Origin of the sequence: Helicobacter trogontum (assembly GCF_000765905.2) — a bacterium.
GTDB lineage: Bacteria > Campylobacterota > Campylobacteria > Campylobacterales > Helicobacteraceae > Helicobacter_A > Helicobacter_A trogontum.
The window spans coordinates 1-47,693 of the sequence record NZ_JRPL02000016.1 but is presented as its reverse complement, the minus strand read 5'-3'; the positions used below and the strand labels follow the sequence as shown (position 1 = coordinate 47,693).

46 protein-coding genes and 3 pseudogenes are annotated in these 47,693 nt (G+C 32.9%); 20 read left to right on the top strand and 29 right to left on the bottom strand.

The window, feature by feature from the left end:
* Nucleotides 1–84: 84 nt before the first annotated feature.
* The 6 genes from LS81_RS07115 to LS81_RS07090 form a co-directional block, all read right to left on the bottom strand.
* Nucleotides 85–513: a hypothetical protein gene (locus LS81_RS07115; RefSeq protein ID WP_034347745.1), complete on the bottom strand. Its 429-nt coding sequence runs from the start codon at nt 511–513 to the stop codon at nt 85–87.
* A gap of 60 nt (nt 514–573) precedes the next feature.
* Nucleotides 574–1,008 carry a hypothetical protein gene (locus LS81_RS07110; RefSeq protein WP_104696456.1) on the bottom strand — a complete coding sequence of 145 codons (435 nt, stop codon included), beginning with the start codon at nt 1,006–1,008 and terminating at the stop codon, nt 574–576.
* A gap of 200 nt (nt 1,009–1,208) precedes the next feature.
* A complete protein-coding gene (locus LS81_RS07105) occupies nt 1,209–1,685 on the bottom strand; it encodes a hypothetical protein (RefSeq protein WP_233715869.1) in 477 nt (158 codons plus the stop codon).
* Between the two features lie 10 nt (nt 1,686–1,695).
* Complete coding sequence (locus tag LS81_RS07100; protein WP_233715868.1) at nt 1,696–2,370, bottom strand: ribonuclease domain-containing protein; 675 nt, start codon at nt 2,368–2,370, stop codon at nt 1,696–1,698.
* 246 nt (nt 2,371–2,616) lie between these two features.
* Nucleotides 2,617–3,027, bottom strand: a complete 411-nt coding sequence (locus LS81_RS07095) for a hypothetical protein (protein WP_034346837.1) — start codon at nt 3,025–3,027, stop codon at nt 2,617–2,619.
* Nucleotides 3,028–3,971: 944 nt separating this feature from the next.
* Nucleotides 3,972–6,728: a phosphoenolpyruvate carboxylase gene (locus LS81_RS07090; protein WP_034345731.1), complete on the bottom strand. Its 2,757-nt coding sequence runs from the start codon at nt 6,726–6,728 to the stop codon at nt 3,972–3,974.
* Between the two features lie 82 nt (nt 6,729–6,810).
* Between LS81_RS07090 and ilvC the strand changes: the two genes are divergently transcribed.
* From ilvC to LS81_RS07075, 3 genes are all read left to right on the top strand, one after another.
* The gene (gene ilvC, locus LS81_RS07085) at nt 6,811–7,836 is read left to right on the top strand and encodes a ketol-acid reductoisomerase (RefSeq protein WP_034345729.1); all 1,026 of its coding nucleotides are present in this window, start codon (nt 6,811–6,813) and stop codon (nt 7,834–7,836) included.
* A 555-nt stretch (nt 7,837–8,391) separates the two neighbouring features.
* Nucleotides 8,392–10,395: a methyl-accepting chemotaxis protein gene (locus LS81_RS07080; protein WP_138069888.1), complete on the top strand. Its 2,004-nt coding sequence runs from the start codon at nt 8,392–8,394 to the stop codon at nt 10,393–10,395.
* Between the two features lie 893 nt (nt 10,396–11,288).
* Nucleotides 11,289–12,020 carry a (Fe-S)-binding protein gene (locus LS81_RS07075; protein WP_034345881.1) on the top strand — a complete coding sequence of 244 codons (732 nt, stop codon included), beginning with the start codon at nt 11,289–11,291 and terminating at the stop codon, nt 12,018–12,020.
* Between the two features lie 515 nt (nt 12,021–12,535).
* On the opposite strand, the gene msrA is transcribed toward LS81_RS07075, so the two are convergent.
* Both msrA and LS81_RS11295 read right to left on the bottom strand, forming a co-directional pair.
* Nucleotides 12,536–13,042, bottom strand: a complete 507-nt coding sequence (msrA, locus tag LS81_RS07070; protein ID WP_034345884.1) for a peptide-methionine (S)-S-oxide reductase MsrA — start codon at nt 13,040–13,042, stop codon at nt 12,536–12,538.
* A gap of 1,235 nt (nt 13,043–14,277) precedes the next feature.
* Nucleotides 14,278–14,415 carry a hypothetical protein gene (locus LS81_RS11295; RefSeq protein ID WP_161976749.1) on the bottom strand — a complete coding sequence of 46 codons (138 nt, stop codon included), beginning with the start codon at nt 14,413–14,415 and terminating at the stop codon, nt 14,278–14,280.
* A 234-nt stretch (nt 14,416–14,649) separates the two neighbouring features.
* Between LS81_RS11295 and LS81_RS07065 the strand changes: the two genes are divergently transcribed.
* From LS81_RS07065 to LS81_RS07050, 4 genes are all read left to right on the top strand, one after another.
* Nucleotides 14,650–15,009: a dihydroneopterin aldolase gene (locus LS81_RS07065; protein ID WP_034345887.1), complete on the top strand. Its 360-nt coding sequence runs from the start codon at nt 14,650–14,652 to the stop codon at nt 15,007–15,009.
* Nucleotides 15,010–15,055: 46 nt separating this feature from the next.
* Nucleotides 15,056–16,159: an ABC transporter permease gene (locus tag LS81_RS07060; RefSeq protein WP_034345889.1), complete on the top strand. Its 1,104-nt coding sequence runs from the start codon at nt 15,056–15,058 to the stop codon at nt 16,157–16,159.
* 705 nt (nt 16,160–16,864) lie between these two features.
* Nucleotides 16,865–17,263 (top strand): hypothetical protein, encoded by a 399-nt coding sequence (locus LS81_RS07055; protein WP_034317261.1) that lies wholly within the window; start codon nt 16,865–16,867, stop codon nt 17,261–17,263.
* 20 nt (nt 17,264–17,283) lie between these two features.
* Complete coding sequence (locus LS81_RS07050; protein WP_034346090.1) at nt 17,284–19,773, top strand: endonuclease MutS2; 2,490 nt, start codon at nt 17,284–17,286, stop codon at nt 19,771–19,773.
* A 186-nt stretch (nt 19,774–19,959) separates the two neighbouring features.
* On the opposite strand, the gene hemE is transcribed toward LS81_RS07050, so the two are convergent.
* Nucleotides 19,960–20,985, bottom strand: coding sequence for a uroporphyrinogen decarboxylase (gene hemE, locus LS81_RS07045; protein WP_034346087.1), 1,026 nt, complete (start codon nt 20,983–20,985; stop codon nt 19,960–19,962).
* 284 nt (nt 20,986–21,269) lie between these two features.
* Between hemE and trpA the strand changes: the two genes are divergently transcribed.
* Together trpA and LS81_RS11290 are read left to right on the top strand one after the other, a co-directional pair.
* Nucleotides 21,270–22,040, top strand: a complete 771-nt coding sequence (gene trpA / locus LS81_RS07040) for a tryptophan synthase subunit alpha (RefSeq protein ID WP_052096530.1) — start codon at nt 21,270–21,272, stop codon at nt 22,038–22,040.
* A gap of 264 nt (nt 22,041–22,304) precedes the next feature.
* The gene (locus LS81_RS11290) at nt 22,305–22,442 is read left to right on the top strand and encodes a hypothetical protein (protein WP_158659424.1); all 138 of its coding nucleotides are present in this window, start codon (nt 22,305–22,307) and stop codon (nt 22,440–22,442) included.
* Between the two features lie 441 nt (nt 22,443–22,883).
* Here LS81_RS11290 and uppS read toward each other — a convergent pair whose 3' ends face one another.
* From uppS to LS81_RS07025, 3 genes are all read right to left on the bottom strand, one after another.
* Nucleotides 22,884–23,552, bottom strand: coding sequence for a polyprenyl diphosphate synthase (uppS, locus tag LS81_RS07035; RefSeq protein ID WP_034346085.1), 669 nt, complete (start codon nt 23,550–23,552; stop codon nt 22,884–22,886).
* A gap of 73 nt (nt 23,553–23,625) precedes the next feature.
* Nucleotides 23,626–24,348, bottom strand: a complete 723-nt coding sequence (lptB, locus tag LS81_RS07030) for an LPS export ABC transporter ATP-binding protein (protein ID WP_034346081.1) — start codon at nt 24,346–24,348, stop codon at nt 23,626–23,628.
* Nucleotides 24,349–24,472: 124 nt separating this feature from the next.
* Entirely contained in the window at nt 24,473–26,128 is a 1,656-nt protein-coding gene (locus LS81_RS07025; protein WP_411710194.1) for a lactate permease LctP family transporter, read from the bottom strand.
* A gap of 422 nt (nt 26,129–26,550) precedes the next feature.
* Here LS81_RS07025 and LS81_RS07020 point away from each other — a divergent pair, with 422 nt between their 5' ends.
* A complete protein-coding gene (locus LS81_RS07020; RefSeq protein WP_034346075.1) occupies nt 26,551–26,811 on the top strand; it encodes a hypothetical protein in 261 nt (86 codons plus the stop codon).
* Nucleotides 26,812–27,081: 270 nt separating this feature from the next.
* Nucleotides 27,082–27,462 (top strand): RidA family protein, encoded by a 381-nt coding sequence (locus LS81_RS07015; protein WP_034346073.1) that lies wholly within the window; start codon nt 27,082–27,084, stop codon nt 27,460–27,462.
* A gap of 446 nt (nt 27,463–27,908) precedes the next feature.
* Here LS81_RS07015 and LS81_RS07010 read toward each other — a convergent pair whose 3' ends face one another.
* Nucleotides 27,909–28,805, bottom strand: a complete 897-nt coding sequence (locus LS81_RS07010; protein WP_034346070.1) for a peptidylprolyl isomerase — start codon at nt 28,803–28,805, stop codon at nt 27,909–27,911.
* A gap of 257 nt (nt 28,806–29,062) precedes the next feature.
* Between LS81_RS07010 and LS81_RS07005 the strand changes: the two genes are divergently transcribed.
* The 6 genes from LS81_RS07005 to tkt all read left to right on the top strand — a co-directional run bounded on the left by LS81_RS07005 (nt 29,063) and on the right by tkt (nt 34,817).
* Nucleotides 29,063–29,908, top strand: coding sequence for a fumarate hydratase (locus LS81_RS07005; RefSeq protein ID WP_034347151.1), 846 nt, complete (start codon nt 29,063–29,065; stop codon nt 29,906–29,908).
* 219 nt (nt 29,909–30,127) lie between these two features.
* On the top strand, nt 30,128–30,766 hold the full coding sequence (locus tag LS81_RS07000; protein ID WP_034346068.1) for a bacteriohemerythrin: 639 nt from the start codon (nt 30,128–30,130) through the stop codon (nt 30,764–30,766).
* Between the two features lie 30 nt (nt 30,767–30,796).
* On the top strand, nt 30,797–31,471 hold the full coding sequence (locus LS81_RS06995) for a bacteriohemerythrin (protein ID WP_034346065.1): 675 nt from the start codon (nt 30,797–30,799) through the stop codon (nt 31,469–31,471).
* Nucleotides 31,472–31,501: 30 nt separating this feature from the next.
* Entirely contained in the window at nt 31,502–32,056 is a 555-nt protein-coding gene (locus LS81_RS06990; protein ID WP_034346062.1) for a Fe-S-containing hydro-lyase, read from the top strand.
* Between the two features lie 137 nt (nt 32,057–32,193).
* Nucleotides 32,194–32,367 carry a hypothetical protein gene (locus LS81_RS11285; RefSeq protein ID WP_158659423.1) on the top strand — a complete coding sequence of 58 codons (174 nt, stop codon included), beginning with the start codon at nt 32,194–32,196 and terminating at the stop codon, nt 32,365–32,367.
* A 449-nt stretch (nt 32,368–32,816) separates the two neighbouring features.
* Nucleotides 32,817–34,817, top strand: coding sequence for a transketolase (tkt, locus tag LS81_RS06985; protein WP_034346059.1), 2,001 nt, complete (start codon nt 32,817–32,819; stop codon nt 34,815–34,817).
* Nucleotides 34,818–35,030: 213 nt separating this feature from the next.
* On the opposite strand, the gene LS81_RS06980 is transcribed toward tkt, so the two are convergent.
* From LS81_RS06980 to LS81_RS06970, 4 genes and pseudogenes are all read right to left on the bottom strand, one after another.
* Nucleotides 35,031–35,537 (bottom strand): tyrosine-type recombinase/integrase, encoded by a 507-nt coding sequence (locus LS81_RS06980; RefSeq protein WP_161976748.1) that lies wholly within the window; start codon nt 35,535–35,537, stop codon nt 35,031–35,033.
* Nucleotides 35,538–35,771, bottom strand: a pseudogene (locus tag LS81_RS12530) (phage integrase central domain-containing protein); the annotation flags it as partial.
* Nucleotides 35,772–36,425: 654 nt separating this feature from the next.
* Complete coding sequence (locus LS81_RS06975) at nt 36,426–36,890, bottom strand: DUF2147 domain-containing protein (RefSeq protein WP_034346096.1); 465 nt, start codon at nt 36,888–36,890, stop codon at nt 36,426–36,428.
* 9 nt (nt 36,891–36,899) lie between these two features.
* A complete protein-coding gene (locus tag LS81_RS06970) occupies nt 36,900–38,525 on the bottom strand; it encodes a phytoene desaturase family protein (RefSeq protein WP_034346094.1) in 1,626 nt (541 codons plus the stop codon).
* 310 nt (nt 38,526–38,835) lie between these two features.
* Between LS81_RS06970 and LS81_RS06965 the strand changes: the two genes are divergently transcribed.
* The 3 genes and pseudogenes from LS81_RS06965 (at nt 38,836) to LS81_RS06955 (ending at nt 41,719) form a co-directional block, all read left to right on the top strand.
* Entirely contained in the window at nt 38,836–39,237 is a 402-nt protein-coding gene (locus LS81_RS06965; RefSeq protein WP_034346092.1) for a MerR family transcriptional regulator, read from the top strand.
* A gap of 92 nt (nt 39,238–39,329) precedes the next feature.
* Nucleotides 39,330–40,376 (top strand): annotated as a pseudogene (locus LS81_RS06960) (DEAD/DEAH box helicase family protein); the annotation flags it as partial.
* 1,031 nt (nt 40,377–41,407) lie between these two features.
* A complete protein-coding gene (locus LS81_RS06955) occupies nt 41,408–41,719 on the top strand; it encodes an Arm DNA-binding domain-containing protein (protein WP_034346107.1) in 312 nt (103 codons plus the stop codon).
* 836 nt (nt 41,720–42,555) lie between these two features.
* On the opposite strand, the gene LS81_RS06950 is transcribed toward LS81_RS06955, so the two are convergent.
* The 12 genes and pseudogenes from LS81_RS06950 to LS81_RS06895 all read right to left on the bottom strand — a co-directional run.
* Complete coding sequence (locus tag LS81_RS06950; protein ID WP_034347963.1) at nt 42,556–42,981, bottom strand: hypothetical protein; 426 nt, start codon at nt 42,979–42,981, stop codon at nt 42,556–42,558.
* Nucleotides 42,982–43,004: 23 nt separating this feature from the next.
* On the bottom strand, nt 43,005–43,166 hold the full coding sequence (locus LS81_RS11510; protein WP_162549630.1) for a hypothetical protein: 162 nt from the start codon (nt 43,164–43,166) through the stop codon (nt 43,005–43,007).
* Nucleotides 43,167–43,244: 78 nt separating this feature from the next.
* The gene (locus LS81_RS06945) at nt 43,245–43,673 is read right to left on the bottom strand and encodes a hypothetical protein (protein WP_034347960.1); all 429 of its coding nucleotides are present in this window, start codon (nt 43,671–43,673) and stop codon (nt 43,245–43,247) included.
* 9 nt (nt 43,674–43,682) lie between these two features.
* A complete protein-coding gene (locus LS81_RS06940) occupies nt 43,683–43,937 on the bottom strand; it encodes a T6SS effector amidase Tae4 family protein (protein ID WP_233715950.1) in 255 nt (84 codons plus the stop codon).
* Nucleotides 43,930–44,358: a hypothetical protein gene (locus LS81_RS06935; RefSeq protein WP_034348016.1), complete on the bottom strand. Its 429-nt coding sequence runs from the start codon at nt 44,356–44,358 to the stop codon at nt 43,930–43,932. The genes LS81_RS06940 and LS81_RS06935 overlap by 8 nt, the downstream gene beginning before the upstream one ends.
* Before the next feature lie 3 nt (nt 44,359–44,361).
* Nucleotides 44,362–44,991 (bottom strand): type VI secretion system amidase effector protein Tae4, encoded by a 630-nt coding sequence (locus tag LS81_RS06930; protein ID WP_237022210.1) that lies wholly within the window; start codon nt 44,989–44,991, stop codon nt 44,362–44,364.
* Nucleotides 44,970–45,092: a hypothetical protein gene (locus LS81_RS12340; protein ID WP_272898100.1), complete on the bottom strand. Its 123-nt coding sequence runs from the start codon at nt 45,090–45,092 to the stop codon at nt 44,970–44,972. Before LS81_RS12340 ends, LS81_RS06930 begins: the two co-directional genes overlap by 22 nt.
* Nucleotides 45,092–45,646 (bottom strand): hypothetical protein, encoded by a 555-nt coding sequence (locus LS81_RS12010; RefSeq protein WP_237022209.1) that lies wholly within the window; start codon nt 45,644–45,646, stop codon nt 45,092–45,094. Before LS81_RS12010 ends, LS81_RS12340 begins: the two co-directional genes overlap by 1 nt.
* A 9-nt stretch (nt 45,647–45,655) precedes the next feature.
* Nucleotides 45,656–46,039, bottom strand: coding sequence for a hypothetical protein (locus LS81_RS11505; RefSeq protein WP_034347920.1), 384 nt, complete (start codon nt 46,037–46,039; stop codon nt 45,656–45,658).
* Nucleotides 46,036–46,446 (bottom strand): T6SS effector amidase Tae4 family protein, encoded by a 411-nt coding sequence (locus LS81_RS06910; RefSeq protein WP_138069886.1) that lies wholly within the window; start codon nt 46,444–46,446, stop codon nt 46,036–46,038. The genes LS81_RS11505 and LS81_RS06910 overlap by 4 nt, the downstream gene beginning before the upstream one ends.
* Nucleotides 46,439–46,792: a hypothetical protein gene (locus LS81_RS06905; RefSeq protein WP_052096660.1), complete on the bottom strand. Its 354-nt coding sequence runs from the start codon at nt 46,790–46,792 to the stop codon at nt 46,439–46,441. The genes LS81_RS06910 and LS81_RS06905 overlap by 8 nt, the downstream gene beginning before the upstream one ends.
* A pseudogene (locus LS81_RS06895) lies at nt 46,792–47,693 on the bottom strand (hypothetical protein); the annotation flags it as partial. The gene LS81_RS06905 and the pseudogene LS81_RS06895, both read right to left, overlap by 1 nt.

Below are 47,693 nucleotides of genomic sequence, written 5' to 3'. Positions count from 1 at the left end.
TTCTTGCAAATCGTCTTGGTTATGTCTATTGGATAATATCAAATTCTTTATAAGTCCTCTTTGGTTTTTGAGATTTATTAGAATCTAGCCCACCAAATAGATATTAAAGTCTTTTGGTTCTATAGAGCCACCCCTAACTTCCAAAAGTTCATATCCCCAATAATCACAGATATAATTAAAATCCCATAAAAGACTCTCTTTTTTCTTTTGACTATCCCTATCCAATGTCTTACTCCAATTCTCTACAATCAACGCAAAGGAATTAAATCCTGCATCTAAGAGCCAATCTAATTCGTCTATCCAACAAAATGGATTTCCTGGTTCATTTAACCAGTTCATACTCTCATCAGTGGGTGTTTGAAAGGCAGCTTTGGCTGTCTTTTCAAACTCATCATAAGTATGCAACTTTGAGCCATCTAGCTTAACGATAAATAAGTCTTTATCGTCTTTCAAAGTTACTTCATCCATAGATTTGACAAAATACACTTTATTGTCTTTTTTAGCATAATTCATACTATTCTCCTTATTCTATGATTTTCACAAATGTTTGATAATGATCTTGTGTATAGCATATTAGCCCACCAAATAGATATTAAAGTCTTTGGGTTCTCCATAGGAAACGCACTTTACAACTTCATATCCCCAAAAATCGCAAATGTCTTGAAATATAAATAAAAGAAATTCTATTTCTTTTTCTCTTTGCGGCTCTTTATCTAATGTCTTACTCCAATTCTCTACAATCAAAGCAAAGGAATTAAATCCTGCATCTAAGAGCCACTCAAGTTCTGTTATCCAACCAACAAAAGGATTTCCTGGTTCATCTAGCCAAAACATACTTTCATCGGTAGGTGTTTGAAAGGCTTTTCTAGCTGTTTTTTCAAACTCATCAAAGGTGTGAAGCTCTAAGCCATCTAGCTTAACGATAAATAAGTCTTTATCGTCTTTTAGCATTACTTCGTCCATAGATTTTACAAAATACACTTTATTGTCTTTTTTAGCATAATTCATACTATTCTCCTTATTCTATGATTTTCACAAATGTTTTGTAATGACCTTGTATAGTAGATATAGTCTCTTAAAAGTTTATCATCTTTATTATGTCTTGTTGGAAGTTATTCAGAATCTCTTTTAGCCTTTCTACTTATCTTTTAATTTATATCGTGTTTTCTATATTGTGCAGAATTATATTTGGAATCTTTACTAAAAGTTTATGGGATAAGATAAATATTAAAAACCTGAAGGTTATCATAATCTTCCCAATATTCTTCTCTGTGTTCATACAATATTTCTAAAATCCCTCCATCTCTCATAAAATCCTCTAGTATCTTATCTCTTAGCTTTTCTCCACTACTAAACCAACCTTTACCCACATCATTCCAATGTTCAAAGACTAGGATAATGTTTTTATAAAACATGCCATTCCCATCATCGCAAGTAAGCCAACCTAAATCACTCATCCAATCTCTAAAAGCATTGGGATTACCCACACAATCTTTGGTGTGAAATAAAAAGGCATTTTGCATAATATCCATATAGTCAAATTCATAATCTTTTATATCCTTGCCATTTATCTTGACATAAAAAGTATATTTGTCTTCTATGAGTTCCTTTGGTATCTCACTTTCGCTTTGTATGGTATAGATTCCATATTCCATAATCTCATCTTTAACTTTTAATTTAATCATTTTTTATCCTTTATTTTGGTATCAAATGTATGAAATCATTGTAATGATTTGGTGTGTAGTAGATATAGTCATACAACACATTGCCATCTTGACTATGTCCTACTACAATTCGTTCTGCACCTCTACCATTTGTATGGGATGCTATACTTATATCATGTTCTTTGTAAAAGATAGGATTACCCTGCTTATCTTTAGTAGGTAATTGTGCTATGTCGTTTTGCCAATCTTTACCTGCTTCAAGCCTTTTACCTGTCCTGCCTTTACTTCTTTTCCAATTATTCGCTACTCTTTCCTCATACCTAGCTCTTACATGCTGTGGCATTTGGCTAAGGCTTTGTTTTGGATATTTAGGTTTAGCTACTCTATTGGTAGAACGAGTGATATATTTTGTTATTTTATACTCATATTGTTGAATTGTGATTTTGTTTTGCGTATTTCTTAGTTTTAGAGTTCTTGTTGTGAGTTTCTTACTAGCCCAACGGATAGCAACTTTTGCACCTTCTGCACCGGCTTTAATTCCCACACCAGCAGTCCAACCACCCACAGGGATAAAAGCAGCACCTAATGATACAGCATCTATGGTATTCCATAGCTTTTCATTCTCATACCAAGCTTTTTCCTCTTGCTTTGTATGGACTACTTGGGTGTCATAGCGATACACTCTTTTTTCTACATCAACTCCCACATCTTTATGTGGTTTATAAAGATAGGAAAAGAATCTAATTTGTTTGTCTTTCCATTACTCTTTAAAATATATCTTTATTTCTTCACCTAAGAGGTAGATTTTGGATTCTATGGCACTAGAATCTTTGTTTGTGTTATTTTTTTGTTTTTAGAAACTATGTTTGTTTGATTGTTGTGTAAGTGTGAGGTTTTGCTTTAGATTCTGTAGGGTTGGCTTTAGAATATGCATTTGTGTTGTTTTTAGAGTTTAATAATGCTTTGGTTGCCAATCCTCTGATGTATCATCAGTAGATTCTAATTCACCATTTTCTACAAGCATATTAAGAATATCACATAAGTCTTGCATAATTTTTTCTAGGGTTTTATCTTGTGAATATTGATGTGTGGGCCTAATTTGATTTTCTGCAAAATCTAAATCAAATTTCCAAGTATATGGAATATCATTGATTGTAAAATCCCAAATACTCTCAGATGGTCCAAATAAAAAATCTTTGTTTAAAACTACATTATATTGCTTATATTTTGATAAAAGTTTAAGGCAATAAGGGCATGCATCTTCGTAGTTAAAGTTAAGAAGACATACTTCGAATCTCTTAATATCATCTCTATAGAGTGTATAATAATCAATAATTTTCATTCCATTTTTTAATCTATTCATCTTTTTCTCCTCTCTAAATAAATTCACTATATATTGTAGAATCTGCTTTATCATTTTGCTTTTATCCCCATTTTTTCATTAACGCTTATCCTTGTGCGTTGTGAAGATTCTATAATCTCTTGACAAATATTTTTTATTTGTTATGCTTGAGAGAGAAGTTTCATAAGAATCTAACGGATTACATATTAGGCTGAGATTAGTTGCATAATAGAGATTGCCACCACGCTATAGGGTTTATCTATACCATTTCATATAAGAGATTATTATTGCATCTGCTATTTTGGGTAAGCTAAAAACCATTATTATTGCTTGCAATAGGGTGGGTTGCTCTTAGAAATGGGGGGGGGGGGGTATGCATGTTCTTTAGCTTGCATTTATTGCTTTCTTACAAGTTTTAGCTACATGATTATGAGTGAGTTGGCAGAGTGAGATACTATAGACAAAAATGACTTTAACAATAATGGGCAGGAGGGTTTATTGAAGAGTGAGTAGTAGTGTTTAGGTAACACTGCTAAATGTTACAACAAACTTATTGCAAGAAAAGAATAAATTTCACATCCTTGCCCAAAAATGGATTTACATTAAGCTAAATGATTCAATCTTTTTTAACCCAAAGTTTTAAGACTTTGCTGGTTATAAAATGAAGTGTGATGTATTTTATAATTGTTAAGAAAGCACTCCCGCATTCCTACTATTTAACCATCCATTACACCTCTTATATCTGTAACAATTAAATAGATATATCAATACAAAATATTCGCCATTAAAATCTTAGATAAGCAAGTTTTTTCATATTACTGAATACAACATGTTTATTTTAATCCTTAATATCTAAGAGTTGCAAATACTTAGCTAGATTTATACCTTTCTACTTGTATTTCATGCTTCCAAGGATATTATTATATACTATATACTTTGCTGCATTGCTGACTTATCACCTTGCCTCATCCTGTATTTCTAATACCTTGAGCGATACCCACGATTGTGCCATGGATTTGCTCCATGAGGCGATGACGTAAATCTGGGTACTGTGCTTGTTTATATTTTCTTACAAGTTCGATTTGTAAAAGACTAAGAGCCTTAATATTTGGCATACGTGCCAAGATTGGCTCCCTTACTTCTTTATTGCTATCTAAAAGTTCATTTTCGTTTCGAGTGATGAGTAGCCATTCAAGCGTTTCGTTATATTCATTATAGATTTTGCTCCAAATGCTTTGTTTTAAACCAAAGTCTTGCACGAAGTCATTATACAATGCAGCAATCTCCATATCCACCTTAATAAAACCTTGTGCGATGTTGTCGATTGTGGTTTTGAAAAATATGGAATCATTGTAGCAATCTTGTAGCAATTGCTTATCGTTTATGCCTTTTAATGCACTGCCTAAGCCATACCATGCAGGGATAATAGATCTATTTTGCGTCCATGCAAATACCCAAGGAATAGCACGCAGATCTTCTACTTTTTGCGTATCTTTTCTCTTGCTTGGGCGAGAACCTAGATTTAGGTTTTGTATAAATTCAATAGGTGTGGCATGTTTAAAATAGGTTACAAAATTTGGCGTTTCATATACTAAATCCCTGTAAGTACGATACGAGATTCTAGAGAGTTCTTCCAATCGTGGTAGGTATGGATCTACATTGCATTTTACTTGTATGTTTTTATCAGCAAAGCTTGAATCTGTTGCATTTGCACAAAAGTTATCATGCACAGCTTTTTTTAAAAGACTTGCTAGAGTTAATGCAAAGCTTCTAATAGCTACGCGTGGATTGAGATAGCGTGATGATATGATCTCGCCTTGCTCTGTCGTCTTTAGTGTTGTGCCGATACTACCCCTTGGAAATGCTAGGAGGGCACTTTCAAGTTGCCCACCACCGCGACTAATACTACCACCTTTACCATGAAAGAGCATAAAGTGAATGCCTAATCTTTGCTCTAATTTTACAAGATTTGAGATTGCCTTGTAGAGAGAATAATTGGATGTAAAAATACCGCCATCTTTACTAGAGTCAGAGTAGCCAATCATAATCTGCTGAGCATTCCCAGAATCTTTTAGATATTGCCTATAATGTTCATTTTTACTAAGTATCTCTAGAATTTCTTGTGCATTTTCCAAGTCTTCTATAGTTTCAAATAGTGGTGTGATAAAGATTCCAGATTTGCCATCTTTTATTATGCATTCACCATTCTCTGTAGTTTTTACCTTGCCTTTTTGCCACAAGCCACTACAATATGCAAGATACAACACAGCAAGCAAATCACTAGCAGTTGTCGTCATGGATACAATTACACTTTTTAAAATATCTTTACTGATTGTTTTTTTTGCCCATAAAATCCTTAGAAAGGCATTAAGTGTATGACGGGTCTGTGGGCTTACATCCCATAAAATACTATTAAGATTCAATGGTGGTTCATTTAAAACCTTATTGAGAATCTCAATCTTTTTTGACTCATGTCGGTGCATAAAATCACTATCTGTGTAACCAAGCAAACATAATACTTCAGTGACCGCATTTATATACATATCTCTGTGCTCTCTAAAGTCAAGCTGCATGAGATGAAATCCGCCAAGCAATACAAGATTTCTTAAACTTTTTAATCGCTTTGATGCAATGGAATCTAACGAAGCAATTAGCATATCAATGTCTTCTAAAAGCTCTTTTGGATTCTGATAGGTAAAATCTATATCATTTGCTGCATTCACTTTAAGTAAGTGGTTTTGCAATTTGAGTTTCATGAGATTAAGTTTTGCGCGAAATGGCTCTCGTTCATGCAGTTTTAATGAAGTCTGGTTGAGATAGCCTTTTTCTTTTTGTAGTGATTTTTGCAATTCTTTACTTGGTATGCAAAAATCAACAGATAGGGAGAGTTCTCTTATGAGTTTATTAATTTCTTTAATATAGGATTGTATGATTAGTTCATGCTGCATTTTCATGACACGCGTCATCATTTCATTGCTGACAAAAGGATTCCCATCTCTATCACCACCTATCCAACTACCAAGTTTTATAGGGGAAATTTTTAGAGGTTTATTTAGTCTATCTGATATTTGATTAAGCACTCTTAAAGCACTTGGCAAAACACTATTTTCAATAATGAATAGTAGATTATCAAGCTCAAAAATCACCTCAAGTTTTTCACTGCGTACTAAATGACTTTTCCATAGAAGATGTAGTCTATATTTAATGCTTTCTCTACTTTGAGTTATTTCTCGATCTTTGTAAGGGATTTGTTCGCTTGGCATATAAGAGAATTGCTCAATTTTTTCTAATTCTTTGGTAATTTCTTGATGTGCTTCAAGGAAAGTGCGACGGCGAGATTCTGTGGGGTGAGCAGTAAATACAGGATAGAATCTGATAGATTCCAATACCCTGTCGCAATCGATTCGATCAAATCCCTCTTCTTCAAGACTCTTGTAAGCAGTGGTAATACTGCGGGATACACTTGCAATCTTAGCTTGCTCTTGTTCCTCATAAATGTTAAGAATAATATTGTGCAGAGAACATGCTTTGATAACGCCCATGAGATATTCGCTTTCACTTATCTTATGAAATAGCTCCTTAAACTTTGCAGAATCAGTATTCTTGTCTCTCAGAGAATCAAAAAGCATAAGAAATATTTCTTTAACTTCTGGGCTATTTTCTTCAATAACTTCAAGCAGGATTGTTTTCAAAAATTCATATTTATGTAATTCTTGTTGCATTCTATTCCCCTTTTATTGTAATTTTTATGATATTATATACCTAAATTTTTATTTTTTAAGATGAAATTTAAAGGAATGTAACATGGCATTACAAGTATATTACGACAAAGACTGCGATTTAGGGCTTATTCAACGCAAAAAAGTGGCTGTTATTGGTTTTGGTTCTCAAGGACATGCACATGCAGAGAATTTAAGAGATTCTGGTGTAGAGGTGGTTATTGGGCTTTATAAGGGTGGTAGTAGCTGGGGCAAGGCTGAAGCAAAAGGGTTTAAAGTTCTTGAGGTAAGCGAAGCAACAAAATTTGCAGATGTGATTATGATCTTGATCCCTGATGAATTGCAAGCTGACGTATTTGAAAAAGATATTAAACCATATTTGAGTGAAGATAAAATTATTGCATTTGGGCACGGATTTAACATTCATTTTGGGCAGATTAAGGCACCAAAGGGCGTAGGTGTAATTATGGTGGCACCAAAAGCTCCTGGACATACTGTACGGAGCGAATTTGTAAAAGGTGGTGGGATACCAGATCTAATTGCAGTGGAGCAAGATACAAGTAAAGGCGATGCTAAGGCTATTGCACTTAGCTATGCAAGTGCAATAGGTGGTGGTAAAAGTGGGATTATCGAGACTACTTTTAAAGATGAAACAGAGACCGATCTGTTTGGTGAACAAGCAGTGCTTTGTGGTGGTGTGAGTAGCCTTGTAAAAGCAGGGTTTGAGACGCTTGTGGAGGCTGGATATCCAGAGGAAATGGCTTATTTTGAGTGTTTGCATGAGTTAAAGCTTATTGTGGATTTGATCTATGAGGGAGGTTTGGCGAATATGCGATACTCCATATCAAATACTGCTGAATATGGTGATATGGTAAGTGGTCCAAGAGTTATTAATGCAGAATCTAAAAAGGCGATGAAAGAGATTCTAAGTGATATTCAGGAAGGACGTTTTGCAAAAGATTTCATCTTAGAGCGTAAAGCAGGGTATGCTAGAATGAATGCTGAACGTAAAAACCTAGCTAACCATAAGATTGAAAATGTAGGTAGTAGACTTAGAGCAATGATGCCTTGGATTGGTGCAAATAAGCTTGTAGATAAAGATAAAAACTAAAAAGCTACTTATCTTATTTTTGTTTCCATATATGTGCAATTAATGGAATGATTTTTTGCATGTTTTGTAAATAAGTCGAGACTTATTTCTCACTTGGTGTGAATAAGTTTGTATTAGATAGTTCTTGCAGCTATAGTTTAAGCCTCCCCCACATTTTGATATCCCATTTTATTATCTTCTTTTATTATCTTCATACTGAATTTCATAGGAAAATATAGCTAGATTTATTGCAGCTAAAATGATTGTATATTAAGAGTTTCTAGGGTAATTAATCTTGCAATCGTGGTGTTATAATATATTTTAGGAATTATTTCTATAATAACATGAATAGCAGTATAAGAAAATATGCTTTAAGTATCAAAATGTAACACTATAGAAAATAACAATATATTCAAATATAAACTTTATATACTTAAATAAACTTTAACCATTCGTATGGAATAATTCTGCTTATTACAAAGGTTTTATTTTGTATCTAATATTCACTGTGAATGTTGTGTAGAAATTGTATTGTAATATAAGATTCTTTGAGACGAGGAGCAACCTGTGAGAAAGATGAGCATTAAGACAAAAGTTGCACTTATTGCGGTGGCGGTTATTATGTTTGGCATCATTGCTCTAAGCATGATTACTATGACTATGCAAAAAAGGCAATCCATGGAAGACGCAACGTTGTCACAAGCGTATGAATTGCGTGTAGTAAATTTGATTTTACAAGATTTTAATCAAAAATACGCTACTGCCCTAAAAGGTTTAGCAGATTCTATTAATGCTCTACCATTAAGCACATTTGAGGATGAGGATGTTGCAATAAGAGCGGTTGGACACTTGTTGCAATTACATAGACATTCAACAAGCACTCTAAATTCTTACGTAGGTTTCCCTAGCGGTGTTGTTGTGGAGTCTGAGGATGGGACAGATAAACAAGGTTTGCCATACAGAATGCGTGGTGGTAAATATACAAGTGATTACAATGCTGCACAACGTCCTTGGTATATTGGTGCTGTTGCGAAAAATGGTCTCTATCAAACTGAAGTCTATGAAGACTCAATAACTGGTAAGCCACACATTACTTATGCTTACCCTATTGTAAAAGATAGTAGAGTTGTGGCAGTTGTTGGTGTTGATATTTTGCTATCTACTTTGCAGGATTACTTCATCTTTTTAGGTGAGAAAAATGAGAGTCATATGTTTGTTCTTGATGATAAAAATATTCCATATCTTGCAACTAATACAGAGATTATTATGAAGAAGAATCCAATATTTGATGAAGTGGTGGAACGATCTGCAAAGATGGAAGAGTATGTCCCATTTAAGATTGAAGATAATGGGGTCACTAGACTTGCCCAGTGTAAAACCTCGCATGACAAGATATTTTCACCTTACACATTGTGTAGCTTTGAAAAACTTGATGATATAGAGGGACCTATTGAAATGCATGGATATACACAAATTGGCATTGGGATATTTTTTGCATTGTTTGCTAGTGCGGTTCTTTTTGGACTTGTTAGCTTTTTCTTGCGTCCTATTACTCAGATACAACAATGTTTGATTGATTTCTTTGCTTTCTTGAATCATGAGAGGACAAATGCACGAACTATAAATATTACATCTGTAGATGAATTTGGTGTCATGGCACGAGCCATCAATGACAATATTGAAAAAACAAAGCTTGGATTAGAATCTGATAAAGCTCTTGTAGCAGAATCTCTTCAAGTCATAGATAGAGCAAAGCAAGGACATGCTGATAGACTTATTGAACAAAAAGGAAATAGTCCACAATTAAATGAATTAAGAGATTCTGTAAATGAGTTATTAAATCTTTTAGCTGTAGGAGTAGGTAAAAACCTTAATGAGATTAATCGAGTGTTTGAATCTTATACCAAACTTGATTTTACTACAGAAGTAAAAGATGCAAGTGGTAGAGTAGATATAGTGACAAACACCTTAGGTGAAGAGATTCGAAAGATGCTTTATACAAGTCAAGGCTTTGCTAAAGAACTAGAATCTAAATCAAAAGATTTAGAAGAAGCAGTAACTGCACTTACACAAAGCTCAAACACACAAGCAAGTTCATTACAACAAACTGCAGCATCAGTCGAAGAAATTACAAGCTCAATGCAAAATGTAAGTGGCAGAACAAATGAAGTTATCACACAAAGTGAAGACATTAAAAATGTTATAGGTATTATTAGAGATATAGCAGATCAAACAAATCTCCTTGCATTAAATGCTGCAATAGAAGCAGCAAGAGCAGGAGAGCATGGTAGAGGTTTTGCGGTTGTAGCTGATGAAGTAAGAAAACTAGCAGAGAGAACACAAAAATCTCTAGGTGAGATTGAAGCAAATACAAATATCTTAGTGCAAAGCATTAATGATATGGCAGAATCTATTAAAGAGCAAGCACAAGGTATCAGTCAGATTAATGAATCTATCTCTCAATTAGAACAAACAACACAACAAAATGTAGTCATTGCAAATCAATCACAAGAAATAAGCAATGCAATAGATTCTGTTGCAGTTAAGATTCTAGAAGATGTTAATAGAAAGAAGTTTTAAGGTTCAAGATAGTTTTACAAAAAGTAGTCAGTCAAATCAGTTTTTATCCATGATTTAAAACTGATCTAATAAGATTAAAGCTTCAAAATCTACAGCTAAAGCAAGTCTCCCGCAATAATAACTTGGTTTGCAGGGAATGGGTGATTATTACAATAATACGCATAGACTTATGTGGTTTGACTACAAGCACTCATAAACATTACAAAATATATTGCTTATTTTATTTTTGATTCTTAGGTGGATGATGAAGAACATGTGTTATTGTTAAACTATGCTTATGCTAGATTTTGATCAATCTAGGTATATAAGATATAAACATATGAAATGCAAGTTTTTGTTAAAAGCTTATTTTTACCACTCAATAGATAAGCCTTTGCTAGATAATGTAAAATATAATATGGTTGTTTTTGTTTATTGATTTAATGTGATAACTCATGAAGATTGTGGGGCTACATATGAAATGATGAATGATGTTGAGAGTAAAGTGTGTGAGGAATACTTAGGGAAGTATAAGGTGGGTGGCTTTATTAACGTAACTATAAGGTTGGATGCAAAAAAAAACATAAAAGCGTTTAATCAATTGTAAGATTATGGAAAAATAGCATTTTATAGGAGTTTGTAATGCTTAAGGTTTAATCTCGTATCTACATAGGTAAGGACTTGCTACTATCACGCCTTAAATATGCGGCTTAGAGTCTTTAAATCTTTTTAATTAATCTTGCTTTGGGTTGTATCTGTTGTGAGTTGATAAACCAAAGGGCTATAAATCATGCCCCATGTCACTGTAATAAACATTTTTTATATCCATGTTGTAAAAATGATGTAATTCCCGATAAACTCACAAATTTAAAGTTACAATGTAATCATATTAAGATAATGTGAAAGGAATGTGTATGAAAAAAGTGTATTTTTTCGCAACCTGCCTAGGTACAGCCGCCTATGCTGATACTTGTTTACATGCAATACAACTCTTGCAAAAAGAGGGTGTGGAAGTAATTTTTAAAAAAGATCAAACATGTTGTGGACAACCAAGTTATAATAGCGGATATTATAAAGAGACTAAAGAGGTAGTGTTGCATAATTTGGAGCTTTTTCAAGGTGATTACCCTATCATAATTCCTAGCGGTTCATGTACAGGCATGATGAGAGAAGATTATAAAGAGTTGTTTCATGGCACAAAATACGAAGAGGAAGTTGAGCATTTTAGTTCTAGAATTTATGAGTTAAGCGAGTATTTAGATAAAGTTTTACAGGTGAGATATTTTGATGTTGGTGAACCAATAAGGATAACATGGCATTCAAATTGCCATGCTCTGCGTGTTGCAAAATGTATAACAAGTGCCAAGAATCTCCTAAGAAGTCTAAGTAATGTGGAGCTTATAGAGCTCGAGAGAGAAGAAGAGTGTTGTGGTTTTGGTGGGACTTTTAGTGTTAAAGAACCAGAAATAAGCCGTGCCATGGTAAGCGAAAAAATTGCTGACATACAGGCACGAAATGTTGATTGTTTGGTGTCTGCTGATGCTGGTTGTCTGATGAATATTAGTGGTGCTATGGCGAAGATGAATGTAAATATTAAATCAATGCATCTTTATGATTTTCTTGCACAACGCATAGGTATCGCATAGTAATTGATTCGTTTGAGATTATTTTTTAATATATTTTGCGGAATCTGTATCCTTAGAAGTTACCATTAGTGTAAAACCTAGCGGTTAGGTTTTTAATGTATGTAAAAATACTTGTATAGATCGCTAATTTATGAGTATGGGAGTAATTTTTACATTTGATGTTGTAGGCTTATTAGATTGGTTGGACTTGAATTTTATGATTACTTGTTTATAGACGATTGTATACCATCACATTTATATTGATGTATAAAAATACTCAAAGGATTCCATAGGGATAGAAGCCTGTAAAAGTGTGTTTTCTTAAGCGTTTTTTATGGTGTCGTAAAAGTATCAAAAATTTTAGAAAACATATTTGCAAGTTAAAACTTGCTAATATGACTTAATATAGTGTATATTGGAGTAAATATAAATCATAATAGTTTAATTGATGGAAGTCAAATTAGATTCTAGTTTCTTTTGTTTTTACAGCTTTTTGTTGCGTATGGCTGCAGCTTAGCTTTATCCTTAGTTTGCACTTATCTTACCGCGTTTTTAAAATTTTGTAAAGCAGAATCTATATCAATATGACAATAACCATTTGGATTTTTAGCCAAATATTTTTGATGATATGTTTCTGCTAAATAAAAATTAGCCAGAGGTAGAACTTCTGTGACTGTCTTGAGGCTATGCTTTTCTTCCCATTGTTTAAGACATTCTTGTATTATACTTTTATCTCCCACATCTATATAATACACACCATTTCGATACTGTGTACCTTTATCATTGCCCTGAAAATTCAATGCACAAGGATCGATGATGGATAAAAATCGCTCCATAATTTCACGCAATGTTAATATTTTATCATCATATTCTAGTTTTAAACTCTCGACTGCCCCACTACTCCCACTACATACAAGCTCATATGAAGGATTTGCGATTCTTGAGTTCGCATACCCAACTGCTGATTCTATTACACCATGCACTCTATCAAAATAGCCCTGTATTCCCCAAAAGCAACCACCAGCAAGATAAATTACAGCCATTTTATTCCTTTCACTTTCTCTCTTATCATATATAAATGCTAAGTTTAGAATCTTACTAGCATTGTCTACACAAAATACAAATAGATAATTTGAATCTTTTTTAAAAACTATTTGTTATTTGTTTGAAATCGAGTAAAATATGATTAAAAATTCTTAAATTTTTATGCTAAATTCTGTATTTTATGACTCTGACTTTCAGATATATTGTATTTTTCAATATCTATATGGATAATTTTTTCTTAAAACTGGGTTTGTATAAAGTTGGAGCTATGGAGTTTTTTGTTTAAATAAAACTTTTATTATGCAATAGGATTCATAAAATTTTAAGAAAGAAGTAAAGGTTTAAAAATAAAAATTAGGGCATAATATTTGTCATTGGCGATGAGGCTTTAAGAGTCAGCCTAGGATATGTTAGAAGAACAAGTTTGATATCTGAATTAAACATAAATGCTAATGCCACAAAGAGTTATTGAGTTTGTTTTCACTTGTTAGTTATTGTGATATTCTCTTGTGTTCTCTCATTATCAAAGTTATATCTGTATCTGTATAGTGAGTAAGCACTCATCTTGTTAAGTAGTATGCTATGAAGATATATGATATGGAGAAATATTCTATATTATTTTGAAAATTAATTTTTAGGCTTTTATTAAAACCTAAATGCGAAAAAATAGCAAGATTATTTTTTGCATCCCCCTTTCTTAAAATCAAGATTAATCATACATTGACAATAAAATAACATTTTTAAAATTCTCAATATATTTTTAAAGCTCAAGTAATTTTAATGTTTTGTTTTGCTTTGAATATGCTATTATTTTATGACAATGGCTGTTAAGTTGGTAAGAGTCGTTGTCATATGCTTTTGTCAATATTAATGAGAGCATTGATTTTGACCATGTTCTTCACCTGCTTTTGTGTTAAATTATCATTCTTTGTGTATAGATATGTGTTTAGTTATAAATGTAGCCATCACACTAAATAAGAAGAGTCTATCAAGTCTTCTGTAATGAGAAATTCGTTTAAAATTAGAGATAAAATAAGATTTATTCTTTCCAACTTAATGTATCTCTTGTTATTTTTTACTATGATTATTTCATTACTTGGTATGACTAGATGACTATGTAAAATATTTAGTGTGTGAACCGTGATTGAGAGTTAGTGTCTGAATTTTGATAAAGCTTGCTTTTTTAGTTTTATAAGATTATTTTTTTATAATACTATGGTATTGTTAAAGTGATTTATAATACCGCATACGTCTTTATTGTCGTGGTATTGGTTTTACCTGTCGTATCGACATAAAATTGTTCTCGCATACAATGTTTAGCATTATATAGGTTTTTAATATGCAGCATTTTATAAAGTAGAGATAAAAACATTTGGGTGTAATCTTGTTGTGAGAAGCTCTAAAAGATTTATCATAATTTGCATGGATGGCAAGCGGTTAAAATCTTGTTGATTGCTTTGCACATTTTTTTGCATGATCGGTGGAGTATCTTTTACGTATGATTACTTCATGATCATTTTATTTCCTAGATTATGCGATATTTTCTATATATTGACATCTATTTTATTAAATTAGTAACATGTTTTGCTATGAGGTATCATATAATATGAAAATGTGTATTTTGATTAAAGATTTGAATTTTGAAGCAATTATTGGGATTTTGCCTAAAGAGAGAGAAAAGGTGCAGAAGGTAAAATTATCTGCGGAGATAAAATATTACTATAGAGATTCCAATACATATATAGATTATGCAGAGATCGCAGATATGATAAAGTTGTGTGTGCAAACTAAATGTTATGGCTTACTTGAGGAGGCACTGCATGATGTCGCTACTTCATGTTTCAATCGTTTTCAGGAAATAACCTCACTTACTCTATATATAGAAAAACCAGATATTCTAAAGTCTTGTAGGGTGGGGATGAAGGCGAAATTCAAGAGGAATGATTGCATAATGATTAAGCAATAAAAGATATACTTGGCATTACTTATACATTTGTGGCTATTGGAGAAGTATGTATCATTTTAATGTGATAAAACAATATATGCAGCAATATCGTATGTTTTGTATTGTTTGGGTTGTGTTGCCACCATTCCTAGGCATACTTGCATATAGCATTTTTTTTCATAGTATACCTACGGATTTACCTATTGGTGTTGTTGATGATGATAGGAGTTCGCTTAGTCGTGATTTGCAATTCTACATAGAATCTGTACCGGCAACACAAATTGTAAAACAATATAACTCTTTGCATGATGCAAAAGTTGACCTTAATCAGGGAAAAATCTATGGAATTGTTGTAATTCCTCATAATTTTCAAGTACATGTCCGAAAAGGTGTAGGTGTTAATATTGGTGTTTATTATAATGCGCAGTTTTTACTTATTGGTAAAGCAATAAACAGTGCGATGTTGCAGGCTTTGACAACTTTTAATGCACTAAGTTCTGTTGGTAGGAATCTTGCAAAAGATGCAAATATAAATATTGCAAAAGCTAAGACTATGCCTATTATCCCTAAAATAGAAGCTCTCTTTAATCCACGTAATGATTATGCGCAATTTTTGCTTACTATTATGCTACCCTGTATGTGGCAGATTCTAGTGGCTGTCGGTATGCTAAATCTTATCAACACTACACCAAGAAATATAAAATCATTGCTACTGAAATTATTGCTCAATATAAGTGTAGCATCTTTTTGGGGCATCATTATGCTTGCTGTTTTTGGGGCATTGGGGTATCCTCGAGAGGGAAACATGTATATTGTTTTGCTTGGATTAATAGTGTTAGCTGGAGCAGTATCTAGCATCGTGATATGTTTGCATTCAATCCTTAAGCATGCTTCAGCAACAATTAGTGCAATAGCAGCTTATACTGCCCCTTCTCTTGCTTTTGCAGGTATTACCTATCCGCAAAATAGCATGGAAGTGTTTGCATCATTTTGGAGTCAGATATTACCCATTTCATATTTTATGAAGTTGTATTTACAACAAGCAAATTATGGTGTTGATAGTGCCTATAGTTTAAATATCATTGTGCAAATGTTACCATTTTGGCTCTTTTTGGTAGTGGGTGTTTGCGTGTATTATTTAAGGATTAATAAGGGCTCTATTGCAAAGTAAATCCAAATTTTAAGTGTATGCTTTATCCATAAGGATATGGGTAAAAAATAAATGGGTAAAAAATAATTTGATGCTCTAGCCCTGATATGTGTTTGTGGTGCAATACACTAAAAGAGATATTTGTTGTTTTTATGTTTTACTCGTTTTTAGCTCATTAAAAAGGATAGTTTGTATTTTAGCATTATCCCAGTACTTTGTAAATTTGTCGGTATACAAATACCCTGTAAGCGTTAGTGAACAAAAAGGCTAAAAAGATTTTATATACTTTAATACATGAAGTTTTGTATATATTTACAATAATAAAACAACTAGAAACACAAGCCATGCTTAAGTTTAGATAAGTAATATAGGTAAAATTATAAAACACAAGCAATATAGCACAAGAAGCTTTGCTTGATTCTCCACATACAATCATCTAGAATCCTATTTCAAGTTAAGATCAAATATTTTCAAAAACACATGTGATTGCAATAGTTTTTTATATAGTTAAAAAATTCCAAATATTATAATATTAAAGCACATTTATATGCTCAATCCCTATAAGTATAACTTGCAGATCTGATATGAGTTAAAGTAAGAGTTTTTAGATTCTAAACACTTATAAATGTTTGACTTTATCAACTAGAGGCAAGTCAAAGCCCATTTTATTTTTAATGTTATAATTTCGCTTTTATTATGTGAGCCAATTGGGCGATAGGGGATTGTGTGCAAAATGTATTTGATTTGATTGTAATCATTACAAGCGTAGTTTTTGGCTTTGCAATATTATGTGGAGTTTTATACCAATTAGAGAGCATGAAAAAGGGAATCAAGTATAGCATTGTGGGAGTAGTATTTTGCTGTGCTTGTGGTGTGGTGCTTCATGCACATAAGCAGAGTATTATAGAAGCAAAGATTGCAGAGTTTCGACAAGCTTTTTATGACAATGAGACCCTTGTTTGTATGCAGGATAATACAGAAATACACGTAAATAAGATGACTTTTGTGTATTTTAAGGATTTGGATCTATTTTCAGGTAAAGATTCTATGGAAGGCTTAAATGTGCCCATTCTCTCGTGCATACAACATGTAACAACCTATGATTCTGATTTTATTAATGACTAAGAAGGGTGGAGAGGCAAAATATGAGTAAAAGAAAAAAACAGCCCACACAAAAGTTTAAACCATTCACGAAAGCAGCTACACAGACTTTACAGGATACAGCAGATTCTAGTGCACTAACACACGTGAAGCAAACCCTTATCAAACTTGGCTTACAAGATTTTTTACAAACATTTAGTACTTATTTTGCTCGGCAGATAGAAGTTGGTCATACCACAATGCACGAACATCATACATTTTTTATACATGATAAAATGTTATCCCATATATTACATATTCCTTCACATGAAAAATTAAAAGCATTAATAGAGGCACTTGATACATACAATAATATAGGGACTTTACAATTACCAAAGGTGCGTTTGCTTAATAATGAGATTTTAAGTCTTGCAAAAGGCGGGACGTTACGACTTTATGATATTTTTCAATGTTTGCAAATGGTAAAGTTTTTTTATGATTATGCAAAAAAAGATGATATAGATAATAAGTACTTAAAAGAGTATATGCAAAAGTTTGTTTTTCCAAGTGATATTACAGCCTTACTTACACTTTTTATATTTGATTCCAAAGACAATGCAATAACACCCCATACATCAAAATACTTAAGCCAACATGCTGATAGTGAACTTTTTGCTCTATATAAGGCTCTTGATAAAAAGCATAAGGAAAAGCAAGAAGCGCTATATAATACATTACATACAAGCACTCTCCAAGAATATCTTGTTGATAAGCAAATCCATTTTTTTGAAGATAATGCAACACTTTTGGTGCGTGCTGGTTATGCTAATGTTTTACATGCACGTGTAGTTGGTCGCTCAATGCATGGATTTTTTTATATTGTGCCCTCAAGTCTGGAATATATAGAATCCCATATCCATATATTACATGACAAGATAGAAGAAAGGCTTTTATATCTTGCAAAAGAATATAGCAAGATTTTAAGTAAGCATATACATTTCTTACGCTTTGTGCATACAGAATATGATTTTATGGACAGGGCATTAGCAAGGTTGCATTTTGCTAGAGATTTTAATTATTCATTTGTATTTGCAGAAAACAAACAAAATACCTCGATAACTTTACATGAATATGCACATCCAAGTTTAAAAAATCCCATTCCAATAAATGTCGCAATGCCTACCAATCTTTTGATGATTACAGGTGTCAATGCTGGTGGTAAAACTATGCTTTTAAAAAGTATTTTGAGTGCATTGTGGTGTGCAAAGCTTTATATTCCCATGCGTATAAATGCACATAAATCACAGATTCCATATATTAAAAATATCCATATTATTGCTCAAGATCCTCAAGATTCTCATAATGACATTTCTACATTTTCAGGTCGAATACAAGAAATCAGCACATTATTAATGCAAAAAGATATGATACTTGGTATTGATGAGATTGAAATAGGTACAGATTCTAGTGAGGCTGCTAGTCTTTATAAGGTGATTTTAGAAAGTTTTTTAGAAAATAATGTAAAAATTATTGTCACAACACATCATAAACATTTGGCTGCATTAATGGCTGATAATGCTCATACGAAATTGCTTGCAGCTTTGTATGATTATAAACGAGCATGTCCTACATTTAGTTTTGCAGAAGGTATAGGAAAGAGCTATGCAATGGAATGCGCAAAGCAGTATGGAATCCCACAGGAAATAATTAATGAGGCAAAAAAAGTGCATGGTGATGAAGCAAACAAGCTAGAGCGATTAATCGAGGAGTCGCATACACAGATCACAAAAAATAGGCAAGATTCACTCAAACTTCAAGCATTGATAAAGGAGCAAGATTCTAAAATACAAGAGCTCGAAAATGCAAAAAAGCAATTAAAAGCAAATTTTGAAGAGCAAAGTTTAGCTTTAAAGCGGCACTATAATGAGGCCATTAAGGAAATCAAAATGTTGGCTAAGCAATCAAGTGGGAATTTAAAGGTGTTGCAGAATCTAAAAGAGCTTGACAATCACGCATTGCAAGGCACACAAGAAATTGTAAAAAATATCCATAAGCTTTTGAATAAGGCTCATAAAAATGAAGCAAAGAGTCCAAGGATTCATATAGAATCTGTACAGAAATATAATATTAATGATGTGGTGCAATATCAAAATAAACAAGCAAAGATCATTGCACAAAATAAAGATTCTTATACGATTGAGTTGCAAAATGGTGTGCGATTGAAAGGTGTGCAAGGTGTGGCATTAAAACCCATGAGTGCTACACAGACAAAGCAGCAAGTTACACTTGGGTATAAACTAGAAGCAGAAATCAGGGCAACAACTAGACTTGATTTGCATGGTTATACAAGAGAAGAAGCACAAATGTTACTTGAAGATTTTATAAATCAAGCTATCATGGCAAAGTTTAGCGAGGTCCTTATCGTGCATGGTATGGGTAATGGAATCTTAAAAAGAATGGTGGAAGGCTTTCTAGATTCATGTAATTATATAAGAGGCTATGTGCAAGCACCACCAAACATGGGTGGTTTGGGAGCTAAGATTGTGTATTTGTAGGAATAATTGGTTTTATTATAAACCCTTTGTACTAGAAAAATAAGTCTGTGAATTAAATCATTTTAATGACAGATTCTTATGGTGTGAGGGTATATATCTTGCCTAATCTATGATTTTGATATATTTTTGTATATTTATTAGAACTTCATATTCTTATTTCCTCACTTCATTTCGCAAATCCTTCTGCTACATATATTTACTTGATAGTTCCCTTACAAGCTGCACTAAAGCTATAGCATTTTCTCGAGGTAGATCTTTAATCATGCCATGCCCAAGGTTAAAAATGTGCCCAGAATTACGCATGACTTCAAGAATTGATATAACTCCTTCTTTCATAGAATCATAATCATAAAGCCTTGCAGGTTCGAGATTACCTTGCAATACAAAGCGGTTTCCAACTTTATCTTTTGCTGTTTGCATGTCAATTTGCCAATCAATTCCTAATACATCAAACTCGCCATGGAGGGATTCTAGAAATGCTCCAACCCCTCTAGGAAACGCAATGATTGGAATCTGTGGAAAAGTGCTTTTAAGATAACTTGCAATGTCTTGCAAATAGAACCAACCAAACCCTAAATATTTACTTTTTTCTAATGCATTTGCCCATGAATCAAAAAGCATAACTGCATTTGCTCCAGCTTTTATTTGCATACTAAGATATTGCTTGATCTCTTCTGTAAGCTTTTGCAATAAGGCATGCAAGAGATTGGGATTTTGATAGATCATCTTTTTACTTTTTTCATAGCTTTTGCTACCATGACCTTCTATCATATAAGTTGCAAGAGTCCATGGTGCTCCACTAAAGCCAATAAGTGCCTTATTTTTTGGCAATTTTTTTCGCACAGAATCTACACATTCATACACATAAGAAAGTCGATTATATGCACTTGGTTTTAATACCCGCAGACTTTCTTCATTATCAATAGTTTGTAAAAATTTTGGTCCAATCCCTTCTTTAAATTCTAAAGGTAACCCCATTTCATAGGGAATGACTAAAATATCGCTAAAAAGAATTGCAGCATCCACATCCAAAATATCAATAGGTTGCAATGTGATCTCTGTGGCTAAATCTACTCTTTGACATAGATCAAGAAAATTCTTTGCTTTTTTTCTTGTTTCCTTATACTCATCTAGGTAACGCCCAGCTTGTCTCATCATCCATATAGGTGTGTATGGTGTCTTCTCCCTAAAACATGCATCAATGAAAATCATCACAATCCTTTATAATATTTGTTGTATTGTAATGTGTAAATATGTGTGGGTGGTTAATATTATATGTGTTGTTCTTATCTCTATAAGATCTTGGAGATATTAATATAGAATGCTTTTAGGTATTAATAGAGAGCTTACTATTTGTCATTTTACTTTGGTATTCTGCTTGTTTTTTGCTGTAGTGTTTTGCGAAGATTAAGAATTGCGTTATAATATAGCTATGTTACAGTAGTGCAAAAAATACTTTCTATAGAATATTGATTATAGGATTTTGGAGAAATAAAGTGAATCAAAAGCTAGAACTCATGGGTCATGTCGTCGCTGGATACCCTGATATACGCTCATGTATTTGTGCGGCAACAGGGATTCTGCGAGGAGGAGCAAAATATTTAGAGGTGCAATTCCCTTTTTCTGATGGCAATGCAGATGGCACATTGATACAAAGTGCAAGTGATTATAGCTTGAGACATGGTTTTGTTCCTCAACATGGATTTACCATTATTAATGCACTTATGAAAAACACCTCAAAACATATCCTTGCGATGACTTATGCAAACATTGTGTTGCAATATGGGGTAAAGGAATTTGTTAGAGATCTTGTAAAACATGGTGCTTATGGTGTGATTATCCCAGATTTAGGATTTGGGGGCGAAGATTTTGGCATGAGAGATCTTTGCAAAGAGCATGGTATATACTTTATCGAGCTAATTGCTCCGCTTACACCGCAAAAACGCATTAGGGAAATTGCAAATCAAACTTTTGCACCGTTTCTTTATGTTGTTGCACGCAATGGAATAACAGGCAATCAGACGCTTATTAATAGAGAGGTGCTTGAGTATATAGAAGATGTTGTTGAAATTTGTATGTTAGAAGGAAAATCGGTGATGGTTGGCTTTGGTATTAATCATGCAAGTCAACTTGCTTTATTGCAACATAAAGTTCATGGTGTTGTTGCGGGTAGCTATTTTGTTGATATTATCAATAAAAATCAAGATAGTGGCAATCTTATGGAAATTTTACAGAATTCTACGCGAGATCTTTTGGCATACGGATAAATGCTGTATGTCCTCCAAATTATAAGCAGTTTTTGCTAAGTATTTAGACAATTAGTTTGCATGAGTTTTATTGGCTGCAATTGTTATCGTTCTGTTGTTTGTGTGCAACAGCACTAGTGTATCATCTCGTATATCCGTATATCTTAGACATAAGATGTCATTTTGCTTCTGTTTAGGTTAGCAACTTTGTTTGACTTGTTTTGTTTTTTGTAGAATGTCGAAGTTACTGGATTTAGTAGCAATATTTTTTATAAAGGGCATAAGATGCACATTCAAAATGAAGTTTATGCAAAACAACTTGCAGAAAAGGCAAAGATTCTGAAGGGTCGACATGCTTTGCTAGATAAGCAGAGTTTGACGAAATTAAAGTGGCTTTGCTTAGTTAAGGATATGGTGCTTTAGTGCGTGAGTATGAGATTCAAAGTTGGGATTGATGGTGTGGTTTTGTTCTAAATAAAATTTAACTTCACTTAGAACCTGCATTACAGAGTTATTAATTTATCTGACTGATGAGTATGATATACTTTTTATAGTATTTAGATGGGTTAGCATAGACTTAAGCATTGTAGGTTTTAGGTCTATAACGAATTTTAAGTAAGTTGCTTTTATGTTAGAATAGTAAGAATTAACATAAAGATAAGAGTTAAGGTTTACACTTAGCATTTCTAGAGTTTATAATATAATGTAAGATATGGTCTAATTCTACAAGTCCGCTTTGTTTTTATAATGTTTGTAAATCAAACAATATTTACATACACCAATAATCTACAACAAGAAAAAATATTAAAAAAAACATTAAAGTTTCCAATATAATTCTTCTGTTTGACTTTTAATTGCAATTATTTATTTGCCAAAAGTCCTCTTTCTTTGCTTGAAATCATCAATAATTTTTTTACATTCCTTTTTGGTTAAGCCCGGAAAAAGCGTCTTACTAAAAAATATTTCAGCATATGCACATTGCCACAGTAAAAAATTTGAAATTCTTGAAGCACTACCAACACGTAACAATAAATCAACATCCTCGCTAATATCAAGATTTGCCGTAATATTTTCTTCTGTAATATCCAAATTCTTATTTACAACCTTTTTCACTGCACGTACGATTTCATCTTTTGCACCATATGATATGGCAACATTTACACATAATGTTTTGCAGTGTTTTGTTTGCTCTTCAAATTCCATAATATTACGAAGTAAATTCTGATCCAATCTATCTAGTTGCCCAATCGCCCTAAATCTCACATCATTCTTTAGAAATTTTTCAAGACTTTCATCAAGATATTTTTTCAGGAGTTTAAAAAGATAATCAACCTCTTCTTGCGGTCTCTGCCAATTTTCTGTGCTGAATGCAAAAAGTGTTAGATTTCTGATACCTTCCTCAATGCAAACCTCAATCACTTTTTGTATAGTATTGGCTCCATGCAGATAACCTATTTTTTCTAAGATTCCATTTTTTCTAGCCCATCGCCTATTACCATCCATCACGACCGCTAAGTGTCTTAATTCATTCATGCTGTTCCTTTTTTTGCTACTCTGATTTTGTCAAGAATATAGAGTTGTATCGTATCGTTTGATATTAAATATCTTACACTTTAAAATTCTCGCCCAAGTAGTATTTTCTTACCAATGGGTTCTCATAAATTTCTTCAGCTTTACCACTCGCAAATAATGCACCACTTTTGATAACATACGCACGATGACATACTCCAAGTGTTTCGCGCACATTATGATCAGTAATTAGCACACCAATATCCATCTCCACTAAAGTCTGTATGATTTTTTGGATGTCTAGCACTGCAATCGGATCCACACCTGCAAATGGTTCATCAAGCAATATAAACTTAGGATTTTTGATTAAAGCACGAGCAATTTCTACACGCCTTCTTTCGCCACCACTAAGACTTACACCCTTTCTGTCTCTGATTGTTTCGATATTAAAAGCTTCAAGCATAACCTCAATACGATTTTCTTGTTCTTTCTTGCTTTTAAAGGAACTTTGAGCAGCCAACAAAAGATTATCTTCGACGCTTAAATCTTTAAAAATACTTGATTCTTGTGGTAGATAGCCAATACCCAAATGGCTTCTTTCATGTAGTGGTTTTGCTGAAATGTCATCATTATCTAAAAATACTCTACCTCCACTTGGTTCAAGTAAACCGCAAATCATATAAAAAGTTGTTGTTTTACCTGCACCATTTGGACCAAGTAAGCCAACAACCTCGCCACTATGCACTTCAAGGGTAATACTTTCAACAATCCTAGTCTTTTTAATATGTTTACTTAGATTTTCTGCTCTTAACACACTCATATAATTTCTTTTGTATAGTTTTTGAAATAATACCCTATATTTTTAATAATATTGCCCTCTACAACTTTTTATTATCCTTTGCAAGGACATATAATAAAGTCCGAGCATAAATTTTATAAAAATCTTAGTTAACAATAATACCTGGTATTACATAAGCGATAATTGCAGTCCAAATACCAACAAATACAACAAAGCCGATAGAATATTTAAGTGTGAATCTAAAGAGTTCAGACTCTCTACCTACAAGTCCAACGGCAGCACATGCGATAGCTATGCTTTGTGGACTTATCATCTTGCCTACAACACCACCAACTGTATTTGCTGCCATAAATAGCACTTCTGGCATGTTAAGGGCTTTGGCTGTAACCTGTTGTAATGGACCAAAGAGTAAGTTTGAGCTTGTATCACTACCAGTTAAGAATACGCCCACCCATCCTATAAATGGTGAGAAGAATGGGAATAGTGAACCCGTATGTGCTAGAGCTAATCCCATTGTAGCAGCTTGACCACTATTTTTTGAAATAAAGGCAAATGCAAGGACAAGCCCAATAGTCAGTACTGGTATAGACATTTCTTTGATTGTCTCGCTTGCAGATTCCATAATTTGTTTTGCATTAGCACGTAATACAACAATGCTAAGCAATGCTGCAAGGAAAATGGCTGTACCTGGATTCTGAATAATATACCATTTCCAATCCGCACCAAGTGCAGTTGGAACAGCAACAATAGGAGACTGCTGTATAACTAGCTTATCAAGACCAGGAATGAGCCATACAATATTTGTGTTAGCTAGAATATTTCCAGGTTTAAAGAGATCCATAAAAAATGGCATCTGCCAAATTCCGATTGTAATGACCAAAAGAATGAAAGGCATCCATGCAAGAATTATTTTTGGTAATGGATATTGTTTTGTTACGATGGCAGTTTTTGTATCATCTGCCCTTTCAATATTCGCTGGTTGCCAAAATTTTAAGAATATAGAGGTGGTGGCAATCGCTGCAATAGCAGAAATAATATCGGGCAATTCTGGTCCTAAATGATTGGAGCTCCAATACTGCACACCTGCAAAGGTTACTGCAGCTACAAAAACAGCAGGAAATGTTTCTTTTACTCCTTTAAATCCACTCATAAGGAATACAATAAAAAATGGGACAAATAATGTCAAAGGTGGCAACATTCTACCTACCATGGCGGCAATATCACCTGCATCAAGACCTACTGCCTTTGCAAGTGCAATAACTGGTATCCCAACTGCCCCGAATGCAACAGGTGCAGTATTTGCAATCATACATAAACCTGCAGCATATAAGGGACGTAATCCCAAACCAACAAGTAATGCTGCAGTAATTGCGACTGGACCACCAAAGCCAATTGCTCCTTCTAAAAATGCACCAAAACAGAATGCTATTAGAATAACCTGCAACCTTTGATCTGGAGTCACTGCGATAACACTTTCTTTTAGAATCTCAAAATAACCTGTTTTTACAGCTATTTTGTATAAAAAAATTGCTGCGATAATAATCCATGCAATAGGCCAAAGTCCTACCAAAAATCCTTGTATGAAACTCATTGCAACCATGTTGAAAGGCATACCATACACAACAAGGGCAATAATCGCGCTAAAACCAACGGTAAGACTTGCTGCAAGCCATCCCTTTAATTTAAACCATACAAGACACGCTAAAAATAATAAAATTGGCAATAATGCTACCAAACCACTAAGCCAGATGTTATCAGCAACTGGCATATAGTTTTGTGTCCATTGCGTCGCTTGAGTCACTTCATTCATAATTAGTCCTTGAATCTGAAATTAGAAATTATTATGAGTATAAACAAAAAATAAATTTTTAAATACAAAATGCTACAAAAACAACCATACAATAGGCAAAAACGGAAAAAAAGTAAAGTTTTTACTATGTTTTAGCATATTCTAGTGATGCATTTATCACTGCATTGCTAGGTAGGCTAAAGATAAAGTTGTAGGAATAAGTGGTTTGGAGATAATGCAAATCTAAGAAATAAATCTATAACCACAAACTACCGTGGGTTGAGATAGATTTATGTGATATTGCCAATATGATTATACCTTGAATCTGGGGTTTATTTAGTATTGGTGTAGGAAAGATGAATGTATCGCAATATTAATAGGAGTTATTTTAATCTTGTATTTTTACCAAACATTATTTATGTGGTAGGTATGGATTGTATCAGCGAGTTTTTTATACTAAGTTTGTTGCTTTAGAAAATAAGCAAAAAATTATATGTTGCTATGATTTAGATACAAGGAAACATGGTAAGTACCTGCAAAAAGCAGAGATAGTTATAACACAACCAAGCAAGAAAAGCTATAGCAATGTTGAATGCATTGTGCTTACAGCGCCACTTTATGAGAAAGAAATTATACAGTACTTGCGAGAAGATGGATTTAGCGGAGAGATTTTAACAAGTGTTGAATGTCGTTGATATAGATGGGATATATTAAATCATTTTTGTTTTTGAAATACTTTTTAAGTTTTTTAGATGAGCTATAACTTTTTACGATCTAGAAAGCAATTTAGAATAGCACCGCCTTAGAATCTGTTTTATTTGCATATTAAGATTAATTTGAATATAAATTAGGGGTGGGGGGATAACTTAAATATACATGCTTCAAGTTATTAAGCGTGGATTATACACTTTTGTAAAAATGTGCTAAAATACGAATTTTACACACCAATACACTAAAGGAAAGACATGAAGAACTTTAATATTGTAAGTACAAATAATGCACCACAGGCAATAGGACCATACTCACAAGCTATCGTTGCAAATGATCTTGTGTTTACTTCTGGACAAATTCCATTATTGCCAAATGGAGAATTTTTGGATTCTAATATACAAGAACAGACACATCAAGTTTGTAAAAATCTAAAAGCAGTGCTGGAAGCATCGGGTAGCAGCCTAGAGAATGTAGTAAAGACAAATGTATATCTAAGTGATATGTCATATTTTTCGCAGTTTAATGAAGTTTATGCGATGTATTTTTCACATAAGCCTGCTCGTAGTACGGTTGCGGTGAAAGAATTGCCGAAGGGAAGTAAGATAGAGATTGAATGTATTGCTATGAAGGCTTAAAATAATTATTATAGATGATTAAATCATACTATAAAGCTTCATAATGAAGTGATTATTTGGATTCTTATATCGTGTTTATTGTGCTTGACATATGTTTGGATTTTTATGGGACTTGTTTTTATGCCTTTAGGCTATCCATATATAACATAATATATGTCTATGGGCTCTCCTTGAGCATATAATCATGTATTTGTATGATTGCATTATATCATGCCAATAAAAAAGAAGATAAGGTAAAATCAAAGTAGTAGAATTTGAGCTATGAAGTTTAAGTGCTTTAATGCTTTTTACATATATTTACAATCGCTATGATGAAATATATTGCTTTGAAAATAACAACATCAAGATTTTGTAAGTTGTGCGTCAATAATTGATTTTGAGAGCAGGTATTTGCTTATAAGCTTGGTTACGATTGGATAAAAAAGTAATCAGCCTCATTATTTTTACTAGCGGACGAAAACAATCTTTGATCGACTTCTTACACGTTCAAAATAATCATTTAGAATCTTTTCCTGATTGTTTGCAATAAGTTTTTGTGCTATATAGTTTTTTGCTTTTTCAAATTCCACTTGTTCGTTTGAGATTTTTTCCTTGATATAAAATGCGACAAAATCACCATTGCCAGATTCAAATATCTGCGTAAAAGACTTTGCCTCTGTAGCTAGAAATATATCGGCTACTTGTGCTGGTAGGGTACTTATTTCCAGTGTTTCTTCGCTATGGGCTATGGAATCTGGCAACGTTGCGTTAATGCCTTGTTGTATAAATGATTCTAGTGTTTGTTTGTTGTGGCTTACAAATTTTGTACCCACTACTTCTTTTGGAATTACGAATTCTTCTAAATGCTCGTTGTAGTATTTACGCAATTCATCTTCTTGCCCAACATTACTCGAAAAGAGTATTTTTCGCATGAGTTCTTGTGCCAGCATTTGATCTTTTAGCTTTGTGCGATATTCTACCAAGCTCATTCCCTCTTGCACAATAGCAGCATAGAATTGGTCTAGGCTCATATTGTTTTGTTGCGCAATTTGTGCAATTTGTGCATCTAGCTGCATATCATTTATTTCGATTTTTAAACGCTTAATTTCAGCTTCTTTTAGTTTTTCATTCACAAGTATGTCTGTGGCACGCAATCTGTCCGTGTGTAATGCATTTTCTACTTGCTTAATCGCGTGTAGTGTAATTGGCTCACCATTGACAAAAAGTGCAATACCTCCAACAATATTTTTGTCTGCAAAACCTGACTTAGGTTCTATATTTTGGGAAGTCATATTAGATTCTGCATACATAGATAGCGAAATACTACAGCATAGAGATGCGAGTATACCTATTTTCTTATTCATTCAATATCCTTGATAAGATAGAATTTGATATCTGAAGCTATAAGCATAAAGTATGCTAAAGTGGATCAGATTCTAACATACAAAAAAGTATTAATTGTTAAAAAAGGTCAAAATTTTTAATAAAAGTCAAGTATTTTTTGTGGAATTAAACTTTTTTTAAACTCTAAAAGGATAGAATGTACCAATCGCTGTGGTCTGAAACCGAAGAATGATATATGAAACCCAAACTCTTGAAAATAAAAAGGAGCTATAAAGATATGCGTGAGATACAATGTGAAACAATTTCAGAAGCTGTTAAGGAACTTTGCATTAAGGCTTGTTGTATACAAACACCAGATATAAAAAATGCATTTAAAAGAGCACAAGAGGTTGAAACCTCTGCTATTGGCAAGAATATTTTAGGGACATTGATAAAGAATGGTGAGATTGCGCAGTCAAATATGATGCCTATCTGTCAAGATACGGGTATGACTGTCGTTTTCGCTGAGGTTGGACAAGATGTGCATATTGTTGGTGGATTATTTAGCGATGCAATTAATGAGGGTGTAAGACGTGGATACAAAGATGGTTATCTACGAAAGTCTGTTGTCAGTGAACCTGTCTTTGAGCGTAAAAATACGACTGATAACTCTCCTGCAGTTCTACATACTGAAATGGTAGCAGGTGATAAAATTAAAATCACTGTTGCACCAAAAGGTTTTGGAAGTGAGAATAAGAGCTTATTAAAAATGTGTGTACCAGCAGATGGACTTGAGGGCGTTAAAAGTTTATTCTTGGAGGCTGTGAGATTGGCCGGACCGAATGCATGTCCACCTATGGTGCTGGGTGTAGGTATTGGTGGGACTATGGAAAAGGCTGCTATTTTAGCCAAAAAAGCTGCTATTCGCTCAATAGATTCTAAGAATCCACATCCAAAATATGCTGCTTTGGAGGAGGAGTTGTTGGAGCTTGCGAATAAAACTGGTGTTGGACCTCAAGGATTGGGAGGCAATACCACTGCATTTGGTGTAAATATTGAATGGTATCCAACACATATTGCGGGTATGCCTGTTGCAATTAATGTGAATTGTCATGCAGCACGGCATTATAGTGTTGAATTGTAATTTGACTTATAATTTGTGGAGGGGTAATAATTGTGCTGGATTGTTTTAAGTGATTGTATGGTTTAATGGTATAAATGTTTAAGGCTAATTTTTTATTAACATGTTATAGAAAAATGTTTTTATGAAGGCTTTTGCATGGTATCCTGTGACTAGGAATGTTGTTTACAATGGTTTTTTTAAGTAGCTAATTCTAAAATATCTTGAGATAAGGAGCATTAAATGTTATTGCAGTGGAATGATAAATATAGTGTTAAAAATTATTTGATTGATGAGCAACATAAAAAACTATTTGAGCTTGCTAACATGGCAGACAATATGATTGGCAAGCAAACCGATCCGGCTGAAATTAAAAAGATGCTTGTCGCTTTGTTTGATTATATGAGAACTCATTTTCGAGACGAAGAAGTTTATATGGAGAGTATACAATATCCTTCGCTTGAATTACATAGAGAACGACATAAACAAATTGTATTTGAGATGACAAATCTTGTGAAAAATATGAAATATGATTTTAAGCAACAACTTGTCATTATCATGGAGCAGTGGCTTTTGAAGCATATTTTGCAAGAGGATATGGAATATGCGAAATATTGTGAAGAAATGAATGAAAAACGATCAATACAGAAAGTGGCAGCGTCATCTACAAATAGTCAAGATGATGCGTTGTTAAAGCAATCTGAAATGGTTTCTGGTAAAAAACAAGAGGCGAAAAAAGGTATCATGCATATGTATAGTTGTTTGTGCGGAAAAACCTATAATATTAAGCCAGACATACATGCAAAGATACAGGCAGGAGATGGCGTAAAGTGTCAAGATTGCACTACTTTTATTAAATATATCACAGATATCGAAGCTTAATGTGTGTTTTTAGATTCTAAAGGACAATGTGTGCTACCAAAATGGAGTAAAGAATATAGTGTTCATAATTTTATGATCGATGAACAACATAAGAAGCTATTTGAACTTGCCAATATAGCAGACAATATGATTGGTAAGCAGACAGACCCACTAGAAATTAAGCGAGTTTTGATAGCATTATTTGATTATATGAAAACTCATTTTAGAGACGAAGAGGCTTATATGGAGAGTATACAATTTCCATCGCTAGAAATACATAAGGAACATCATAGGGTAATTGTTTCTGAAATGACTTCTCTTATAAAAAATATAAAATATGATTTTAAGCAACAATTAGCCATTATTACTGAACAATGGCTAGTTAGACATATATTGCAAGAAGATATGCGTATCGGAGAATATCAGCAAGAAATGTTGGAGAAGAAAAGGGCTGAGGAACGTAAGGATTTGGAATCTGAAAATAATATATTAGAAGATGCGTTTGTAGAATCTGAACATTCAGCCCAAAGCAAACCAGAAAATAATCCTACTATTAATAGCACAAAAGCAATCCAAAAAAATAGTGTATTGCATATCTATAGTTGCATGTGCGGTAAGGTATATAATATTTCACATGCAATCCATACGCAAATACAGCAAGGAAAAAAAATATATTGCAAACATTGCAGTACAAATATTACTTACATCAATGATATGAAAGTGTGAGTAATATAATTTTGTTTTGAAGGAGATTTTATGTCAGAAGTTAGATTACAAGCCCCATTTACTAGAGAAGAGGGTAAAAAGTTACGTGCAGGGGATACTGTATTAATATCTGGGACAATTATTGCTGCTAGAGATGCAGCACATAAAGCACTTACAGAAGCATTGGCACGGGGTGAAAAACTACCTGTCGATTTGGTAAATCAGACAATTTACTATCTAGGACCTAGCCCAGCAAAGCCTGGCAATGCCATTGGTTCTGCAGGACCAACGACGAGTGGTAGAATGGATAAATATACACCAACGATCATTGAGCAGGGCATAAGTGGTATGATTGGTAAGGGATATCGTAATCAAGCAGTTATTGATTCTATGAAAAAACATGGTGTTGTGTATATGGTGGCCGTTGGTGGTGCTGCTGCTTTGATTTCTAAATGTATTCAAAAGTATGAGGTTCTTGCTTATGAAGAGCTTGGTCCAGAGGCGGTTGCAAAACTGACTGTTGTTGATTTTCCAGCTATTGTTGCTATTGATAGCGATGGAAATAATTTTTATGAGCAAGGGCAATCTGCCTACAGGCAAATATAAGAATTTTTAATTTTAACGATAGGATATTGTATTTGTGATGTCATAGAGTTATCACTTATTTTGGTTGTAATTTGTTACTTTTATGACATTAACTTTTTTATATTAGAATGACTTTCATATAATTACAAGGAGTGCTTATGCAGTTTTTACAATTAGGTTTGATTTTTGTTGTCTTGATTTGTCTTACCATTGTCATCTTTAAGGTGCTTGGCTTTATACTGCCGATTGTTTTATGGCTTATAGGAATTGTTTGTCTTGGTGCGATAATTGCTTTGTTTGGAGTGCTTTTTTATAATCTTATGAAGAAATAACTTAAGTTTTTTTATTTTATCTTTTTGTAAGTTTAGTTTGTGAATGAAGGATAATCGCCTTTTACTTCATGAATATTTATCTTTGCGTATGTTGTTGACGTATGAAATCTTTATTCTGATATGCATAGCATGTTAGGTTGGCAGGTATTATACTTATCATGGTCTTCCTAATTTGTGATAATATCTTGAAACTATTTTTCTTTGCATTTTAGTATGTTGCCTATAATATTTATGTTGCTAGACTTTGTGTGCTCAACTTTCAATCGGTAGTTATTAGGTTGCGTATAACTTTAAGTATATGATATGGCAGTATTGAAAACATGATAATTTTTTATGCTATTAATTTTGCAATTTAATCAGCTGTTATGACATATTTAGATAAGATTAGTCATATATATGTATGGTAAAAATTTTTATGCTTGGTATATTTTGATGAGAAAAGGAAAAAAATGATACATGAACAAGTCGCAAATGAATTGAGAATGCTTTGTGCTGATATGGTGCAAGAGGCAAATAGTGGGCATCCAGGTGCACCTCTGGGACTCGCTGATATTGCTGTTGTCCTAGCAAATCATATTGCGATCTATCCGCAACAAGCAACTTGGATCAATCGTGATAGATTAGTGTTTAGTGGTGGACATGCAAGTGCCTTGCTTTATGCGTTATTACATTTATGGGGTTATGATATAGACATGCGAGATTTGCGTAGTTTTCGCAAATTGCATTCAAAAACTCCTGGTCATCCAGAGTATGGACATACGCATGGAGTAGAGATTACAACTGGTCCATTAGGACAGGGTGTGGCAAACGCAGTAGGTTTTGCAATGGCAGCAAAACGTGCTCAAGTTATGCTTGGTAATGATGTAATTAATCATAAAGTATATTGTTTCTGTGGTGATGGTGATTTGGAAGAGGGGATTAGTTATGAGGCTTGCTCTCTTGCTGGGCATCACAATCTTGACAATCTAATCCTTATTTATGATAGCAATAATATTAGTATTGAAGGGGATGTAAATATTGCTTTTAGTGAAGATGTTGCTGCAAGGTTTAGAGCACAGGGATTTTTTGTACTAGAGATTTGTGGGCATGATTACATGCAGATCAATAATGCATTTTTAGAAGCAAAGCAATCGTGTAAGCCAACGCTTATTATAGCAAAGACAAAGATTGCAAAGAATGCTGTTGGTTTAGAGGGTAGCCATAATGCACATGGAGCACCGTTGGGGCATGATGTCATATTTGAAAGTAAGAAACAAATGGGGTTTAGTAATGAAACTTTTCGTGTAAGCGAAGAGAGTAGAGCATACTTTCAAGAAAGTGCAATGAGGGGAGAAAAGGCATATCAGTCTTGGCTTATAGCTGTACAAAAAAGTGGGCAAGAAAAAAACCTTGAAACATTATTAAAGAAGAACTTTGATAGTGTTTCATTTCCCGTATTTGGCGACACAAACTCCACTCATGCAAATGACATGCAAAAAGAGGGGGGCAGAGCAGGGCTTTCCTATGGTAGTGCGGTAGCAACAAGAGCTAGTAATGGCAAGATACTAAATGCTATAGCGCAAGCAAATGTTGGCTTTATTGGCGGAAGTGCCGATCTTGCTCCAAGCAACAATACGGCACTTAAAGATTCAATGGATTTTCCACATGGTAGTAATATGCATTTTGGTGTGCGTGAACATGCTATGGGTGCAATAACTAATGCATTTGCAAATTATGGTATTTTTACACCATTTTGTGCAACTTTTTTTGTATTTAGCGATTATTTATCACCCAGTATCCGTGTTGCGAGTCTCATGCAGGCTCAAATTTTTTATATTTTTACACATGATTCTATTGGTGTTGGTGAGGATGGTGCAACGCATCAGCCTATAGAGCAACTAAGTCATTTGCGTGCTATGCCAAATTTATTGAATTGGCGTGTAGCTGATGCAAATGAAAATGTTTTGGCGTGGCAAGTTGCATTAAATTTACAAAAACCACAAAGTTTTATTTTGACAAGACAGAATCTTCCGCTTATAGAGACGGACTTCATGACTTTGGATAATGTGTCAAAGGGTGCTTATATTATTTCACACTCTTTGTTGTTGCTAGATTTTACGCGAAATGGGACAGATTTTAATAAAGTTACATTGGTAGCAAGTGGCAGTGAAGTTTGCCTAGCGATTAAAGCGCAAAGGCAACTGGAGGATGAGGGTATTGCAGCACAAGTTGTGTCCATGCCTTGCTTTGAGTTATTCATGCAACAAGGCAGGGAATATAGAGCAAGTCTTTTTGGAGATTCTAAAGTATTTGCTATTGAGGCACAAAGAGGCTTAGAGCTTCATGTCTTTGCTGATGATGTATTAAGTATGGAATCTTTTGGAGCCAGTGGTAAGGGCGATTTATTATTTGAATATTTTGGTTTTAGTGTTGAAAATATCTGTAAAAGGGTAAAATCTTTATTTGCGTAATATGTTATACCCTTGCGTGATGTTATGCTTTCATGGGCTAGTTCTTGTATAGTCTAATGTTCTTATATTTTATTAAGATCTAGCAGTTATGTTGCGGTGCGGAATAGTTCTTTATCAAAGTCAAGAATATGTAAATTGCAATTATGCAAAAATTATCTAGATTAATGATAGTCATTTGCATCATGCAATACGGTTTGCTTGGATTATCTCTTGTTACAACTTATCAAATAAATCTTTGATTACACCATGATACCATTTGCCATTATCTTTTAATTCTTTATACTCACATAAAGCATTATATAAAGCACGTTTATATCTCACATTATCACTCAAAGCAAGGCTAAAAACATATTTATCTAACTTTTGCTTATACATAAACTCTAATATAGCTAATGCTTGAGTATTCAAAGGTAATTTAAATTCTTTACCTCGTTTCATTTTGGAATCAGGGATTACAAGCATTTTGTTATTAAAATCTACTTCATTCCATTCAAGATTAATAATGTTTTTAACCCTTAAAGGAACATAGATATTAAACTTATACATCAAAGGGATTAAATTATAATCTAGCTTTTTATAATACTTGTATGCACTTTCAATATTATTAAAAGCCTTATTAAGTGTAATTAATATCTCTTTTAATTCCTGCTTATGTATGGATTCATGGTGCTTTACATCATGCTTTTTAAAGAGTATGTTATATTTAATCCTATCACACACACTATACATAATATAATCAAGTGCTTTCATATAGTTAAAAATACGCTTACATATAGAATACAACAATCTACAAGTAGCTAATTTGTTACTTGTTTGATAATCTTGCAATATGGCTAAAATATCATTTTTAGTAATATCTCTTATATCTTCGTTACCAAATGTAGCACATAAAATATTAGAATAATGCGTATAACTTGCAAATGAAACCGCCCTTACATTCTTACTCGCTAACCATTCATTACAGACCTTATATCTGCGATAATATCAACATAACATACAAATCATTCATCATCAAAAACTTAGATAAGCAGGTTTTTTCATATTGTTAAATGTAATATATTTATATTTGTTTTTATTTTTATCCCTAACATCTAAGAGTTGCAAATATTCCTTTAGATTTAACCCCTTTTGCTTGTATTCAACACTTTCAATAATATTGTTATCCCTTTGCTATCTCTCTAGCGTTATTTAAGTCGCATTGTGGATATTTATTAATGTTTTGCTTTATGGCAAAATGTAGTTTCGATAGGGTAATTTTAGGACAAAGGTATCAGAAAGTTTAGTTGATTCCTAAGCACTTAATCTGATTATCATTTATTTCTTTTTACTTCATTCTAACTCTAGTGAAACTGCTTATTACATAGACTATACATTGACGTAATATATAAAGTTGAGTGGACGATAAGAGTAGGAGTTTTATAAGGGCAGGGCAGGTTTTCTCTCCTTTTGTTTCTATTAGAGTTTTTTGGCACTTATTTTATAACACAGCATTTCATTGTGTTATAAAATTTTGTTTATTGTGCTTATTTGTTATCATCTCACTAGATTTAGAGGTTTAATGATTTCCAATATGATGACTTAACCTTTAAAGTCTAGCCTTACCATTTATTATTTCATTAATTCAAGTGAGTTTATATCAAGTCTTTGGTTTTCATATTTGGCGGCTTGTGATTTGTCTAGCTTTTCCCAAATGAGTGTAGGACCAAAGAATACATCAACCTTTATCTCTAAAGTATTGTTTGTTAATGTAGCTTTGACTGGATAGGTCTTGCCTTTTTCAAAGCTGTAAATTTGACCAGTACAAGGAGTTTCAGAACAATTTAGGTTTAAAAATACACTACCACGGATTGGGCGATTTTGAAGTTTTTTATCTGGGTTATTTGAATCTAGATCATTATTGATTCCATTTGTCGTGCTAAACCCAACCCCATAAAATCTTTCATTTTTATTAAAAACCTCAACTACACTTTGCCTATTTTTAGAATCTTTTGGTAAAAGATAGATTCCACTTATATCGTTTGCAAATGCAAATGTCATACTCATCACTAAACAATTAATTATTCTAAATTTCATCACTTCCTCCTATATCATTTTAGCTAACATACTTATCCCTGTGCCAACTGCAGTGCCAAAGATTACACATAGCGCAATCCTTTTTGCATAAAAATATGGATCTAGTATTTTCTTGGCAGTTCTATATCCACTTAAAATTGCTCCTGTAAATCCACCTCCTGGGAATCCAAAGCTTGATGCAAAGTAGAGATTTTTTATACTCTTTGATTTAAATCTTTCTCTACCAATAAAGCCTTCTTTATCTTGATCATATCCATATATCACACCTTTTCTAGTTCTTATATATCGCTCTATAGTTTTTGGTGTGGCAAGCTCTATGTGGATACAATGCTGCATAATATCTGGATATACATTCTCTAGTCTTTTTACTAGTGCATCTTGGAGTTTTTGCTTTTTAGCCTTATAGGCATCTTTGTCTAGATTCTCCCACTCTTCATAATAGCTATACACCGCACCAACTGCTAGATGTCTATCATCTCTATTACTTAGTCCATTATCAATTTTAGAGTAATTAATAAAAGCAAAATCACGGCACTCTATAGGCGTATTTGCAGAATCTGCATTGTCAGAATTAAATGGGAGATTAAAGTATTTCTCATCTACAATGAAAGTAGAGTAGTCCATATTTGGATAAAGTTCACTTAGATTCTTATCAAATATCATATACAAAGATACAAGCGATGAAGTAAGCAATAAATCTTGTGTTAATTTAGAATCTTTTTTATATTCATCTAAAGATAGTGAGCCTAATAGCTTGGTATATACGATGTGTGGATCGCAATTTGCAATGATTGTATCTGCATAGATTTCTATTTCTGCTTTACTTTTTTTATCTATGTATTTTACGCCTTTTGCCTTTTTGTTTTCTAGTAAGATTTCTACTACATCAGCATTTGCTTTTACTTCTCCGCCATTTTGAGTGATGATATCACTAAGTGTGTCTGATAGCCTTTGTGAACCGCCTTTTATATACACACCTTTGTTATAGTAGTTGTTTTGTGCTATTGCATGATAGCTCCAAATAAATTTAAATGGATTGTGATGATAATATGAGATATTGATATTTAGGATTCTCTTTAGCTTTGGATCTTTTATGTAAGAATCTAGCACTTCACCCACACTTTTATTGCGTAGCATATTGTAAGCAAAAAATACAAGTGTAGTAAGTGGTGCAAAGAAAAAATCTAAAAACTTCATATCAAATGGGAATCTTCTAACTAAATACCCTTGAAAATCAATCTTTTTAAAATATTTTCTAATGCCTTCTGCTTCATGTGGGAAAGCTTTTATCAATGCTTCTTGTGTATTGCCATGTGGGATTGTAAGAATCTTATTTGGATTATTTTGCTCTATGATACTCCATGCGCTTGGCAGTGTGATAAGCTCTAGCTTTTTATCAAGCTCTAAATGCTTAAAAACAATATGCTTTATATCTCTATTTGGCTTCCCAAAGTCCATCTCATGCAATCCAGCATCTACAAGCATACCTTTGCGTTTAAAGCACGTCGCACATCCACCAATTAGATTGTGTTGTTCTAATACCAAGACCTTTTTACCAGCTTTTGATAGTGTAGCACCACAGCTAAGACCACCTAAGCCAGAGCCAATGATAATAGCATCGTATGTATTATGCATAAAAGTCCTTTGATATGAATAAAAATTATTAGGACACCAATTGTAATATAAAATATTTTGTATTGTAGTTTTTGATATTTTAAGATACAATTAATAAAAATGTATGTGAAATATAGTAACATAAATATCCTAAATCTATGAGTGAATATCATTTTCATAGGCTATAATCATATTGCAAGAAGAGTTGCTAGTGGTATTATTATAAATTAATGATTGAATTGCGTCCTTACTCTTTGTTTTACTAAAAAAGGGAGGGGGACAAAATATGTCCAATACTAATAGTTTGTATCTATAAAAAAAAGGATTAAATATGGCTTATACAATAATAGAAGTAGAAAGAAAAACTGGTATCTCATCACATACACTTAGATTTTGGGTTAAAAAAGGATTATTTCCCTTTATAGATAGGGATAAAAATGGTGTTAAATATTTTAGTGAGAAAGATATTAAATGGGTAGAATGGGTAGCATGTTTGCGTTCTATTAATATGAGCTTGGAAGACATAAAGGAATATGTCTATTTGTTTCCACAAGGGATAGATACAGCACCTAGAAGAAAAGAAATATTACAAAAGCAGCTAAATAAAGTCAAAAATGATATAAAAAACTTAATGAAAATGGAAGAAAAATTGCAACAAAAGATAGAGCTATATGATAAAAGTATAGATTCTAAGATAGATTTACTAAACCCAGAAAACCACCAACTCACCTAAACATTTTTGGTTCTACACTTGATGAATGGTATAATTAAGCAAATAAAAGCGTATAATACCAATTTATCTTGAAAGATAGGGCTATAAAATACATGAACTTATCAGAAATAGACACACGGGTAAAGTTTATTGATACAAAGTTAAAAGATTCTAATTGGAGTGAAGATTGCATTAAGAGGGAGTATTACTTTACTGATGGCAGAAAACTTCTTGGTGGGAAAAGAGGTATAAGAAAGTATGCAGATTATCTGCTTAGCTTCCAAGGTAATAATCTAGCTATCATTGAAGCTAAAAAACTCTATAAAGATTCTCTAACTGGACTATCACAAGCTATAGAATATGCCAAAATCTTAAATATCCGCTTTGTATATGCTACAAATGGCGATAAAATCTTTGAATATGATATGCACTATTCAAGGGGTGAATATATAGAAGAATTCCCAAGCCCACAGATTTTGTTTAATAGGACTTTTGGAAATCTCCTAGAATGGCAACACAAGCTAATCATTCAAAAAGAGCTCTATATCCCACAGAAAGAATTGCGATATTATCAAAAGATAGCCGTTGATAGAGTTATACAATCCCTTATCAATGGCCAAAAAAGGATTCTACTCACTCTAGCCACTGGCACTGGCAAGACTGCCATAGCCTTTGCACTATGTTATCGTCTACTTGAGGCAAGGTGGAATATAAATAATGCCAATAGAAAGCCAAAGATTTTATTTCTTTGTGATCGTATCACATTGCGAAATCAAGCTTTAAGTGAATTTAATCCCATAGAAGGGGATTGCAAGGAAATTAGCTCAGAGGAATTAAAAAGAAATAATGGCAGAGTGCCTACAAGTGCAGATGTATTTTTTGGAATCTATCAGAGCTTAAGTAGCACGGATAGATCACAAGCCCAAGGAGAAAAAGAAACACAAGATGACAAAGAGAGCGCGCAAGAGAGCTTAGAAAGTAAATTTTATTTGCAATATCCTAGAGATTTTTTTGATCTCATTATCATCGATGAGTGTCATAGAGGTGGAGCAAATGAGACAGGAAGCTGGAGGGCTGTGTTAGATTATTTTGAGGGTGCTGTGCATTTGGGACTTACTGCTACTCCAAAGCGAAGTGATAATGTAGATACTTATAAATATAGTATCACCAAAAAAACACGCTCCAAATTAACCCACATTTGCAAGGTTTTTAGCTTGTGATGTATTTTAGGTTTCTTTGATACCTCTTACAAACTATACACAAAACTATATACAAAAATATTTTTAGTAAAGCATGTTTTAAGGGCTTCTAGCTTTTATGGATTCCTTTAAGTGTTTCTGTGTAGTGAGTATGTAGGATTTGCTTACTATGTTATTTTTATTTGTATCAAATGCTTAAGCTTAAATGTTGCATGTGTTGCATGTGATTGTTGCTTCTGTTGTGATATGTATATGTTAAGGCTTAATACATTAAGCACCTTTTAGCCTTTAGGGTATGTCTGTCAATGCTAAAAGGTGTTTTTTGGATTTTGCAAATGTGAAGCAACAGAAAAACACTGATAGAGTTACCCTTGTAAATATAGTCTGATAACACTAGCAAAAGAAAAGGATAACAAAAATCCCATAAAAGAAACTTTGCCATAATAAAGATATCCAAGTAGTTGTTTTTAGACTAATTTATCATATATTATCTACATGATTCTTCAAAGAATAAGCCTCTAAAACATGCTTTATAAAATATTTTTTATGTATAGTTTGTAAGAGGTATCAAAGAAAACTCAAGCATATCACAAGCTAAAAAGTTTATCAATAAGGTTTGCGAATGATGTGAATATTAGAATTAATGTCAATTAAAAGGCTTATATACAATTATATAAAATTACGTCTAATAACATATATGAAGCTTATGCATAATTATATTATGTAAATTATCTTGAAGTATTGATAGATGAGAGAGTATATAAATTCCTTGCTATAAGCAATCTTTATTTCATAATATACCCATCATATTAAGCTATATTGACAAACAAATAAACAAAAATTGTACTAATGTAAAGGAGAGCAATTAACTTTTTATTGCAATGGTGTTTGAGATACATAAATGCCATAGCATTAAATTGCTTTTATGTGTAGTGCTTTTGATTAAAACATGCTTTTATAAAGTGCATTTTACTTTATAAAGGGGTTTTGTAATGAATTTTAGCAATTCATATCAATTAAAAAACATAATAAAAGAGTATGAAAATAGCTTTATAAGCGAGAATAAGCTATTTGATACCAGTAGCAAAAAAGATATATTAGTAAGCGATTCTAGTTGTAAATGCTTGTATATGCTATTAAGGAAAAACAAGCAAGGCGTTAGTAAAACCTTTGTATATAGATATAGCTTTAAAGGCAAATTAAATAGCTTAAGCATTGGTAAATATCCACAATGCGACTTAAATAACGCTAGAGAGATAGCAAAGGGATACAACAATATTATTGAAAGTGTTGAATACAAATAAAAGGGGGTAAATCTAAAGGAATATTTGCAACTCTTAGATATCCAAGATAAAAACAAATATAAATATATTACATTTAACAATATGAAAACCTGCTTATCTAAGATTTTGATGATGAATGATTTGTATGTTATGTTGATATTATCGCAGATATAGATATAAGGTCTGTAATGAATGGTTAGCTAGTAAGAATGTAAAGGTGGTTACACTTGATTTATTTAGAATATCTACCATCTCAATATTTGCTAGATTATTTGCAGAATCTTATCTGTTAGATTCTAATGCTCCTTTTACTCTTCTGTCGCACATTTTTTACAAATTTGTTCTTTGTTCCCACATTTAAAGCCAAAAACCTACGCTACAAACGAGACACATTAAGATTCAAAGTTTTGTTTTTATCTATTCCACTCCTTTAGATTCTAGTAAACTAAAATATTCATTATAATGCCTTTTTGTTTTATTTATATTAGAGTATCCTTCCCTGCATTCATAAGATTTGCATAGTTATAAGATAGTCCCTCATTGCTATTTGCTAGGATTACTAACATCTTAGGCTTATTGTCTCTCCTCCTTGTATATCCTTGATGTTCTAGAGCTCTAAGATATGAGAATCTCTATTGCCAGCTTCTATCATACTATTTAATCTGCTAGTTCGAAGCCTAGCTTTTTGTTTCATAAGAAGAGAGAAAGACTCCTGTATGTATAATGTAAATAGATTGCAAAGAATCCTCCTTACTCTCTATGATTTTTATTATCTTGCATATCCTTAGAGTATTCTAAGAGTTATTTATATCCCCTCCATGCTATCCTTATCCTTGTATTTCTTAAAGTTTTAAGATTCACTCACATTCCTCACAATACTTCTTAACTATGCGTTCTACTTCGTCTTGATATTCTTTGGATTCATAGAGTTCTAGGCAGGTATACAATCGTGGAAGTATATTGTCTTGTGTTTTGCTGTATACAAAGCCTTTGAAACTTGAAAATCCACTATCACTTTCATCACTAAAAAAATTCACACTTTTATCATCAGAATCTTTGTGTAGCTCAAGTTTTCTTTTAAAATGCCATAGCCAGAAACTATGCTCTTTAAAATTATCTCGCTCCATACAATACTCTATACCTATTCGCTTTAATATATCCACTTTTCTTTTAAGTGAATAAGGTAAGGAATCATTATCTCGTAAAATATTGCTAGCTTCAATTGCACTACCATAAACAGTAAAAACAGCAAACGAAAATAGAGACAATAAATTCTTTTTCATATAATCCTCCCTTATAACAAATCCTAGAAATATACTTCTCGTATTATATATTGAGTGTCATTAAGATAATTAGAGCTTACTCCCAAAGTTACATCAACAAAATTATTTCCATTCCATAGGGTTGTGTGTCGTAGCCCATCTGTGCCAATCATTGCTATAATACCTTTTCTTTTAATGGATTGCAATTCTTTAAAAAACTTTTGATTTTTCAGCTTTTGAAGTCATATTGTGGTAAAAATCCTCAGAGCAACCACCATGATTTCTCACTCACAATCCTTACAATATTTCTTAACTATGCGTTCTACTTCGTCTTGATATTCTTTGGATTCATAAACCCTAAGGCATTGAAAAGGCTTATATGTGTAATCAATTTTATATTTGCTATTCCATGTGCTAAGATTTTCTACAAGCGTTAAAAATTGTGTGATATTGTCTAGATTTTTATCATCAAAGAATAATGGCATATTGAGCTTTTCTTTGATTATATAATACACTTCGCCTTTATCGTCATCAACAAACTTTTTGATACAATAGCGAAAGCCTAGCTTTTTTAGTGCATCGACTTTGAGTTCATAGGTAAAGTGTTGTCGTTCTAGTTCGTTTCGTTTGCCTTCTTCATTTTTATAGCTCATTTCTCCAAGCCCAAATACAATATTTATGCAAAACAATACCGCTAATATAATTTTTTTCATAAGATTCCTTTATAATAATTCCCAAAAATAAAGTTCTTTAACAATAACTATATCCCTGCTATCAAGCAAGTAATTAGAATTATCCAAAAACTTTTTATCTTTCCCGCTCCATAATGTAACATGTCCTCCCGCATTACTCCACCCACTAATTATCATTGCTACCACTCCATTTTTACTAAACTTTGAAAATTCGTTGTTATAAAAAATTATATTGTCTTGTTTAGTTCTCATAATTTTAGAATCTTTAAGACTTATTTTACTCACATTCCTTACAATATTTCTTCACTATGCGTTCTACTTCGTCTTGGTATTCTTTGGATTCATAGAGTTCTAGGCAGGTATAAAATCTACTAAAGTTTGATTTTTGATAATGATGCAATAATGTTTTATCGGTGATTGTAGCCTTATTGTCTATGTATGGCTTAAGGTCTGCTATTATATCCTCTCCATACGGAACGCCCAATTTATATCTATACCAACCCATAATCATAATATTAGGCTGTGTCTTATCAAAATTATTGCCCTTAATACAATACTCCATACCTATTCTTTTTATAATTTTTATTTTTTTATCATAAGAATAGGCTACTTTATCCACTTTCCCTACAAGCTCTCTGTTAAATTCTATATCATCGGCATTTAGATACATAAAAAACACACAACAAAACCATATCACTTTTTTCATTTTTTATATAAGCTCCCAAAATTCAAGTTTAGCTGTCCCTATATTAGTTAAATAATAATTACTAGCCACACCATTTACTACATCAACAAAATTACTTTCATTCCATAAAGTTGTGTGCGAATAAAATCCTTTCATTACCACAATGCCCTTCTTATTTTTAATTTGCTCTAATACCGCATATTTACCTTCATCTGTTGCTGTTATAGATATCTCTGCCTTACCCCATTTATCATTTAAGAATCTCCCCATATAATCTGCACCTAAGATATAAAGATATTGCTTGCTTTTACCATACATAGATTTATATTCTTTTAGCTCGATTTCAGTATGTAGTGGGATACCCCCATAATTTAGTGCATAACTAACCTGCAAAGCACAAGTATTGCTATAATCTGCATAATTGGGACTTTTACCAAAGAAGTTTTTATGATTAATGTATTCACTTAAAGGTGTGCCACCCACTAGGGCATATCTCTGCCATACAAAATCATCATAGTTACCATTTTGTATTTGTGTGATTATCTCTTGGGCTTTCTGCTCTGCTACTTTAGATGATATGCCACGCCATACGCCATTATCTATGATAGCTTGTCTAAAGGTTTCTTGTAGATTCATATCATTCGGATTTGCCATATTGATTGTGTCGTATGCTTTTTTACATCTTTCCATTTAGGTCTCTTACATTTTATGCTTGCACTTGCAGTGCCACAAGTGGCTTTCCATTCAGCTACCATTATTGCTCCTTAAATAGATTCATAATTACAACTTGATTATCTTGTATTATACCATGCACCATAAGGACTTCATTTGTAGAAGATTCTAATCTTACTTCCACTTCCTCCCCTTCCTCATATCCTTGTGTTATGATATGCAAATTCACATCACTAGAATGTCTTGAATGCTCTTGTAATCTTGCCATATCATCACCATAACTAAAATACATCTCTAGTATTTGTTTGTCTTTATTTTCTTGTGTTGCTTTGGAATCTTTGCTTTCTGTATTTATATTTGTTTGCACGGGATTTGCTTGTGTGTCTTTGCTTTCTGTCTCCTCTCTAAATCCCCAATACTTCTCTTTATATCCTCCATTGATAAGAGTAAGAGTTAGTAGAGAATCTATGATTTGTTTTGTGTTATGTTGAGAATCTTTTTGCTTAGATTGTGTTGTAGATTCTTTAGATTCTCTAGTAAGATTAGCTTGTCTTTCTCTATCCTTAGATTCTAGTATAGAATCTAATCCATTTGCTAATTGTAATTCTAGTCTTTGTGCTTTATACAAGTTTTTCATCTGTGATTTTCACTCACAATCCTTGCAATATTTCTTTACTATGCGTTCTACTTCGTCTTGGTATTCTTTGGAGTCATAGAGATTTAGGCAAATGACCAACAGATTATGTTTGGCTCTATATCTATCAATAAAATGTTTTAGTTCCTCAAGAGATTCTTTGCTTGTAGATTCAAGTATGCTTTGCTTTTCTTTTACCCACTGCTTCTCAAGTGCATTAAATGACATATTTTTTGTATAATTTAAACAATAATCAAATCCCCAGATTTTATGCAAATATCTCGCATTTTGTTTGTAGTATTCTTTATAATTTATATGCACTTCAGGACCACCAGCAAACAAATTATAAGACATTATCGCTATAAGCAGATACATTTTAATACCATTTTGTATCATTTTAACTCCCAAAAATAGAATTGTGCTATATATGGATAAGATTTATTTGGGTCATTGAGATAGTCATAACCAAAAAGATATAAAGGTATGTCAATCTCCCTATTCATCTCTACATCGACAAAGTTACTACCATTCCACAAAGTCGTATGTCTAAGTCTATTGTGCTGCATTCTCATAGCAACTATACCTTTTCTATTGAAAGACACCAATTCATTGAAAAAAGCGACATTTTGCTCTTTGCTTGTCATTTCTTTGTAAAAATCTTCCGAGCAGCCACACAATATGGATTGCTTGAGCTTATTATCGAGCTTTTTGGGCTTATGCCAAGCAATGCTTAGAGCATTGATAATGCCATCAACGGATATGTAGTAATATTTCCCATTAATATCCCAAAGTCCGCTAGGCAAATCTTTTTTTGTTAGCTATTACATCTAGAGGTATTGTGCTGTTATTGAGTGCATAGCTTACTCGTGTCGCACAAGTATTAGATCTATTTGTCCTATCCCCATTATAAAAATTCAATAAAACTTGACTGATTTTTTTATACCTTGCTTCTGCCATAGCATAAGATAGTTGTTCAACTTCCTCTTGTGTTTCGGGGTGAGTTAATTTATAGTTTTTTATAAACTCATTGGCACCCTCTCTTGTTATCTCTCTATACGCCTTTTCCACACTCTCAAAATTAGGTCTTTGAATCCTAATTGTTATCTCTTTATCGCCACATTTTACTTTACATACATTTGTATCTAACATCACTTACCCTTTGAGCTTAACACATTCATAATTATAGCTTGATTATCTTGTATTATGCCACTTACACTAAGCTTTTCCCCTTGAATCTCCAATGTTGTATGTATCTCCTCCCCATTGCTATATCCTTGCGTAATGATATGCAAATTCACATCTTGTGTGTGTCTTGAATCTCCTTGCAATCTTGTCGTATCCTCTCCATAACTAAAATATATCTCTAGTATTTCTTTCTCTTGTTTCTCTTGTGTTTCTTTAGAATCTTTACTTTCTGTATTTATATTTGTATGCACAGGATTTGCTTGTGTATCTTTGTTTTCTGTCTCCTCTCTAAATCCCCAATACTTCTCTTTATATCCTCCATTGATAAGAGTAAGAGTTAGGAGAGAATCTATGATTTGTTGTTCTGTGTTGTGTCCCTTATCTTGTTGAGAATCTTTTTGTTTAGATTGTGTTGTAGCTTGTTTAGCTTGTCTTTGTCTATCTTTAGATTCTATGAGAGAATCTAATCCATTGGCTAATTGTAATTCTAGTCTTTGTGCTTTATAAGGTGTGTGGAGTGTGAGGATAGTGGCATTACTAGGATTAGATTCTAATCCTACTTGTGTATAGTCTTTTGTATCTAGCATTATGTGTGTGCAGGAGTTATAGAGATAGTGATAGTTTCCTATGCCATAGTCTTTGTATTCATAGTTTGTATAAGGCTCTTTATAGATTTTTGGAATACTTTGAGGGATAAGGGCATTAGAATCTAGCTGTAGGGATAGATAGTGATACTTATAGCCTTTGGTATAAGTATCTTTTAGATTAGTATATATGCTAGAGAGTATATCTTGTAAGCTAGAGCTAAGATTACTTGTATCACTTAGCTCTTTGGTATCTTTAGCTATATCTATACTTAGTGAAT

Excerpts from the sequence above, each read along its gene's own strand:
- lptB (WP_034346081.1), bottom strand. The coding sequence starts at position 24,348 with ATGAGTGTGTTAAGAGCAGAAAATCTAAGTAAACATATTAAAAAGACT.
- tkt (WP_034346059.1), top strand. The coding sequence starts at position 32,817 with ATGATACATGAACAAGTCGCAAATGAATTGAGAATGCTTTGTGCTGAT.
- uppS (WP_034346085.1), bottom strand. The coding sequence starts at position 23,552 with ATGAATGAATTAAGACACTTAGCGGTCGTGATGGATGGTAATAGGCGA.
- LS81_RS07115 (WP_034347745.1), bottom strand. The coding sequence starts at position 513 with ATGAATTATGCTAAAAAAGACAATAAAGTGTATTTTGTCAAATCTATG.
- LS81_RS11285 (WP_158659423.1), top strand. The coding sequence starts at position 32,194 with ATGCAGTTTTTACAATTAGGTTTGATTTTTGTTGTCTTGATTTGTCTT.
- LS81_RS06990 (WP_034346062.1), top strand. The coding sequence starts at position 31,502 with ATGTCAGAAGTTAGATTACAAGCCCCATTTACTAGAGAAGAGGGTAAA.
- LS81_RS12010 (WP_237022209.1), bottom strand. The coding sequence starts at position 45,646 with ATGAAAAACTTGTATAAAGCACAAAGACTAGAATTACAATTAGCAAAT.
- LS81_RS07060 (WP_034345889.1), top strand. The coding sequence starts at position 15,056 with ATGTATCATTTTAATGTGATAAAACAATATATGCAGCAATATCGTATG.
- LS81_RS07000 (WP_034346068.1), top strand. The coding sequence starts at position 30,128 with ATGTTATTGCAGTGGAATGATAAATATAGTGTTAAAAATTATTTGATT.
- LS81_RS06970 (WP_034346094.1), bottom strand. The coding sequence starts at position 38,525 with ATGCATAATACATACGATGCTATTATCATTGGCTCTGGCTTAGGTGGT.
- LS81_RS07005 (WP_034347151.1), top strand. The coding sequence starts at position 29,063 with ATGCGTGAGATACAATGTGAAACAATTTCAGAAGCTGTTAAGGAACTT.
- ilvC (WP_034345729.1), top strand. The coding sequence starts at position 6,811 with ATGGCATTACAAGTATATTACGACAAAGACTGCGATTTAGGGCTTATT.
- LS81_RS07065 (WP_034345887.1), top strand. The coding sequence starts at position 14,650 with ATGAAAATGTGTATTTTGATTAAAGATTTGAATTTTGAAGCAATTATT.
- LS81_RS07015 (WP_034346073.1), top strand. The coding sequence starts at position 27,082 with ATGAAGAACTTTAATATTGTAAGTACAAATAATGCACCACAGGCAATA.
- LS81_RS06955 (WP_034346107.1), top strand. The coding sequence starts at position 41,408 with ATGAATTTTAGCAATTCATATCAATTAAAAAACATAATAAAAGAGTAT.
- LS81_RS06935 (WP_034348016.1), bottom strand. The coding sequence starts at position 44,358 with ATGAAAAAAGTGATATGGTTTTGTTGTGTGTTTTTTATGTATCTAAAT.
- LS81_RS07090 (WP_034345731.1), bottom strand. The coding sequence starts at position 6,728 with ATGCAACAAGAATTACATAAATATGAATTTTTGAAAACAATCCTGCTT.
- hemE (WP_034346087.1), bottom strand. The coding sequence starts at position 20,985 with ATGATTTTCATTGATGCATGTTTTAGGGAGAAGACACCATACACACCT.
- LS81_RS07010 (WP_034346070.1), bottom strand. The coding sequence starts at position 28,805 with ATGAATAAGAAAATAGGTATACTCGCATCTCTATGCTGTAGTATTTCG.
- LS81_RS11295 (WP_161976749.1), bottom strand. The coding sequence starts at position 14,415 with ATGTTTTTATCTCTACTTTATAAAATGCTGCATATTAAAAACCTATAT.
- LS81_RS06965 (WP_034346092.1), top strand. The coding sequence starts at position 38,836 with ATGGCTTATACAATAATAGAAGTAGAAAGAAAAACTGGTATCTCATCA.
- LS81_RS07105 (WP_233715869.1), bottom strand. The coding sequence starts at position 1,685 with ATGATTAAATTAAAAGTTAAAGATGAGATTATGGAATATGGAATCTAT.
- LS81_RS06950 (WP_034347963.1), bottom strand. The coding sequence starts at position 42,981 with ATGAAAAAGAATTTATTGTCTCTATTTTCGTTTGCTGTTTTTACTGTT.
- LS81_RS11290 (WP_158659424.1), top strand. The coding sequence starts at position 22,305 with ATGCACATTCAAAATGAAGTTTATGCAAAACAACTTGCAGAAAAGGCA.
- LS81_RS06905 (WP_052096660.1), bottom strand. The coding sequence starts at position 46,792 with ATGTTAGATACAAATGTATGTAAAGTAAAATGTGGCGATAAAGAGATA.
- LS81_RS06975 (WP_034346096.1), bottom strand. The coding sequence starts at position 36,890 with ATGAAATTTAGAATAATTAATTGTTTAGTGATGAGTATGACATTTGCA.
- LS81_RS11505 (WP_034347920.1), bottom strand. The coding sequence starts at position 46,039 with ATGATACAAAATGGTATTAAAATGTATCTGCTTATAGCGATAATGTCT.
- msrA (WP_034345884.1), bottom strand. The coding sequence starts at position 13,042 with ATGGCTGTAATTTATCTTGCTGGTGGTTGCTTTTGGGGAATACAGGGC.
- LS81_RS07095 (WP_034346837.1), bottom strand. The coding sequence starts at position 3,027 with ATGAATAGATTAAAAAATGGAATGAAAATTATTGATTATTATACACTC.
- LS81_RS12340 (WP_272898100.1), bottom strand. The coding sequence starts at position 45,092 with ATGGTAGCTGAATGGAAAGCCACTTGTGGCACTGCAAGTGCAAGCATA.
- LS81_RS07075 (WP_034345881.1), top strand. The coding sequence starts at position 11,289 with ATGAAAAAAGTGTATTTTTTCGCAACCTGCCTAGGTACAGCCGCCTAT.
- LS81_RS06930 (WP_237022210.1), bottom strand. The coding sequence starts at position 44,991 with ATGGCAAATCCGAATGATATGAATCTACAAGAAACCTTTAGACAAGCT.
- LS81_RS07080 (WP_138069888.1), top strand. The coding sequence starts at position 8,392 with ATGAGCATTAAGACAAAAGTTGCACTTATTGCGGTGGCGGTTATTATG.
- LS81_RS06945 (WP_034347960.1), bottom strand. The coding sequence starts at position 43,673 with ATGAAAAAAATTATATTAGCGGTATTGTTTTGCATAAATATTGTATTT.
- LS81_RS07110 (WP_104696456.1), bottom strand. The coding sequence starts at position 1,008 with ATGAATTATGCTAAAAAAGACAATAAAGTGTATTTTGTAAAATCTATG.
- LS81_RS07050 (WP_034346090.1), top strand. The coding sequence starts at position 17,284 with ATGAGTAAAAGAAAAAAACAGCCCACACAAAAGTTTAAACCATTCACG.